The 55793-nt window shown below is 61.9% G+C and carries 55 protein-coding genes and 1 pseudogene (2 of these 56 cut by a window edge); 16 read left to right on the top strand and 40 right to left on the bottom strand.

Going from position 1 to position 55793, the window contains the following annotated elements:
* Together hpaH and hpaI are read left to right on the top strand one after the other, a co-directional pair.
* Positions 1 to 288 (top strand): annotated as a pseudogene (hpaH, locus tag BLJAPNOD_RS07630) (2-oxo-hept-4-ene-1,7-dioate hydratase); it begins 514 nt to the left of the window's first position.
* An 8-nt stretch (positions 289 to 296) separates the two neighbouring features.
* On the top strand, positions 297 to 1112 hold the full coding sequence (gene hpaI, locus BLJAPNOD_RS07625) for a 4-hydroxy-2-oxoheptanedioate aldolase (RefSeq protein WP_115419389.1): 816 nt from the start codon (positions 297 to 299) through the stop codon (positions 1110 to 1112).
* Between the two features lie 21 nt (positions 1113 to 1133).
* Here hpaI and BLJAPNOD_RS07620 read toward each other — a convergent pair whose 3' ends face one another.
* The 3 genes from BLJAPNOD_RS07620 to BLJAPNOD_RS07610 all read right to left on the bottom strand — a co-directional run bounded on the left by BLJAPNOD_RS07620 (position 1134) and on the right by BLJAPNOD_RS07610 (position 4244).
* The gene (locus tag BLJAPNOD_RS07620) at positions 1134 to 2105 is read right to left on the bottom strand and encodes an NAD-dependent epimerase/dehydratase family protein (protein WP_077502653.1); all 972 of its coding nucleotides are present in this window, start codon (positions 2103 to 2105) and stop codon (positions 1134 to 1136) included.
* A gap of 11 nt (positions 2106 to 2116) precedes the next feature.
* Positions 2117 to 3391, bottom strand: a complete 1275-nt coding sequence (locus BLJAPNOD_RS07615; RefSeq protein WP_115421180.1) for a glycosyltransferase family 4 protein — start codon at positions 3389 to 3391, stop codon at positions 2117 to 2119.
* Between the two features lie 265 nt (positions 3392 to 3656).
* Entirely contained in the window at positions 3657 to 4244 is a 588-nt protein-coding gene (locus tag BLJAPNOD_RS07610) for a YqaA family protein (RefSeq protein ID WP_077502655.1), read from the bottom strand.
* Between the two features lie 335 nt (positions 4245 to 4579).
* On the opposite strand from BLJAPNOD_RS07610, the gene BLJAPNOD_RS07605 reads away from it, so the two are divergent.
* The 4 genes from BLJAPNOD_RS07605 to BLJAPNOD_RS07590 all read left to right on the top strand — a co-directional run bounded on the left by BLJAPNOD_RS07605 (position 4580) and on the right by BLJAPNOD_RS07590 (position 8322).
* Complete coding sequence (locus tag BLJAPNOD_RS07605; RefSeq protein WP_077502656.1) at positions 4580 to 5467, top strand: NAD(P)/FAD-dependent oxidoreductase; 888 nt, start codon at positions 4580 to 4582, stop codon at positions 5465 to 5467.
* Between the two features lie 107 nt (positions 5468 to 5574).
* Positions 5575 to 6051 carry an Rrf2 family transcriptional regulator gene (locus tag BLJAPNOD_RS07600; RefSeq protein WP_077502657.1) on the top strand — a complete coding sequence of 159 codons (477 nt, stop codon included), beginning with the start codon at positions 5575 to 5577 and terminating at the stop codon, positions 6049 to 6051.
* A 173-nt stretch (positions 6052 to 6224) separates the two neighbouring features.
* Positions 6225 to 7256, top strand: a complete 1032-nt coding sequence (locus BLJAPNOD_RS07595; RefSeq protein ID WP_115419388.1) for a GH25 family lysozyme — start codon at positions 6225 to 6227, stop codon at positions 7254 to 7256.
* A gap of 808 nt (positions 7257 to 8064) precedes the next feature.
* Complete coding sequence (locus BLJAPNOD_RS07590) at positions 8065 to 8322, top strand: hypothetical protein (RefSeq protein WP_139353946.1); 258 nt, start codon at positions 8065 to 8067, stop codon at positions 8320 to 8322.
* A gap of 149 nt (positions 8323 to 8471) precedes the next feature.
* On the opposite strand, the gene BLJAPNOD_RS07585 is transcribed toward BLJAPNOD_RS07590, so the two are convergent.
* The gene (locus tag BLJAPNOD_RS07585; protein ID WP_077502660.1) at positions 8472 to 8933 is read right to left on the bottom strand and encodes an Lrp/AsnC family transcriptional regulator; all 462 of its coding nucleotides are present in this window, start codon (positions 8931 to 8933) and stop codon (positions 8472 to 8474) included.
* 211 nt (positions 8934 to 9144) lie between these two features.
* Between BLJAPNOD_RS07585 and BLJAPNOD_RS07580 the strand changes: the two genes are divergently transcribed.
* Positions 9145 to 10398 carry a D-amino acid dehydrogenase gene (locus BLJAPNOD_RS07580; RefSeq protein WP_077502661.1) on the top strand — a complete coding sequence of 418 codons (1254 nt, stop codon included), beginning with the start codon at positions 9145 to 9147 and terminating at the stop codon, positions 10396 to 10398.
* A 357-nt stretch (positions 10399 to 10755) separates the two neighbouring features.
* Here BLJAPNOD_RS07580 and BLJAPNOD_RS07570 read toward each other — a convergent pair whose 3' ends face one another.
* Entirely contained in the window at positions 10756 to 10965 is a 210-nt protein-coding gene (locus BLJAPNOD_RS07570) for a hypothetical protein (protein WP_115419386.1), read from the bottom strand.
* 141 nt (positions 10966 to 11106) lie between these two features.
* Complete coding sequence (locus tag BLJAPNOD_RS07565; RefSeq protein WP_115419385.1) at positions 11107 to 11526, bottom strand: VOC family protein; 420 nt, start codon at positions 11524 to 11526, stop codon at positions 11107 to 11109.
* 611 nt (positions 11527 to 12137) lie between these two features.
* Between BLJAPNOD_RS07565 and BLJAPNOD_RS07560 the strand changes: the two genes are divergently transcribed.
* Both BLJAPNOD_RS07560 and BLJAPNOD_RS07555 read left to right on the top strand, forming a co-directional pair.
* Positions 12138 to 12611, top strand: coding sequence for a GNAT family N-acetyltransferase (locus BLJAPNOD_RS07560; RefSeq protein WP_115419384.1), 474 nt, complete (start codon positions 12138 to 12140; stop codon positions 12609 to 12611).
* Positions 12612 to 12723: 112 nt separating this feature from the next.
* A complete protein-coding gene (locus BLJAPNOD_RS07555; RefSeq protein WP_115419383.1) occupies positions 12724 to 13035 on the top strand; it encodes a hypothetical protein in 312 nt (103 codons plus the stop codon).
* A gap of 55 nt (positions 13036 to 13090) precedes the next feature.
* On the opposite strand, the gene BLJAPNOD_RS07550 is transcribed toward BLJAPNOD_RS07555, so the two are convergent.
* The 3 genes from BLJAPNOD_RS07550 to BLJAPNOD_RS07540 all read right to left on the bottom strand — a co-directional run bounded on the left by BLJAPNOD_RS07550 (position 13091) and on the right by BLJAPNOD_RS07540 (position 14916).
* On the bottom strand, positions 13091 to 13588 hold the full coding sequence (locus BLJAPNOD_RS07550) for a DUF2165 family protein (protein WP_115419382.1): 498 nt from the start codon (positions 13586 to 13588) through the stop codon (positions 13091 to 13093).
* 423 nt (positions 13589 to 14011) lie between these two features.
* Positions 14012 to 14434, bottom strand: coding sequence for a DMT family transporter (locus BLJAPNOD_RS07545; protein ID WP_077502667.1), 423 nt, complete (start codon positions 14432 to 14434; stop codon positions 14012 to 14014).
* Positions 14431 to 14916 carry a DMT family transporter gene (locus BLJAPNOD_RS07540; RefSeq protein ID WP_115419381.1) on the bottom strand — a complete coding sequence of 162 codons (486 nt, stop codon included), beginning with the start codon at positions 14914 to 14916 and terminating at the stop codon, positions 14431 to 14433. Before BLJAPNOD_RS07540 ends, BLJAPNOD_RS07545 begins: the two co-directional genes overlap by 4 nt.
* Before the next feature lie 99 nt (positions 14917 to 15015).
* Between BLJAPNOD_RS07540 and BLJAPNOD_RS07535 the strand changes: the two genes are divergently transcribed.
* On the top strand, positions 15016 to 15255 hold the full coding sequence (locus tag BLJAPNOD_RS07535) for a hypothetical protein (protein ID WP_147294532.1): 240 nt from the start codon (positions 15016 to 15018) through the stop codon (positions 15253 to 15255).
* Here the strand turns inward: BLJAPNOD_RS07535 and BLJAPNOD_RS07530 are convergent.
* A complete protein-coding gene (locus BLJAPNOD_RS07530; protein ID WP_244610893.1) occupies positions 15233 to 16657 on the bottom strand; it encodes a coniferyl aldehyde dehydrogenase in 1425 nt (474 codons plus the stop codon). The two genes, BLJAPNOD_RS07535 and BLJAPNOD_RS07530, sit on opposite strands and share 23 nt — an antisense overlap.
* The gene (locus tag BLJAPNOD_RS07525) at positions 16647 to 17363 is read right to left on the bottom strand and encodes a lysoplasmalogenase (RefSeq protein ID WP_115419378.1); all 717 of its coding nucleotides are present in this window, start codon (positions 17361 to 17363) and stop codon (positions 16647 to 16649) included. The genes BLJAPNOD_RS07530 and BLJAPNOD_RS07525 overlap by 11 nt, the downstream gene beginning before the upstream one ends.
* A 218-nt stretch (positions 17364 to 17581) precedes the next feature.
* Between BLJAPNOD_RS07525 and BLJAPNOD_RS35580 the strand changes: the two genes are divergently transcribed.
* The 3 genes from BLJAPNOD_RS35580 to BLJAPNOD_RS07515 all read left to right on the top strand — a co-directional run bounded on the left by BLJAPNOD_RS35580 (position 17582) and on the right by BLJAPNOD_RS07515 (position 18718).
* A complete protein-coding gene (locus BLJAPNOD_RS35580) occupies positions 17582 to 17725 on the top strand; it encodes a TetR family transcriptional regulator (protein WP_199565911.1) in 144 nt (47 codons plus the stop codon).
* A 75-nt stretch (positions 17726 to 17800) separates the two neighbouring features.
* Positions 17801 to 18172 (top strand): hypothetical protein, encoded by a 372-nt coding sequence (locus BLJAPNOD_RS07520; RefSeq protein ID WP_199565910.1) that lies wholly within the window; start codon positions 17801 to 17803, stop codon positions 18170 to 18172.
* Positions 18173 to 18208: 36 nt separating this feature from the next.
* The gene (locus BLJAPNOD_RS07515; RefSeq protein WP_199565909.1) at positions 18209 to 18718 is read left to right on the top strand and encodes a Rid family hydrolase; all 510 of its coding nucleotides are present in this window, start codon (positions 18209 to 18211) and stop codon (positions 18716 to 18718) included.
* A 23-nt stretch (positions 18719 to 18741) separates the two neighbouring features.
* On the opposite strand, the gene BLJAPNOD_RS07510 is transcribed toward BLJAPNOD_RS07515, so the two are convergent.
* The 4 genes from BLJAPNOD_RS07510 to BLJAPNOD_RS07495 form a co-directional block, all read right to left on the bottom strand.
* Positions 18742 to 19632, bottom strand: coding sequence for a methylenetetrahydrofolate reductase (locus tag BLJAPNOD_RS07510; protein WP_115419377.1), 891 nt, complete (start codon positions 19630 to 19632; stop codon positions 18742 to 18744).
* An 80-nt stretch (positions 19633 to 19712) separates the two neighbouring features.
* On the bottom strand, positions 19713 to 20156 hold the full coding sequence (locus tag BLJAPNOD_RS07505) for a DUF3617 family protein (RefSeq protein WP_147294531.1): 444 nt from the start codon (positions 20154 to 20156) through the stop codon (positions 19713 to 19715).
* 378 nt (positions 20157 to 20534) lie between these two features.
* Entirely contained in the window at positions 20535 to 20681 is a 147-nt protein-coding gene (locus BLJAPNOD_RS07500; RefSeq protein WP_077502675.1) for a DUF1127 domain-containing protein, read from the bottom strand.
* A gap of 302 nt (positions 20682 to 20983) precedes the next feature.
* A complete protein-coding gene (locus tag BLJAPNOD_RS07495; protein ID WP_077502676.1) occupies positions 20984 to 23032 on the bottom strand; it encodes a bifunctional aldolase/short-chain dehydrogenase in 2049 nt (682 codons plus the stop codon).
* 465 nt (positions 23033 to 23497) lie between these two features.
* Here BLJAPNOD_RS07495 and BLJAPNOD_RS07490 point away from each other — a divergent pair, with 465 nt between their 5' ends.
* Positions 23498 to 24478, top strand: a complete 981-nt coding sequence (locus BLJAPNOD_RS07490) for a sugar-binding transcriptional regulator (protein ID WP_244610892.1) — start codon at positions 23498 to 23500, stop codon at positions 24476 to 24478.
* A 57-nt stretch (positions 24479 to 24535) separates the two neighbouring features.
* Here the strand turns inward: BLJAPNOD_RS07490 and BLJAPNOD_RS07485 are convergent, their stop codons facing one another.
* The 5 genes from BLJAPNOD_RS07485 to BLJAPNOD_RS07465 all read right to left on the bottom strand — a co-directional run bounded on the left by BLJAPNOD_RS07485 (position 24536) and on the right by BLJAPNOD_RS07465 (position 30418).
* Complete coding sequence (locus tag BLJAPNOD_RS07485) at positions 24536 to 25483, bottom strand: sugar kinase (protein ID WP_077502678.1); 948 nt, start codon at positions 25481 to 25483, stop codon at positions 24536 to 24538.
* A 50-nt stretch (positions 25484 to 25533) separates the two neighbouring features.
* Positions 25534 to 26568: an ABC transporter permease gene (locus BLJAPNOD_RS07480; protein WP_077502679.1), complete on the bottom strand. Its 1035-nt coding sequence runs from the start codon at positions 26566 to 26568 to the stop codon at positions 25534 to 25536.
* Positions 26565 to 28151 (bottom strand): sugar ABC transporter ATP-binding protein, encoded by a 1587-nt coding sequence (locus BLJAPNOD_RS07475; RefSeq protein WP_077502680.1) that lies wholly within the window; start codon positions 28149 to 28151, stop codon positions 26565 to 26567. Before BLJAPNOD_RS07475 ends, BLJAPNOD_RS07480 begins: the two co-directional genes overlap by 4 nt.
* A 199-nt stretch (positions 28152 to 28350) precedes the next feature.
* Positions 28351 to 29352: a substrate-binding domain-containing protein gene (locus BLJAPNOD_RS07470; protein WP_077502681.1), complete on the bottom strand. Its 1002-nt coding sequence runs from the start codon at positions 29350 to 29352 to the stop codon at positions 28351 to 28353.
* Positions 29353 to 29431: 79 nt separating this feature from the next.
* Positions 29432 to 30418: an ABC transporter permease gene (locus BLJAPNOD_RS07465; protein ID WP_244610891.1), complete on the bottom strand. Its 987-nt coding sequence runs from the start codon at positions 30416 to 30418 to the stop codon at positions 29432 to 29434.
* 566 nt (positions 30419 to 30984) lie between these two features.
* Between BLJAPNOD_RS07465 and BLJAPNOD_RS07460 the strand changes: the two genes are divergently transcribed.
* A complete protein-coding gene (locus BLJAPNOD_RS07460; protein ID WP_077502683.1) occupies positions 30985 to 33546 on the top strand; it encodes an FAD-dependent oxidoreductase in 2562 nt (853 codons plus the stop codon).
* 623 nt (positions 33547 to 34169) lie between these two features.
* Here the strand turns inward: BLJAPNOD_RS07460 and BLJAPNOD_RS07455 are convergent.
* The 16 genes from BLJAPNOD_RS07455 to BLJAPNOD_RS07375 all read right to left on the bottom strand — a co-directional run bounded on the left by BLJAPNOD_RS07455 (position 34170) and on the right by BLJAPNOD_RS07375 (position 50227).
* Positions 34170 to 35042, bottom strand: coding sequence for a hypothetical protein (locus BLJAPNOD_RS07455; protein ID WP_244610890.1), 873 nt, complete (start codon positions 35040 to 35042; stop codon positions 34170 to 34172).
* 38 nt (positions 35043 to 35080) lie between these two features.
* The gene (locus tag BLJAPNOD_RS35895) at positions 35081 to 35371 is read right to left on the bottom strand and encodes a DUF1214 domain-containing protein (protein ID WP_244610889.1); all 291 of its coding nucleotides are present in this window, start codon (positions 35369 to 35371) and stop codon (positions 35081 to 35083) included.
* Positions 35372 to 35586: 215 nt separating this feature from the next.
* Complete coding sequence (locus tag BLJAPNOD_RS35890) at positions 35587 to 36408, bottom strand: DUF1254 domain-containing protein (RefSeq protein ID WP_244610888.1); 822 nt, start codon at positions 36406 to 36408, stop codon at positions 35587 to 35589.
* A gap of 337 nt (positions 36409 to 36745) precedes the next feature.
* The gene (locus BLJAPNOD_RS07440) at positions 36746 to 36940 is read right to left on the bottom strand and encodes a tautomerase family protein (RefSeq protein WP_077502684.1); all 195 of its coding nucleotides are present in this window, start codon (positions 36938 to 36940) and stop codon (positions 36746 to 36748) included.
* An 82-nt stretch (positions 36941 to 37022) separates the two neighbouring features.
* Positions 37023 to 37859 (bottom strand): pyrroline-5-carboxylate reductase, encoded by an 837-nt coding sequence (gene proC / locus BLJAPNOD_RS07435; RefSeq protein ID WP_115419374.1) that lies wholly within the window; start codon positions 37857 to 37859, stop codon positions 37023 to 37025.
* Between the two features lie 84 nt (positions 37860 to 37943).
* Positions 37944 to 39413 (bottom strand): APC family permease, encoded by a 1470-nt coding sequence (locus tag BLJAPNOD_RS07430; protein ID WP_115419373.1) that lies wholly within the window; start codon positions 39411 to 39413, stop codon positions 37944 to 37946.
* Positions 39414 to 39461: 48 nt separating this feature from the next.
* On the bottom strand, positions 39462 to 40757 hold the full coding sequence (locus BLJAPNOD_RS07425; RefSeq protein ID WP_256372328.1) for a hydantoinase B/oxoprolinase family protein: 1296 nt from the start codon (positions 40755 to 40757) through the stop codon (positions 39462 to 39464).
* Positions 40730 to 41041 (bottom strand): hydantoinase B/oxoprolinase family protein, encoded by a 312-nt coding sequence (locus BLJAPNOD_RS36350; RefSeq protein WP_115419371.1) that lies wholly within the window; start codon positions 41039 to 41041, stop codon positions 40730 to 40732. Before BLJAPNOD_RS36350 ends, BLJAPNOD_RS07425 begins: the two co-directional genes overlap by 28 nt.
* On the bottom strand, positions 41038 to 43050 hold the full coding sequence (locus BLJAPNOD_RS07415; RefSeq protein WP_115419370.1) for a hydantoinase/oxoprolinase family protein: 2013 nt from the start codon (positions 43048 to 43050) through the stop codon (positions 41038 to 41040). The genes BLJAPNOD_RS36350 and BLJAPNOD_RS07415 overlap by 4 nt, the downstream gene beginning before the upstream one ends.
* A gap of 585 nt (positions 43051 to 43635) precedes the next feature.
* A complete protein-coding gene (locus BLJAPNOD_RS07405) occupies positions 43636 to 44223 on the bottom strand; it encodes a cupin domain-containing protein (protein WP_199565907.1) in 588 nt (195 codons plus the stop codon).
* Between the two features lie 229 nt (positions 44224 to 44452).
* The gene (locus BLJAPNOD_RS07400) at positions 44453 to 45241 is read right to left on the bottom strand and encodes an inositol monophosphatase family protein (protein WP_077502691.1); all 789 of its coding nucleotides are present in this window, start codon (positions 45239 to 45241) and stop codon (positions 44453 to 44455) included.
* The gene (locus BLJAPNOD_RS07395; protein WP_244611004.1) at positions 45238 to 46260 is read right to left on the bottom strand and encodes a TIM barrel protein; all 1023 of its coding nucleotides are present in this window, start codon (positions 46258 to 46260) and stop codon (positions 45238 to 45240) included. The genes BLJAPNOD_RS07400 and BLJAPNOD_RS07395 overlap by 4 nt, the downstream gene beginning before the upstream one ends.
* Positions 46261 to 46308: 48 nt before the next feature.
* Positions 46309 to 47367, bottom strand: a complete 1059-nt coding sequence (locus BLJAPNOD_RS07390; RefSeq protein ID WP_077502693.1) for an ABC transporter ATP-binding protein — start codon at positions 47365 to 47367, stop codon at positions 46309 to 46311.
* Between the two features lie 2 nt (positions 47368 to 47369).
* Positions 47370 to 48158, bottom strand: coding sequence for an ABC transporter permease subunit (locus BLJAPNOD_RS07385; RefSeq protein WP_077502694.1), 789 nt, complete (start codon positions 48156 to 48158; stop codon positions 47370 to 47372).
* Entirely contained in the window at positions 48155 to 49039 is an 885-nt protein-coding gene (locus BLJAPNOD_RS07380; RefSeq protein ID WP_077502695.1) for an ABC transporter permease subunit, read from the bottom strand. The genes BLJAPNOD_RS07385 and BLJAPNOD_RS07380 overlap by 4 nt, the downstream gene beginning before the upstream one ends.
* Positions 49040 to 49108: 69 nt before the next feature.
* Positions 49109 to 50227 (bottom strand): ABC transporter substrate-binding protein, encoded by a 1119-nt coding sequence (locus tag BLJAPNOD_RS07375; protein WP_077502696.1) that lies wholly within the window; start codon positions 50225 to 50227, stop codon positions 49109 to 49111.
* A 224-nt stretch (positions 50228 to 50451) separates the two neighbouring features.
* Between BLJAPNOD_RS07375 and BLJAPNOD_RS07370 the strand changes: the two genes are divergently transcribed.
* Entirely contained in the window at positions 50452 to 51921 is a 1470-nt protein-coding gene (locus tag BLJAPNOD_RS07370) for a PLP-dependent aminotransferase family protein (protein WP_158556101.1), read from the top strand.
* A gap of 161 nt (positions 51922 to 52082) precedes the next feature.
* Here BLJAPNOD_RS07370 and betA read toward each other — a convergent pair whose 3' ends face one another.
* From betA to BLJAPNOD_RS07350, 4 genes are all read right to left on the bottom strand, one after another.
* The gene (betA, locus tag BLJAPNOD_RS07365) at positions 52083 to 53768 is read right to left on the bottom strand and encodes a choline dehydrogenase (protein WP_115419368.1); all 1686 of its coding nucleotides are present in this window, start codon (positions 53766 to 53768) and stop codon (positions 52083 to 52085) included.
* A 16-nt stretch (positions 53769 to 53784) separates the two neighbouring features.
* On the bottom strand, positions 53785 to 55248 hold the full coding sequence (locus BLJAPNOD_RS07360; protein ID WP_077502699.1) for a cytosine permease: 1464 nt from the start codon (positions 55246 to 55248) through the stop codon (positions 53785 to 53787).
* A 1-nt stretch (position 55249) separates the two neighbouring features.
* The gene (locus BLJAPNOD_RS07355; protein ID WP_115419367.1) at positions 55250 to 55417 is read right to left on the bottom strand and encodes a hypothetical protein; all 168 of its coding nucleotides are present in this window, start codon (positions 55415 to 55417) and stop codon (positions 55250 to 55252) included.
* A 132-nt stretch (positions 55418 to 55549) separates the two neighbouring features.
* On the bottom strand, positions 55550 to 55793 hold the 3' end of the coding sequence (locus tag BLJAPNOD_RS07350) for an aldehyde dehydrogenase family protein (RefSeq protein WP_077502700.1). Its footprint extends 1265 nt past the window's final position; only the last 244 of its 1509 coding nucleotides appear in the window; its start codon lies beyond the right edge, outside the window; it ends in the stop codon at positions 55550 to 55552.

Below are 55793 nucleotides of genomic sequence, written 5' to 3'. Positions count from 1 at the left end.
ATCGGCGGTCGGGCCATGCGGCCGCAGGATGTCGACATGCGCTGGATGGGCGCCATCGTCTCGCGCAATGCCGAGGTCGAAGAGACCGGGCTTGGCGCCGGCGTGCTCAACCATCCCGCTCGCGGCATCGCCTGGCTCGCCAACCGGCTTGCCAACTATGGCGACCGCATCGACGCCGGCCAGATCGTCCTTGCCGGCTCGTTCATCCGCCCCGTCGAGGCCCGCCACGGTGACACCATCGTCGCCGATTTCGGCCCGCAGGGAACCGTCAGCTGCTTCTTCGAATAGGTGCATCCATGCCTGCTCCACGTAATAAGTTCAAGCTGGCGCTTGCCGAAGGGCGGCCGCAGATCGGCCTTTGGCTGGCGCTTGCCAATCCCTACACCGCCGAGATCTGTGGTGGCGCCGGCTTCGACTGGCTGCTGATCGACGGCGAACATGCGCCCAACGACGTGCCGCTGATCATGGCACAGTTGCAGGCGCTTTCCGGTCCGCAGAGCCATCCGACCATCCGTCCGCCGATCGGCGAAGCCTGGCTGATCAAGCAGTTCCTCGATATCGGCGCGCAGACGCTGCTGGTGCCCATGGTCGAAACCGGTGAACAGGCCCGCGCCCTGGTCCGGGCCGTGCGGTATCCGCCGCACGGCATGCGCGGCGTCGGTGCAGCGCTCGCCCGTGCCTCCGCCTTCAACCGCATCGACGATTATCTCTCGACAGCGAATGCCGAAGTCTGCCTGCTGCTGCAGGTGGAAAGCCGGGCGGGACTGGCGGCACTCGACGACATTGCCTCGACCGAAGGCGTCGACGGCGTCTTTATCGGCCCGGCGGATCTGGCCGCCGACATGGGCTTTCTCGGCCGGCCCGGTGCGCCGGAAGTGCAGGAAGCCGTCGAGGCCGCACTGGCGCGCATCCAGTCGCACGGCAAGGCTGCCGGTATCCTGACCTCGGACACTGCGCTCGCGAAACGCTACCTCGAACTCGGCGCGCTCTTTGTTGCGGTCGGAAACGATGTCAGCCTGCTGGTGGGGGCGACCAGTCGCCTGCGTGCAAGCTTTGCCGAGCATGCTTCTGCACCTATAGTCGGAGCGAATACACCCGCGTCGGGCTATTGAACGGCGACAGCGGCCAATAGGTCAGTGCACTCTCGATCGCAGATGGTCGAGCGTCAGCGCCACGCCGGCCTCGAGATCGACACGCGGGGAAAGGCCATAGGTGGCCTGCAGCGCCGTATCGCCGCAACGGTAGAACACGCCCTCTGGCTTGTCTGACCGGCCCCTTATTTTCGGCTCCCATCCGATGCCGCGGCTGACCAGCCGGGCGAGTTCTATGAACGAGGTGGCGACGCCGGTAGAGATGTTGAGACATCCGCCGTTCTGCAGCCGGGTAAAGGTTCTCCAGACGAAGTCGATGCAGTCGGAGATATGGATGAAGTCGCGGCACTGCCGGCCGGAGCCCCAGACGAAGACTTCCTCCGCCCCCCGCTCTTCGAGCAATCGCCTGCAGATTGCCGGGAACGGATAGCTCAGATCCTGATCCTCGCCATAGCCGCTGAACGGGCGATAGGCGACCGCCCGACCGCCATAATTCTCGACATACAGCTTCATCAGATATTCGCCGCTGAGCTTCGCCCAGCCATAGCTCAGATCCGGAACGCCGATGCTGGCCTCGAAACCGATCATGTCTTCGCTGAGCTTCCGATAGGCTTCCGGTCGTTGCAGGCTCACGGGATAGGCAGCGCTGGAGCTGAAATAGACGACCGATCCCGGCCGCGTGCGCGCTGCCCAGCGCCACATATCGGTGTCGACAGCGAGATCCTCGGCGACCAGAAGCGTCTGTGTTTCCAGCATGACGCGACCGCCGACCATGGCGGCCAGATGAAACACCATGTCGAACCGGTCGTCGGCGCGATCGAAATAGCGGCGGCAATCCTCCTCGATAAGAGAGAAGCCACCCTTTGGCGGGTTCGGCCATTCGGCGGGACGCATCGCGCCGGTTCCGCGCGCGAGCTTGTCGACGCAAACGACATCGACACCCTCCGATATCAGCTTGCCGCAGAGATGGCGTCCCACAAATCCGGCTCCGCCGGTCACCAATGCACGCACCATCCCCCTGCCTTTCAGATCCGGCCGGCCATTTCAAACTCTTGTCGGGCAGGCCGCCCCATTGCCTCTTTCAGCTTGTCGCGCGTCACGAATTTGAGCCGGCCGGAGTAGATGTCGACGATCCGCTGGCTCCATTCGGCTCTTGAGGGCGCAACGCTCTTGCCATAGGCGAAAGCCCCCCTGCTCAGATGCCGGACCAGAGCGTCGCTCTCCATCAGTGCCATGATCTCGGCAAGAGATTCTGCATTGCCGCTCTCGAACACCAGCCCTGCCTGGTGCTGCTCGATCTCCGTGGCAATCAACGCATTGCTGCTGGCGATCACTGGTATCCCGCACATCAGTGCCTCGGCGGCCACCAGACCATAGGGTTCCGGCATCCTTGACGGCATGAAGAAATAGCGCGCCCGGGATGCGACAGCGGCAACCTCGTCGACATCGAGCCAGCCTGGAACATAACAGTGCGGAAGAGCGTGCTGGATCTCCTCGAGCAACGGCCCCCTTCCGATCAAGGTCGCAGCCTTCCCCGTGGCGTTGAGCGCCTCGGCGAGGGTTCGAACGCCCTTTTCCACCGACATGCGACCAAGAAACATGGGGCGGCTGTTCCTCCAGGCCTCGACCGGGGATTGCGTGAGCGGCGTCGACGGCGTACGCAACGTCAGGAAGTTTCGAAGCGGGCCTTCGCTGAGATAAGGCTCCATGCCCTCATGGACGAGAATGACCCCGACGCGGCTCCAAAATGCCTCGCCCGCGGCAGTCTGGGTCATCGACCGGGCGAACCGCCACAGTTTGTGAAGGTAGTTGCGTTTGTCGCAAGCGCTCGCAAGGCAACCGGCAGATAGCGGCTTCTCAGCGCAGATCTCACCCTTGCCGTAGTGGACATAGGCACCGTTCGGGCAGGACAGGAAGAAGTCATGCGCGGTGACGATGACCTTGGCCTTGCTGCGCGCAAGCGCGTGAAAGATCGAGGGCGACAGGATCTGCGACCAGCCGTGGACATGAACGACCGTTGCGTCGCTGCGGGTATCGAGCAAGCGGCGCAAGGCGCGGTAGGCGCGGCGGTTGAAATTCCTGTCGAACAGGTTTGTGAAGCGGACGCCGTCACGCAAGGGGCGCTCCCCCAAAGCCTTGACCTCGACACCCGGGAAACGCGAGCGAATGCCGGCACCGTCGTCACCGACCAGAACGGCACAATCGAGCCCCGCCGCAACGCCAGCCTCAAGACATTGAAGCGCAACCTTGGTTGCACCCCCCAGGGCCTCCGATACGTCGTTGACAACGATAAGCCGCATGAACACTCGCCTCTCGGAGACTTTAACTGCGCGACCTGGTTTCCTTCATTTCGCCGCCTGTTGCAGCCAATTTGCAAGCCATCAATTTGCAGTAGACGATGCTAATGTATGACTAGACTAACGCCGCGTGACCCGCTTGAAAGGATGCCTGCTGGCACGTCGCAACGGCTGAGGGAAGGTGCCGCGACCCATGGAATGACCCCGCACCCGGTCCGTCCTGGGCGGGCAAGAGAAGCACGCGCCTGGCTCGGCTCCGGCGCTGCTGCTACTTTGCCAGAACGTATAGGCCGTAAAGCACAATGAGCGCTGCAGCACCGATGGCCGCGATCAAGCCCAAGCGCTTCTCGATGAAGTGCCGCACCGTTTCTCCGTGCCGGCGAAGGACCGCCGCGAGGATGAAAAAGCGCGCGCCGCGGGTGATGACCGCCGATGCGATGAACATGCCAAGGCTGACATTGGCGGCACCGGACAGGATGGTGACCACCTTCATCGGGGGAACATGCGCGAGCCCCGATGTCACCAACAGAAGCACGACCGCTTCCATGTCGACGGAAGCGCGCATGGATTCGAATGCATCGAACTTGCCGTAGAACTGCAGGATCGGACGGGCGATGGCGTCGAAGGCATAGTGCCCCAGGAACCAGCCGGCGATGCCGCCAAGCACCGAGAACAGGGTGGCGAGGAAGGCATAACGATAGGCCCGATGCGGTTTTGCCAGCACCATCGGCAGGAACAGGACGTCGGCCGGAACCACGAAGATCGAGCTTTCGACGAAGGCGACAAGCGCCAGCCACCAGGCCGCCGACTTTCGGCCAGCGAGGTCCATCGTCCAATTGTACAAACTGCGAAGCATGGCAAATCCGGTCGTTGATGGGCGTCCCCCGTGGGACCCTGGCGGGAAGCGTTCCAATCGTCCGGGGCAGAAGCCAGAGACTCACCCCGCATCGATAGGGTGCAATCCGTTAGCAAACGGGCGGATTTTTGTCTGTCCGGAAATCGCGCCGCGCAATTCCCATTGTCCTGGCCACCTCGCCTCACCGCAGAGGTTCGCGCTGACGACCGAGCCGGATCAGTCCTGTTGGCGCCGTATCGTCTGCCACCATCACGTAACTTTTATTGCTTCATGATATTGAAAAACACCACTCATGTAACTTATTAAGATACGATATTCACGAAACGAGGCCCGATATGACCCATGACGTACTCATCCTCGGCGGCAGTTACGCCGGGCTTTCCGCCGGTCTTCAACTCGCGCGCGCACGCCGGAAGGTGTTGGTGATCGACACCGGGTTGCGGCGGAACCGTTTCGCCCGCACGTCGCACGGCTTCCTCACCCAGGATGGCAACACTCCGGCAGATATTGCCGCCGAAGCCCGCGCGCAGTTGATGGAATACCGGACGGTCGAGTGGCTGCAGGCTGAGGCCACCCATGCCGAACGCGCGCAGGATGGCTTCAAGGTCGCCCTGCGGCAGGGCCCGGACATTACCGGAAAGCGGCTTGTCCTCGCCACTGGTGTCACCGACGTCCTGCCGGAGCTTGAAGGCCTTGCCGATCGCTGGGGCAAAAGCGTCTTCCACTGCCCGTATTGCCACGGTTACGAACTCGACGAGGGCAGCATCGGCGTGCTCGCGACATCGCCCCAATCGATGCATCAGGCCTTGATGCTGCCGGACTGGGGTCCAACGACGTTCTTTCTCAACGGAGCATTCGAACCCGATGCGGACCAGTTGCAGCAGCTTGCACGGCGGAATGTGACGGTGGAGCATGGCATCGTCCAAAGGCTCGATGGTGGACGGGCGGACGTTGTCATGCGGGACGGACGGGTGCTGCCAATGGATGGCCTGTTCACCACCACCAGGACGGTGGTCTCGGCGCCCTTTGCCGAACAGCTCGGCTGCATTTTCGATGACGGCCCGCTCGGACGCTACATCCGAACCGATGCCATGAAGGCCACGACGGTTGCCGGCGTCTTTGCCTGCGGCGATGCGGCACGGCCGACGGGATCGGTCGCGCTGGCTGTCGGCGATGGGGCGATGGCGGGTGCTGCCACCCACCGATCCCTCATGTTCGACTGAGGCGCCGATCGCGGCAGGTCCCGGCAACACCCTGCTGAACACCGGGACTGCGGGCTCCCCTGGCCCGCACGATCCGTGTTATCAAAGGAAAACAGGGAAGATTGCCATTGCGACAGGACGGAAGACTCTCACGCTTGCTGCATGTATTGCTGCACATGGAAAAGCATGCGGACCCAATGACATCAGAGACGATCGCCCGGATGCTCGGCACGAATTCCGTCGTCGTGCGCCGCACGATGGCCGGACTTCGCGACGCCGGTTACGTATCGTCGGAAAAGGGCCATGGCGGCGGCTGGACATTGTCGCGACCGCTTTGCGATTTCACCCTCCTCGATGTCTATCGAACGATCGGCAGCCCAGGTTTCTTCGCCATGGGTGTCGCCACCGACGAACCGAAATGCCTGGTCGAACAGGCCGTCAATGCGGCACTGGAGCGAACGCTCGATGAGGCCGAGGCCCTGCTGCTCGCGCGCCTCGGCGAGATTGCCGTTTCAGATATCGCCGCAGATTTCGAGCGGCGCTACGGCGCTGCCATGGGCAACAGGTTGCCCTCATGTGCAGACCACCCGAACAGGTCAGATTGAGCAAACCGACAGCGCAATTGCGCCATCCGTTCCACCTCGACATCCCCCAAGCGGGTGGCGGTCGTAAAGATTGTATTTAATCTTTTCCGGTAAGTTTCCGTTAGCAATTTCACATCAATGGGATCCCGGCGGCACTGTCTCTCGCCGCCGACAAGTTTTGCGTACGGGTGCTCATGCGTTTCTCAGCTGTGCCAGCAATATTCCTTACCTGTCTTGTTTTGGCAGGCTGCACGTCCAGTTCGGCGCTGGACACGATCGTGCCGCAGCAGCCGTCGCGCGAAACGACGAGCTCGGTCATCCCCGCCTCTCCTGTGCCATCGGCCAGTGTCGGCGTCGCTCAAGCGCAAACAGCGCCGCCGCAGGAGGTACTCGCCTGGGCCGGAGCAGTGCCGGAACCGGAAGCCTTCCGGCCGGAAGCCAAGACGGTTGCAACACCAATGCCGCTGGAGCGGCCCGTTGCCGCGATCGTGCCGGCAACACCTGCGGTTCTGACGACCCCGGGTACCCGCACGCAAATTTACGGACACCGTTTCCGCGACGCCAAGCCGATCAACTTCGGTCGCGCATCGCCGCGCAAGATGGCCGTGCATGGCGTCGACGTGTCGCGCTGGCAGGGCGAGATTGACTGGGTCAAGCTGCGCACGCAGGGCGCCAACTTCGCCTACATCAAAGCAACCGATGGCGGGGACCATCTCGATCCGATGTTCAAGAAGAACTGGCGCAAGGCGAAGGAAGCCGGGCTGAAGCGCGGCGCCTACCATTTCTTCTACTGGTGCCGCACGGCCGGCGAGCAGGCCGACTGGTTCATTCGCAACGTTCCGCGGGAAGCCGGCGCGCTGCCGCCTGTCATCGACGTCGAATACAATGGCGAGTCCAGCTGCAAGCGGCGCCTGTCGCGCGCCCGCGTGCTTGAAAAGATGCAGGTCTTCATGGACAAGCTCGAGGCGCATTATGGCCAGCGCCCGATCATCTATACCGCCCCGGATTTTTATGCCGACAACCTGTCGGGCGAACTGCTCGATTACCCGTTCTGGCTGCGCTCCGTGGCAGCGCATCCCTCAAAGCGGTATCCGGGCCGCAAGTGGGTGTTCTGGCAGTATTCGGGCTCCGGCCTCTCGCACGGCGTCGAGGGCAAGATCGACCTCAATGTCTTCCACGGCAATGAAAACGAATGGCAGAACTGGCTCGCCCGGCGCGCAAGCTAGGGCACATCGTGCCAAGACGCGCAGCAATCTTGCGATCGCGGCATGCGTAGCGACAAGGACTGCGGCAAGCACGCCTCAAAGATCGCGACGCGCTTTGGGCTGACATAAAGACTTGGGCGTCTGATGTGCGCCCGGTTTGCCCGAAGCCTGCTTCACTTCCGGTCTGTCCCTTTGCCGGCTGCGCGAGCGCTCCCTACCCGCCCCGTCCGGCGCGTTAGGCCCCTGCCTGAAGCCCAACTCCAAATTCGCGGTGAATGCTGTCTGGATTGCGCATAGGCGGCCCCAAAAGAAAAAGCCTGCCGCGGGAGGAGGTGCGGCAGGCTCTTAAAGGGATTGAATGGCAACTGGGAGGAGGAGTGTTGCCATTCCGGCAGGCGCTCGTTGGGAGGAGGAGAAAGCGCCTGCAGACACGAAGCTTTGCGGGAGGAGGTGCATCGCTTCGATGAGTTGACTATACAAGAAACCGGTCGGTTTCGTAGAGCAGAGTTCGCAGAGCAGCCATGCGCCCAGCGCCGGTCGGATGGCTCGCAACATCGGTCCAACGACAGAAAATCGGCCAAAACGCGCTTGAACCTGCCCTTCGCAAGGTCGAGAGCCGATCCGTCGTCAGCAGCAAAATTCAATTATAGCAAAGACTTGCTTCGCAAGAAGCACCCGCGATCGCCGCCGTCACGCCCATGTCACGGGAACGGTCCCACAAACCGTGTTATAAAATGCCGTCATCGCGTGTCTTAGACATCCCTCCGCCAACGGTTGTGGATGCGAGAAGCATTGAAAGCCCATGCAAAACGGAAAGGAACGGCGGACCATGCCCCGCTACATGTACCATATCCATGCGGCCGGCGTGACGAGCCGCGATCAGGCCGGCAAACAGCACCCCAATGACGGCCGCGCGGTCGCTTACGGACAACTCATCGCCGACGAACTTGCCGAGGAATACGAATATCGTGGCGCAATCGTTGACGTCCTCTCGCCAAGCGGACGCCTGATCGCTCGTCTGGTTTCAAGCCGGGCTTTCCCGCCATGGCTGCAATCCACGCCACCAGCGCAGCGCGCACTTCACTGATGCTCACGGAATAGAGAACACGAAGGCCGCAGCCATCGCCAAGGCGGCAACAATACCGGCGGACGGGCATGCCGAACGACGTTTGGCCCGCCCGCCCGCGATCTTCCACAAGATCCGGGAGCGGCACGCGTTGCAGCCACACGAGCGAGCTATCGCCGCCTTGAGCGCGACGCAAGGACGTTGCGGATCGAAAAGCTGGAATGGATCCGCAGGACGCCGGGGAGCTTTGCGAGGATCTCCTTGTGGATGCGCTCGAAGTCGCCTGCATTTTCGACCTCCACCCGCAACAGATAATCGGAACCGCCGGTCATCAGGTAGCACTCCTGGATTTCCGGATGCTTTCTGACCGCCGCCTCGAAGCGATTGAGGTGCTCCTCCGTCTGGCGTTCCAGCGTGATGTTGATGATCACTGCGATGGCATTGTCGCCATCGACGTTTCCCACCAGCGCGGTGTATCCTCGGATCACGCCGCCCTGTTCCAGCAGATTAATGCGCCTTAGGCACGCCGATGGCGACAGCCCCACTTCTGCTGCGAGCTTGGTGTTGCTCATGCGCGCATCGAGGCGCAGCAGGCGAATGATGTTGCGATCGATCGCATCAAGACCAGACATGCAGATTCTTTCGTTTTTCCGCCGATCATTCCTAAAATCAGTGAATACTCGAATTTTCAAGCGCTACTTCGCATGATCGTGCTCGATTATTTCACTATGCTCTGAAGCGATTTCTGCCGGAGTTGGGGGACTTGGAGGTAGGCTGGCAAAAGCAAGCACCTCGTGTCGACCTCAGGCTGCTGGACGATCGATCTGTGATCCTGAGGATGCGATGAAGATTACCATTTTGGGCGCCGGCGTGATCGGCGTGACGTCTGCATATTATCTCGCCAAGGCCGGCCATGAGGTGACCGTGCTGGATCGCCAGCCGGGCCCGGCGCTGGAAACGAGCTTTGCCAATGCCGGCGAGATCTCGCCGGGCTACGCCTCTCCCTGGGCGGCGCCCGGGATTCCGCAAAAGGCGGTCAAATGGCTGTTCATGAAGCATGCGCCCCTGATCATCCGCCCGATGGCGGATGCCGCCACCTGGCGCTGGATGACGGCAATGCTGCGCAATTGTACCTCGGCACGCTACGCCATCAACAAGGGACGCATGGTCCGCCTGGCCGAATACAGCCGCGATTGCCTGATTGCGCTGCGTGAGGAAACCGGCATCGCCTATGATCACCGCACGCAGGGCACCCTGCAACTGTTCCGGACCGCCAAACAGCTTGATGGCATCGGCAAGGACATCGAAGTGCTGAAGGCCGATGGCGTGCCGTTCGAAGTGCTCGACCCGGCAGGTTGCGTGGCCGCGGAACCCGGCCTGCAGCCGGTCCGCGACAAGATCGTCGGCGGCCTTCGGCTGCCGAATGACGAAACCGGCGACTGCTTCAAGTTCACCAACGAATTGCAGAAGCGCGCCGAGGCTCTCGGCGTCCAGTTCCGGTTCGGTGTAGACATCCGCCGGCTTCGGCAGGACGGCAACCGCATCGTCGCCGTCGAAACGGCGGAAGGCGAGATCCGTTCCGACATCTTCGTCGCCGCACTCGGCAGCTATACGCCGGCGCTCCTCAAGCCGCTCGGCCTTCGCCTGCCCGTCTATCCCGTGAAGGGCTACTCCATCACCGTGCCGATCGTCGACGAGACGCGTGCGCCGGTATCGACGATCATGGACGAGACCTACAAGATCGCCATCACGCGGCTCGGCAATCGCATTCGTGTCGGCGGCATGGCGGAGATCGCCGGTTTCAACAACGACCTTCCCCAGACGCGTCGCGCGACACTCCAGCATTCGGTGGAAGATCTGTTCGGCGGCGCGGGCGACCAGAAGCAGGCAACCTTCTGGTCCGGGCTGCGACCGATGACGCCGGATGGAACGCCGGTGATCGGCGCGACCCGCTTCGCCAACCTGTTCCTCAACTCCGGTCACGGCACGCTTGGCTGGACCATGGCCTGCGGCTCGGGCCGCGTCTTGAGCGATCTCATCAGCCGCGCCAAGCCCGAGATCGAAACAGCAGACCTGGCAATCAGCCGATATCATTGACGGCGCACGCAACGGGCCGGCGCTTCGCGGCAACGGCCGATGCCAAGATCGAACTGGCGCATCGGCAATCGACGCGCCACGTCCTCCACTTGGTTTGCCTCGAGGCCACGGACCCGGCGAAAGCGCTTGGAATGCGACGACACGTTGCGCGACGCGATGTTAAACAGTGACGGGGCCGCCGGCTCCGTCATCCGGCTGCAATGGCAGACCCGTTCGTTTTCTTTCGCTTGCGCTGAAAGCACTCGTGCCCTCGCCCGCGACATATGAGCGAAGAGCAGTCGGCCAAGCACCCGACCGAGTACGTACTCGGCTCAATTCCAGACAACTCCGGTGGTCATCGCCCGTGCGCGTTCGGGATCAATGGGATTTCGCCCTTTTCAGGTCGGATTGCTTCCGCCCACCATCGAGGTTCAAGCTCAGCTGCACGCCGCGACTTAGTTTCGGTAAAGGCGCCGTAAGGTCGATACGGCCAAAAATCTGCTTGCGGCGCTCGCTGTCGCGCTCTCGCTTCAGGCGGGAGTCGGCGACGGCGGCCAGTGCGCGATTGATGATTTCAGTGCGGGTCATCGTTCATCTCCACATCTGTTCTCTTTTTGTTCTATTTTAAGAGAAGTGTCAAGTGAACGTCTCGCCGGCGGGCCGGCGTCGCCGAAAAGCCCCATGTTATCATGGACGCCGAGGCATCACGCCTCCGCCGGATAAACACCCCTAGAATGTGATCTTCACCGATCTGGCGCTACGGCTGGCGGCACCGTGATAGACGGCTTCGATATTGTTGCCGTCGGGATCGAGCAGGAACGCGGCGTAGTAACCTGGATGATAGGGGCGTTCACCGGGTCGACCGTTGTCCTTGCCGCCATTTTCCAGGCCGACTTTGTAAAAGGCGTCGACCATGGCGCTGTCCCTGGCCTGGAACGCTAGATGGTGGCGCCCGGTCAACTGACCCTGGGCCGCTTGGCTGCCGGCCGTCGAGACGAACAGTTCGTCGGCCCAAAAATAATCTTCACCCTCGCCCCCCAACGGCACCTCGAGAGCACGGAGTACGGCCTCGTAGAACCGCCGACTTGCGCCGAGATCCTTGATCACCAGCTGAATATGATCGATCAACCGGCCACGATGCAGTTCCATCCTGGGCTCCTCCGTTTGCCATCGAACAGGGAATTAGGTCCGACCCGAGGTCCGTCAATGGCCGTCAGGCGCAGACTTGGTTTCCAGGGCTTGAAATAGCCGCAATCGCTCGCCATATGGGGCATAACGAATTGATCGTTGAGCATAGACAGTCTCGGTGAGGCGGATGTGTTCCGGTCAGAGTTCGCGCTAAACCGCTGACCACGGATGTACTGGCAGGGCAAGGCAGCGAACGGGAAAAGGTCGGCATCGCCGGCCTTTTTTGTTTTCGGGATTTCCCGCTGCCTCATCAAAATCCGAACAGATCTGTTGCATTCGACTGCCTTTGTCTGGCAGAAGGCCCGGGAACGCGATCGCCATCAGTTTTAGGATGGGGTCGGGCGGGCGATTGACGTCTACCTCGCTGCCACGAGACCACGTGGCCGTTCACTACAGCGCCGCGTGTCTAATCAGACGCGCAAAGGTCGCTGTAGCACTTCGAATTGCTGCATGTTTTTATCCTTAAACCGAATACGATTTAAGGAAACATGCAGTAGGCCTTCCGCGGCATGAACCGCCGGCGTGGCGGCATTCGGACCGTTCATCCCACTCTGCAGATAAGCGAAAGAACCATGATCTCATTCAGGCCGATGCTTGAGAGCGAGTATGCTGGATATCTCGCCTATTTCGTTCCCGACTATGCCGCGGAGATCGCCGCCAATTACGGGCTCCCGGATGCAGATGCCCTGGCGCAGGCAACGAGCGAAATCGCCGAGGACCTGCCGCAAGGCGTCGATACCCCAGGCAACGTCCTGCTTTGCCTGATCGAAAGTGCAAATGCCGCGCATGTCGGCTATCTCTGGTATCGACCGGACGCAAGGGGCCGCTCAGCCTTCATCAGCGACTTCCACATTCTGCCCGAACATCAGGGAAAAGGCCTTGGAAAGCTCGCCATGGCCGCACTTGAGATCGAACTCTCTGCAAAAGGGTTCGAGCAGGTCAAGTTGCGTGTCGCCGAGAACAACCGACGTGCGCGGCATGTCTATGAAGCAACGGGATTTCGTGTCACCGGCACAAATATGAGCAAGACACTCAAGCCGCGCTAAATCTCACCGCAGATACAGATACCGCACGACCGCTTACCACATTTGCGATCCTGGGCGGAACTTAAGCCGCCGACCATCGTTGGTACCTTGCCAAGACAAACGAGGTGCACAAATGGCTAATAACATTCAGCGATCCGTCGAGGACCAGATCTCCGAATTGCGGGCGCAGGTCGCAGAGCTGACCAAATCGATTTCAGCGCGCGCCGGCGAAGCCGCCGAGAGCGCCGCCGATCTAGCGGAGGATGCGAGAGGGCGGGTTCGTTCCGCCGCGCGTGTCGTGCGTGCACAGGGACAGAGCGTCGTCGACGCCGCAAAGGACAATCCAGGCACGGCGACGACGGTTGTCAGCACGGCCGGACTGATCGGCTTTGCCATCGGCGTTCTCGTCGGTGTGTCCTGCCAAAGCAACGCGCGGTGGCGATAGCAGGCAAGGCCGACGTGGTTGACCGGGACGGACAAACATATCCATTGATGCTTTTCTATTGGGCCGGCATGTTCACCAGCAGCGTGCCGGCGACGCCGAGGCCAATCAGGATGAAATGGGTGATCTGCAGGGTGTCCTGGCGGATATAATAGGCAAACCACGCACCGCCGAGCAGCATAATCAGGCCGAGGGCGATCAACGCTGCGAAAGCGAGATTGGCCCAGATGACCGCCGCGGCACCATCCGAATGACCCAGGAGCGTGCCGAAAAACACAAACGCTGCCCCGGCCAGAAGCAGCATGGTCGCCACCTCCGACAGCAGAACGAAGCTGAAGACCGCGCGATGCCACAGGGCGTCGTTGACCCGGCGCGACAGCAGCGGCGTGCGGATGGCAGGCTCCTGATCGAAGAACTGCATGCGCATCAACAAACCAATCGAAAAGACGCCGTTGCGAAAAGCGACGACGTTGTTAAGCACGACAATGGCAAGCCAGAGCGCGAGCCCGGAAGGCAGGACGGCCTTGATCAGGAGGAGCGAAGTCAGCTGGGTCATTTTTCGATATCACCATGGGTTGAGAAGGACGCGTTTGACCGCGATACCCAGATGACGATTGGCAGCAGGCACATGTGACGCCGACATCGTTATTTTTCGGGCCTGTGTTTTTCCACCGGAATGAAGGCTGTCCACATTTTCGGAAATAAGTTGGGGATCAACTGGCCATCGGCGCCGCCGCCGTGCGCCACACGTCTGGACGCCTTATTGAGGCCACGAAATCGGTGGCACCATCGGCGTCGGCGGACCTTGGGTCTATTGCCTTGCGCAGGGATCGAACGAGGGCCTGCGCAAGGCATGATCGGCAAAGCGGCTGTCGCCCATCCCCGTCAGCAAACCACACCGATCAGCAAGAATGACGACGGAGGCGGCAGTGGTCGTCCACTGACGTGGCGATAGCGCTTGCCTGCGCCCGTCGCGTGTTCAACGGCGGCGTTGAGTCAACGCCATGCCGGCAAGGATCAGGGCGACGCCGAGCACACTGGCAAGAAGCCCCGCAGAAACGCCCTGCAACAAATCCAGCGCCACGCCCGAGACCATCTGCCCTCCGATCACCAGCAGCGCGGTATTGACGGCACCGATGCGCGCGATGAGCCAGCTGCCGGCAGCGACGAAGACCACACCGATCGAGCCGCCGAGATAGGCATGCCAGGGGGCGTCCGCCGCCCCCTCGGGAATGAGGCCGCCGATCGACAGGCCGAGAATGCTCAAGGCGACGAAGCCGACGATGTGGTTCCAGAACGACGCGATCAGCGGCGAAGTTGAGAGGCTGAGCCGGCCATTGACCTGTCGGCTGACACCAACCAGAACGCCTGCGAGGCAGGCAAAAAGGATCGGCAGGGTCATGCGTTGCCCCTGCCGAAGAGGATGATGAGCGCGCTGCCTGCAAGGATCAGGACCATGGCCGCCAGATCGCGACGATCCGGACGACGCATCGGCAGGCCGAAGAGCCCCCAGCGATCCGCCACGATGCTGAAAATCACCTGGCCCGCAAGCCCCAGGGCAAGCGTACCGGACAATGCAAGCGGCGAGTTCACCGCAAACGAGGTCAGCATGACGGTGATGGCGCCAGAAATCCCGCCAAGATAGGCCCACAGCGGCGCATGCGGTTTCGCCCCTACATTTCGCGCGCGCCAGGGATAGAGGACAGCGAGCAGCAAAAGGGCTGCCACTGTCCCCGTGCCATGCGCCGCCCAGGACGAGAACAATGCGTTGCCGTAGCGCCCCAATTCACCGTTGAAATGAACCATCAGCGTCAGCAGCCCGCCCGTGCCGAAGGCGGCCAGCAGATGCAACGGGTTCAGCCGAGGTGCGGAGGGAGTGGTCATGAATGGGTGCTCGCAACAGAATCAATCATTCGGCAGTCATCAATCGCCGTTTGCTTTTCCTAGAGGTTCGGGGGCGCGATTGACAGCTTTCGATTGCTTTTGCCTGCCACTTTCGCCACCAACAAGACCAACGACAGCGCCAGCTTCGACCTGTCGATCGACAAGGTGACTGGCGTCTACGGCATGGACGCGCTGATATTGGGCCTGATGCCGTCGCCGAGCAGAACCGTCCGGGCGACGTTGGCGGCGAAATTCTGGCTTGACAGTCGCTGCCAGGGCAGACCGACAGAGCTGCCCGGACCGGACCCGGACAGCGTTAGCGCCCGGGTATCCAGGTGATGAAGCGGACAAGCTTGTCCGTCAGCCCCTTGTAGGGCGGCGAGATCAGGTCACTCGGTGCGGGATCATATTTCCTCAGCACCGGCATCGACTTGGAGAAGGTCAGGAAGCCTTCCCGACCGTGATAATGGCCCATGCCGCTCGCGCCGACACCCCCGAATGGCATGTCGTTGCAGGCAAACTGGTAAAGCGTATCGTTGATGCAGACGCCGCCCGCGACGATGCGGGCGAGGATCGCCTCAATCTCCTCCTCATCCGCGCTGAAGCAATAGAGCGCCAGCGGACGGTCGCGGCCGAGCACAAAGCCGATCGCCTCGTCCCTGGTGCGATAGCTGATCACAGGCAGGATCGGCCCGAAGATCTCCTCGCGCATGACCGCGCTGTCTTGAGTGGGCTCGAGGACTACGGTGGGTTCCATCAGGCGAACGCGCGACGGTGAAGCCTGTTTCATTTCCAGAAGCGGAATGAGCGCATGCCCGTGTGCCCGCGCATCGCTTACAAGGCCGGCGAGACGGTCGTGCTGGGCGCCGTTGATGATCGAGGTATAATCCTGATAACCGTTGCCCACCCCGTAGCGCTCACCGATCTGCTGCTTCAGCAGGCTGACGAAAGCATCGCGTTTGCTTTCATGGATCAGGACATAGTCCGGCGCGATGCAGGTTTGGCCGGCGTTGAAGAACTTGCCTGTCGCGATGCGGTCCGCCGCGCGCCGCAGATCCGCCGTTTCCCCGACGATGGCTGGCGACTTGCCGCCGAGTTCCAACGTCACTGGCGTCAGGTTCTGCGCCGCGGCGGCCATTACCTTGCGGCCAACGGCAGTCGAACCAGTGAAGAACAGATGGTCGAACGGCAAAGCGGAAAAGGCAGCCGAGAGTTCGGCGCCGCCGAGCGCCACCGTCACGCGTGTATCGGGGAAAACGTCGGCGACCAGCTTGCGCAAGAATTCCGACGTGCGCGGTGTATGTTCCGACGGCTTGAGCAGCACATGGTTTCCGGCACCGATCGCCGCCACCAGCGGCGCCAGCGCCAGGTTGACCGGATAGTTCCACGGCGAGATGATGCCGACGACGCCGAGAGGAACGAAGCGGACCTGCGCCTTTGCCGGCCAGAGCTTCCATCCGGCCGCCCGTCGCTCCGGCTTCATCCAGGCCTTGAGCCTGGCAAGCGTGTGATCGATCTCCGATAGCACGACGCTGCCCTCACCAAGCAACGTCTCATGGACGGAGCGATGGCCGAAATCGGCGCTGACTGCCTTCGACATCTCATCGAGGCGTTCGCGGAAGAGACGGCGCAGGCGCTTCAGATCGTCCCGGCGCTGCTCGTAGGATGGGCGTTGATCGAGCCAGGCCGCGCGCAAACGCTCGAAGCTCTGTTGTAGCTGAGGCGGATGGCTATCGTTCATGCGTTTTGCCTTCGGTCGAACGGGCGAAGAGCCATTGTGCGGCATAATAGGTGCCAAGGACCCAGACGGCATTATAGGGGATGTTCCAGCGGAACCGACCGTAAGCGAGCAGCGTGTCGCTGACCATGAAGAACAGCCCGCCAAGCGCCGCTGATCGCGCAGCGGATTTCTGCGGCGCTCCGACAGCAACCTGCCGGTCGCGGGAAATCGCCTGTGCGGCCATCGCCGCCAGCGCCAGCGCATAGATGACAACGGGGATGCGCATGCCGGCCGGCAAGGACGACCACAATCCGGCAATGACGAGAAAGCCGATGACGGCGAAGAGGGCGAATATGCTCTTGTCGGCGGCAAAGCGGCTGTCCCGGGTGAGCGCCCAGATATAGGCGCAGTGGGTCAGGAGAAAGCAGACGAGGCCGGCGAGAAAATAGTCGCCCGGCAACATCAGAAAGAAATCGCCGGCCGCCGCAAAGGTAAGCCCGATGACAATCGCCATCCCATAGGCGCCAGACGCCGGGCCGATGTTGCGAAGGACGGCCACGAGCAGAAGCATCGTCGCCGTCGGTTTCGTGAGGTAATGCAGCCATCGCCAGCCTGAATCATCGCTGCCAGCCATGAGACTGCCGACGATTGCGAGAACCGCGCAAACGGCAAACAGCGCGTAGATCCATGCGTTGTTTCGCGCGCTCAAAGTGATGCCTTGTCCCATGCCTGCCCTCGATAGCGGTGAGACTTGCCGCCGGCGACCGCCATCGCCGATCCTCAACTCTCGTTCGAAGGACTGTAATCGAGCGCCGAAGATTGTCCATAGCTGAACAAATATGAAGGCCGCAGTCTTTTCTGTAATCCCGGCTACATAATTTCGGGGATAGCCTTGCACGCACTGTCAGGCGATTTATATAAAACAGACTACAGAAAGGAAAACTCATGGCGACCCGGGGACGACCGCGTGGTTTCGATCGCGATCTTGCGCTTCATAAAATCATGGAGGTATTTTGGGCAAAAGGCTATGAGGCCGCCCAGCTCAACGACCTGACGGCCGCCATCGGCATCACGCCGCCAAGCTTTTAAGCGGCGTTCGGCTCGAAGGAGCAGGCGTTTCGCGAGGCGGTCGGCCTCTATGTCGCGACCGTCGGATCGGGATCGATGCGCGCGCTCGAGGCCGGCGAAACGGCGCGACAGGCGATACGCGCCATGCTTCTTGCCAGTATCGACATCGCGCTTGGCGCGCCGCAATCGAACGGCTGCCTGTTGATCCTCGGCGTCATGAACTGCCAACCCGAAATCGGGCCGCTTTACGATCTGCTCAAGGGCCTGCGGAAAGAAACCGTGGAGCGCGTGCGCGCAAGACTGGCGCGCGGCGTGGCGGACGGCGAACTCCCGCAAACCACCGACACAGCGACATTGGCCAACTACTACGGCGCCATCATGCAGGCCATCTCGATGCAGGCACGCGACGGCGCCACCCGACAGAAGCTGGAAGCTCTCGTCCAGCCGTCCCTTGCTGCCTTGCAGTGAAGACGGCCACGCCGCTCACCTGGCCGACGGGTGAGCTTGACCGGGCGTGCCTCCCCCAACGAACCGAAAGATAATGCGATGAAGCCCTTTGAAGCGACCATCACAGCCGTCCCCACCCGCACCGGAGAGGTCGTAATCCCGGTGGAACTCCGCGCGGATGTGGACCAATTTCACTACGCGCCCGCGCGCCGCGCCGGCGATTTCGTCTATCTCTCCGGCATTGTTGCCGCAAACGGCGAGACCAAGCCGATGAACGCCGAAGGGTTTCGCCTCGAACTGCGCCGTGTTTTCACGCTGATCGCGCGATTGCTGCATGCCTGTGGCGCGCGCCTCGAGGACGTTGTCGAGCTCCAGATGTTCCATGTGTTCGGAAGCGACCGCCTGGCCCTGGACAAGGCCGGCCAACTGGCGGTGATCGCCGCGGTGCGGGACGAGTTCTTTGCCGCGCCCTATCCCGCCGCAGTCGAACTTGCCGTTGCCGAACTCAACCCCGACGGTGGCCTGGTCGAGATCAAGGCGACAGCATTCGCGCCACTGCCCGGTTGACGGGCTTCCCGGTCCATCAAGGCCTACCGGGTCTCGCCGCGGACACGTGCGCTCATTTGCCGGCAAGCGGCATCGGCCGCCCAGGCGACGGTCTCGGCAATGCCGCCGAAGGGGTAGAGATGCAGCAAGACCGTGCCGAGATTCCGGCCTGCCATGCCATCTGCGAGCCGGCTCATGAAACGATCCGGCCCTACCTTGTCGACCAGGTTGGCGAGCGAAAATCCGTATTTCCCGACGATCGCCGCGGATGACGCTACGCCGAATTGTACTGCAAAGCGCAGCAGCCGCCTGACGTCGGCAGGTCCAGGCACGCCGATGCGGATCGGCACATCGATGCCCCGCTCCCTCACCCGCACGATCCAATCGACGATTGCGTCCGCGTCGAAACCGAATTGCGTCGTGATCTCCACCGTGCAGCCACGGGCTTTCAAGAGCCCGATCTTCTGCTCCAGAGCTTCCCAGAGCCGCGTTCGGTCAATCCTCGGGTGTCCTTCGGGATAGCCGCCGATGCCGACATGGGTGATGCCGTGGTCTTCGATGATGCCGCCGGCAATCAGATCGAGTGAATCCTTATAGGGACCGGCGGGTGACGAGGGATCGCCGCCCACGAACATGAAACGGGTGGGACGCGCAGCAACGATCAGGCCGGCGAGCAGCTCGTCACGGTCCTCGACCGATTTCAGCCGCCGGGATGAAAGGATCGGAACGGGTTCGAACCCCCATTGCCGGATACGTGCCGCCGCCTCGATGCGCTGCGCATGGGTCTCGTTTCCGAGGAAGGCGATGTTGATCGGCGTACCGGCAGGAATGGCGAATCTCGCAGCTTCGATTTGCCCGATATCCTTGCCGGTAATCTCCAGCGAATAGTTGTGAAACAGCGCAGTCTCCAAATCGTGTCTCGCAAACGTATTCATGGGCATCCTTTGCCGGCGCGGCGACGCATGGGTTGCCAGAGCCAAACGGCGCAGACCGCCGGGCCTGGATATCTCCCGATCTAGGGCTTGGCCCAATCGGAGGCAGGTGCTGTTTTCTCGGGTGGCTGCACCACCATGCCTCCGCGCATTTCCTTTGCTCCGGGCACCAACCCCTCAGGGCATGCGCCAACGAACTCTGCATCGAGCGTTGACGATTGGACGACCATCTCACCGCTAAGGCCGGCGCTTTCGGTGCGGATGGAAAGTCGGTAGCGCGTCGAAAAATCGCCATCGAGCGCGACGAAGAGATCGGCGGCGCCGGTGAAACCGGACAAGCATTTGGCGGCGAGTTTGTAGCTGGCGCCATCGCGGTCGAAGGACTGCACTTCGCATTCGTCCCTGAAATCGGACCAGATGTCGCTCTCGACCAGATTATAGGACGTGTCGTCGACGCACATTTTCCAGTCGGCAAAGGCGTTGTCTTGCGACGTAAACGCCCAAAGACCGGACTTTCGCTGAGGCAAGTCGTCCGCCAATGCAGGGCCGGAAGCCAACAAAACCGTGAGCGACAGCCCGAGCAGCGCGACTGAACACCGGGAACCTGCGTGCCGAAAGGCCTTATCCGGCAATTCGTTGTTTGCAACCATTTATTGCTCGACGCTCTCTTCGTTTCACCCTGTGGGGGTGATCTAACCCAAGCAACCGGCTCCGTCGATGCGCCAAGCGCCGCAGGCTCTTCGGGCGCCGAACGCCCGTTAAAAGCCAAACACGGTCGTCGCCCCCCGGGAGCCGGCATCGGACAGTGATGCCGCTTGGGCGGAACTGACGGCGGGCAGGACTCGAAAGCGCCCGCCCGTTGCCGGGCAGGCGCTTCATGAATTGGTCAATGGTCTCAGGCGCGGTTAGCGGCCGTAGGCAGTCCGTGCGATGCTCTGGATGTCCGAGCGCTCGATGCCGAGGTCGCGCAATTCGCGAGAGGACATGCGGCCCAGTTCGGAGACCGTCTGCCGGTACTTGAGCCAGTTGTTGAAAGAGCGTGCTACGTTCATGATGATCCCCTTTCCTTGGGCTTTCGAAGCCTAGCTGCCAGTCCTTGGCGCTTCGTTCGCTTCGATGAGGGGAATATAGTCGACAGCCCTCGCGCACAGTAGCGCCAAGACGTCAGCCCACCCCTGCAAGCCGCGCATGGATCATTGTTCCCCTGGGCACTGCAAAAGCCGGGCAGGCCAATCATCGAGAATGACGACTGGGAGCAACCGCCCCTTCAGAGGGATTGTGCCCAGCCCTGATAACGTTGGACTTACCGGGGCTGGGCCACTTCATGCTTGGTCGAATGGCAGATGCCTCAACCTCAGCGCATCATTGCGCCGACATTGCCGCCGTCGACGGTCAGGACCGCACCGGTGCTGGTGCGCGCCTTGGCCAGGTGGACGAAGGCGGCCGCAACGTCTCGGGCCGTCACCTCTCGGCGAACCAGATTGCCGCGCATGTAGCTTTCCGGCGAAATGCCACGCGCCTGGCTGCGCTCTTCTATCATCTGGTCGGTCATCAGGCCGGTGCGGATACGGTCGGCATTGACGGCGTTCGAGGTGATGCCGTCGGCGCCGTGTTCGACCGCATACTGGCGCATCAGCGCCATCAGCGCCGCCTTCGACGTTCCGTAAGGACCGAAGTCGGGGCCGGGATTAACCGCCTGTTTCGAGACGTTGAACACCAGCGCGCCGCCGGTCTTCTGGGCTTTCATGATCCTGACGGCGCTGCGGGCGATGTAATGATGCCCCCAGAAATTGAGCGCGAAGGCCTTCTGGAAGACCTCCTCCGATACATCCAGCAGGGCGCCCTGGAAGGCGGCACCGGCGTTCGAGATGACGATATCGACGCCGCCGAAATGTCTGGCGACATCTGCGAGAGCTGCATCGACCGCCTCGGGTTTCGTCACGTCGCAGACGATACCGATGCCACCCAGCCGGGCGGATTCCTTCTTCAACGCATCTTCGGCAAGGTCGAGCAACGCGATTTCGGCGCCCTCGGCGTGCAGCGCCTCGGCAATTGCCAGCCCGAGACCGCCGGCACCGCCGGTGATCACGGCGACCTGGCGGCTCAGCGGCTTCTCTGCCTGCTTGGTCAGCTTCACCTGTTCCAGCGACCAGTATTCGATGTCGAACAGATCCTCTTCCGACAGCGCTTCGAAGCTCTCGATACCCTCGGCATTGCGGATCACGGCGATCGTCGCCTCCGCGACGTCGGCGCCGACACGCGCGGCCTTCTTCGCCGGGCCGGCGGCAAACAGGCCGATGCCGGCGACGTAAAAGACGCGCGGCATAGGATCGAGCATGCGCTTGATGCCGCCGACGCGGGCGTTGTTGCGCTCGAAATAGGCGCGATATTCTTCGTTGTAAGCGGCGACGGCTGCGCGCACCTTGTCGGCCCAGGCGGTCATGTCGCCGGCAACGGGCGCAGGCAGCGCCACACCGAAGCGCTTGATGTGGATGACGTGCTCGGGAGTGGCGTTGCCGCGATGGACCAGATCGGCAACATTCTCGGCATTGCAGAAGTCGAGAACCTCGGGGCCGGAGCGATGCTCCAGCACGAAGCGACGCGGGCAGCCTTCGACGCCGCTATCGATTGCGATGGCGCCGCGCAGAACCGGCGCGATCTGGGCTGCCGTTGCCAGCGAAGCCGCCTGTTCGACGGTCTTGAACGGACGCGGGTTGCCTCGGGCGATGCGGCGCTCGGCCTTGTCGATGGCGGCGATCATCTTTTCGTAGGAGTCACGCGGATCTTCCGACCAGGTGAAGATGCCGTGTTTCAGGAGGATCATGCCGTCGGCGCCCGGATTGGCGCGGAATGCCTCGTCGCAAGCCTTGGCGAGATCGAAGCCGGGCATCACGTAGGGAACGATGATGGAATCCGGGAACAGTTCGCGCACCAGATCCTCGCCATGTGGCTGGTTTGTCAGCGACACGATCGCATTGGCATGGGTATGGTCGATGTGCCGGAACGGCAGGTTGGCGTGCAGGATCGCTTCGACCGAAGGGTTCGGTGCTGCGGGATCGAGCAGCAGCCGGCGCTGCAGCATCACCATGTCGTCGTCGCTGAGCGTCGGGAATTTGACCATGGCCTGTAGCGGCTCCAGCCTGACGGCGGGCAGGCCCGCGGGCTCGATCGTGCCCATGTCCCAGCCGCTGCCTTTCACGCACAGAACGGCGACTTCGGACCCATCCATCTCCGTAAACGTGGTTTTAACGGAGGTGTTGCCGCCGCCGTGCAGCACCAACTCTGGGTCTGAGCCGAGAAGGCGCGTCGTGTAGGTGCGGATCGCAAGGTCCCGGTTGACGCCGGCGTTGACATAGGTGTCGACCACACGGGCGAATTCGGTTTCTGACCATCTGGATTTCATCAAAGGCTCCTGTCTTCCCGCGCTTGGCAGCGTTTCCTGTGGGGTTTGAAAATCAAGTCTTGTCGCCGGCTGCACTCGATCGTTCTGCGCGCAAGACGAACGACCGTTCTGCGCGTGCCGCGATGAGACTGGGCGGCCTATCCGCCAGCGGCCCGTAGGCGAAGCTTCGCTTCTGCGCCGCCGGTCCAGGGCTGAACGCGCCGGAAACTGCTATCGACGACGCTAGTGAGCTGCAGCGGGTTTGCGGAGGCGAGAAAGGCTGGACGCAGCGCTCGGCTGACTGGTTCGTTTCCAACCCGCTTGTGCGCGCCTATAGTCGTCCATTGCATCTCGGCGTCTCCCAAAACCTTCGCTGAGACAATTGCCACCACGATGTGTCATGTGTCAACACACATGGCAAATTTGTTTGACGGCGGACACTTTTTCCGCTTCAGGAGAAGCCATGACAATCCGGGGGAGCAGAGGATGATGGATACCGCGCGGGGAAACCGGGCAGTCGGCGAAGGCATTGTGCTGCCCGCCGAATTCGACGATGGCGTCGTCTGGGCCGCCTGGCTCTACTACGTCGATCAGCTCACCCAGAGCGAAATCGCCAAGATGCTCGGCGTGTCCAGGGCAACCATCGTCAACTACCTTCAGGAAGCCCGCGAGCGCGGCCTGGTCAATATTCGCCTCAACACCGAAGTCGGCTCCCGCACCGGCATCGCACGACGCCTGAAGGACAAGTTCGGCCTCGAAGGTGCGCTGGTCATTCCCGCCCTCGACAACAGCGACCTCGTGCAGCGGCTCGGCGAAGCGGGTGCGCGCCTGCTTGCCGACATGGTTCAGCCGGGCGACACGATCGGCGTCGCCTGGGGACGGACGGTGCTTGCCGTCGCCGACAGCATCTCGCTCCCCGAGCCGGTGGAAGGATTGACAGTCGTGCAGGTCTCCGGAAGCTCGATCGCCAACCCGGACTTCGCGCCTGAATTCTGCACATCGCTGATGTCGCGCCGCATTCACGCCCGCTGCATCAACCTGCTTGCGCCGGCCCTGCTGTCGACGCCGGCGCTGAAGCAGGCGCTTCTGGCCGAGCAGGTGCTGGTCAAGCAGTTCGAGCTCATCCACTCCTCGAACATCATCCTCTTCGGCGTCGGCGACATCGGGCCCGAGACGCTGATCCGTTCGGCCAACATCACCGGCCAGGAAGACATTGACGCTTACCAGGCCGGTGGTGCGGTCGGGGTGCTGATCTGCCGCTTCATCGACGCCGAAGGGCGGCCGGTGCGCGGCGATCTCGACAACCGCATGGTCGGCATCGAACTCAACGAGTTGAGCCAGGTGCCGCGGCGCCTGTGCGTTGCCGGTGGCGCCAGCAAGCTGACGGCGATCCGGGCGACGTTGAAGGGTGGCTATCCCACCCACCTCGTCACCGACATCGCCACGGCGGAGTTGCTGTTGCAGTAATAGTCCTGCTGCCCGGGATAGAACCGGGCAGTGGCTCTTCTGTGCGTCAATCGCGTGTCAGTTTGCCTTCACGCGCGCATTGTTCATGAAATCCCAGGTCGCCTCGAACGAGGTGATCCCCGCATCCGATCCGAGGCCGGTCGCTACAAGGGCTGCCGACGCCTGGGCGAACTTCAAGGCTGTCTCCGTCTCCATGCGATGATGCAGGCCGGCAATGAAGCCGGCATTGAAGGCATCGCCACAGCCGGTCGTGTCGACCACGTCGATTTCGAAGGCAGGCAGGCGCAGGCTCTTTCCATCGGCATCGAGGAAGCAGACGCCATCGCCACCGAGCGTGAAGATGCAGTGCTTGACGCCGAGATCGGCAAAAAAGCGGCCGGCATCTTCGGCGGAATTCTGGCCGGAGATCAGCATGGCTTCCTCCACCGAAGGCATGAAGTAGTCGATAAAGGGGAAGAGCGGCCGGATCAGCGACAGCGTATTTTCATTGGCACCCAGCAGATCGAAGGTCGTGGTCCGGCCATAGCGCTTGGCCTCCTCCAACAACACGCGGCTCGGTTCGCCGTCGAGGCGATCGAGCAGCCCCGTGCCGCCGAGATGGACGATTGGTGGCGCAAGCACCCGCTCGCGTGCTTCGGCCGGGATCTCGAAATGGCCCGAAGCGCCCCGCACGTGCAGCGCCGGCCGTTCGCCGTTGCGACGAATATTGAGAATGCTCGCGGATGTCGGCACGCCGGCAAGGCGCTGCATCTCCGAGCAGTCGACGCCGAAGCGCTCCAGCGTGGCGAGCACGAAGTCCGCCTTCTCGTCGTCCCCGACGGCACCGACCGCCAGGCAGTTCAGCCCGAGCTTGGCAAGGTCGACGACCGTGCCGCCGGCCGTACCGGCAACGGTGAGACGGATTTCGTCGATGAATTCGACATTGCCGCCGGACGGGATCCGGTCTACCGGCCGGCCGAGAATATCAAGAATGTACAATCCGATTACAGATACATCGTGCGCCATGCACTTAAACCTTCCCTACTGAATTCGTGACTGCAGATCGCAGTCTTTGATTAGCCTCTTGCACGAAGCGAAAAGACCGTGCCGGCGAGAACGATGAAGACGCCGATAATGGCGAGCTGCCAGGTGCTCGGAATGCCGACGAGAATGAGGACGTTGCTCACCAGCGTGATCAGCACCACGCCAAGCAACGTCCCGATCACGCTGCCCGAACCGCCGGTGATGCGCGCCCCGCCAAGAACGACCGCGGCGATGATCTCAAGCTCCATGCCGGCAAGATCGAACGGATTGGCAAGCCGGTTGCTGGCGACATGCATGATCCCGGCAATGCCGGCGAGCAGACCCGCATAGGCAAAGACGAAGATATGCACGGTGCGCAGATTGTAACCAAGACGTTCGGCGATGCCGGGATTGCCGCCGACCGCATAAACCGCCCGACCGATCAGCGTGCGCTCGAGGATCCACCAGGTCACCACGGCTGCAACGGCGAGTACGAGCACGAAGGCCGGCAGAGCAGAGATCGAGCCATTGGCGCTTTGATGGGTGAACAGCGCGAGCTTGCCGAACGCCTCCATCGATCCCGGAATGTTCATGAACAAAGCGGTGCCGACGAAGGTGAGCAGGAAGCTGCGAATGACATATTGCGTTCCGATCGTCACGATCAGCGACGGTGCGCGCAACGTGTGGACGAGCAGACCGTTGAGCGCCCCGAAGCATGCGCCACCGGCAGCCGCCACCAGCAGGATCACCGGCATCGGCAGCCCTGGCAACAGGTTGGTCACCAGCATCGTCACTGTGTACATGACGAAGGCGGCAATGGCGGTGAAGGAAACGTCGATGCCGCCAGACGCCAGCACGACCAGAACCCCAAGCGCGAACAGCCCGCGCACGACGGAAGCGCGCAGGATGTCGAACAGGTTCGACACCTGCCAGAAATCCGTGTTGATCGTCCCCACGACCAGGCAGACGAGCACGATCAGCGCGAAGGTGACAACCGGCGGATGGCGCAGCAGCCAGCGCCAGGCCGAGCCGATCGCAGCCTTGTTGCTGCCGTCAGGGGTGGCCCCGTTGAATGTCGTGTCAGTCATTGCGGGGTCCTCACAGTCGTCACTTCTACCAGGGCGCTATAGAGCGTCTCTTCCTTGAGCGTCTCGGCCTCGAAGGTCTCCACCACTTCGCCCTTGCGCATCACCATGATCCGGTCGCAGTTCTGCAGCAGCTCTAGCAGGTCGTCGCTGATGATGATGACGCCCATGCCCTCGTCCGCGAGGCGCTGGATGATCCGATAGATCGTATCCTTCGATCCGACATCGACGCCGACGGTCGGGCCGTGCAGCACCAGAAGCTTCGGATTGATTGTCAGCCAGCGGCCGATGAGAACGCGCTGCTGGTTGCCGCCGGAGAGCGATTGCACCGGGTTGGCGACATCGGGCGTGACGACCTGCAGGTCCTCGACTGAGCGCTCGGCGAGTGCACGGCTGCGACGTCCGTCGAGGATGCCGAAGGCGCCGCGCAAACGATCGAGCACCGGCACGACGATGTTCTCCTCGATCGGCTTTTCAAGAAAAAGGCCTTCCGAAAGCCGATCCTCCGGGACATAGCCAATGCCGGCCCCGATGGCGTCGGCCGGCTTGCGCGGCGTTACATCCTTGCCACCCAGGCGGATGCGGCCCGCGTCGGCCGGAACGACGCCGGCAATGGCGCGGGCGAGCTCGTTGCGGCCGGAATCCAGAAGACCGGTGATGCCGACGATCTCGCCCCGGCGCATGGAGAAGGAGACTTTGGCAAAGGCGCCCTTCAGCGACAGGGCATCGACGGACAGCAGATCCTCGCCAAACTTCGGTGCGGAGCGATAACGCGATTCGTCCAGCACCTTGCCGGTCATCCAGAAGCCGAGTTCGGCCTTGGTGTGATCGGCGATGTCGCATTCGGCGACCTTCTGACCATCGCGCATGATCACGGCGCGGCCGCCGATCTCCTTGCACTCGTCAAGCTTGTGCGTGACGAACAACACGGCGACGCCCTTGGCGCGCAGCCGAGTGACGATGCCGATCAGATTGTCGACCTCGTGTTTCGTCAGCGCCGTGGTCGGCTCGTCCATGATGACGAGGCGGGCGTCGGAGGCGATGGCGCGCGCAATCGCAATGAGCTGACGCGTCGCCATCGGCAGTTCGTCCGTGCGCGTCGACAGGAAGGCGCGGTTCGTCGGCAGGTTCACGGCAGCGAGCGCCCGTTCCGCCGTCTGGCGCATCTGCGTGAGGTCAAGGCGCCGGGCAAGCCTGCCGGAGGCGGCGACCAGTTGCTGCGTCAGGCCGACATTTTCGGCGACGGACAGGTTGGGCAGCAGCGAAAAGTCCTGGTAGACGGTCTCGATCCCGGCCGCGAGCGCCGCAACGGGAGAGAGATGGCCGACCGGCTTGCCATCGATCAGCAGTTCGCCGGCATCGGCCGGCTGCGCGCCGGAAATGATCTTGATGAGCGTGCTCTTGCCGCAGCCGTTCTCGCCCATCAGGTGATAGATCTGCCCGGGCTCGATCGACAGGCTGACACCCTTCAGTGCGCGAACGCCGCCGAAGCTTTTCTGGATGTTGCGAATCTCCAGATAGGGAATTGCGGCTTTCGCGATTTCGCCGCCTGGATGCGGCGCGCCGGCTTCGTGCTTGAGCTGCATGGCACTGTCCTGACCAAAAAGAACGAGGCCTGCGGCACCATCTCCTCACATCGCAATCGATCCATCGAGAAGATAGGCAGCAGGTTTGAAGCGTTACAGCGTCCTGGCGCATCCGATTTGACGCGCGGCGCTATAGCGGCATTCGACGTGTGATGCCGGGCTCACGATCGAGCCCGGCATCACTGTCATCTTGACCCGATCAGAACGGGTACTTGGCGTAGTTCGACTTGTCGACGTCGACCCAGGCCTGGCCGACCACGATCACGCCTTCGCCCGCACCCTTCTTGACGGTGACCTTCTCGTAGCCGGGAACGCCGAGGTCCATGCCGTCCTTGAGCGCCTCGCCCTTCAGCACCATGTCGGCGACCTTGTTCATGACGTAGCCAGCATCCTTCGGATCCCAGAAGCTGATGCCGTCGACGGCGCCCGATTCCAGATAGGAGCCGGTGTCCTTCGGCAGGCCGATGCCGAAGACGCAGGTCTTGTCCTGCAGGCCTGCTTCCTCGACGGCGCGGCCGATGCCGATGACGTCGATGGCCGAACCACCCTGGAAGCCCTTGATGTCAGGGTATTTGCGCAGGATTTCACGGGCCTTTTCATAGGCGCGGTTGGCATCGTTGAAGGATTCGTTCTTCTCCGAGACCAGTTCCATCTCGGGATACTTCTTGGCATTTTCCGAACCGCCATCAGCCCATTGCACGTGCGTCAGGCTGCCGAGCGAACCGACGAACGAAGTCCACTTGCCGGACTTGCCCATGCACTCGGCAATCTTTTCATTGAACCGTGCGCCAAAAACCTTGTTGTCGAAGGCCTCGATGTCGACGAGCGTGTTCTTCATGTTGTCGGCTTCATGGGTGATGACCTTGATGCCGCGCTGGCTGGCGCGCTTCAGCACGCCTTCAAGAGCGGATGCGTCCATCGGCACCACGGCGATTGCCGCGACCTTCTTGGCGACCAGATCTTCGATCAGTCGGCCCTGCTGGGCCGCATCAGCCTTGCCCGGGCCGACCTGGCTGGTAGCAACGTCAGGGTTTTCCTTGCCATAGGCATCGACGCCCTCGTTCATGCGGGTGAACCAGTTTTCGCCGGTGACCTTCACCACGGTGACGATGCTGGGCTTTTCCTCGGCAATGGCGGCCGTGGTGGCAGTCAGGGCTCCAAGCGCGACGGCGCAGGCAGCGAGTTTACGAATGGCAAGCATGCATTCCTCCCAAAGAACCTTCGAATTTTGACAGATCGGCCGGCGTGCGAAGGCGTCTCGCCGGCCCTGGAACTTAGGGTCAGCCGCGCAGCGCCCGCACCCAGGCCTTGGCGTCGAAACCGGATGTAGCGAGAAAGACCAGCAGCAGCACGCCCCAGGCGAGGTCGCGAAAGAAGTTGGAGATGTCCATGAAGTTGAACAGGCTCGACAGGATCTGCAGCGACGTTGCCGAAAGAACGACGCAGATCACCCGGCCATAGCCACCCTCCGGGCGAACGCCCGCCATGACGGCAATGAGGATCGCGATCAGCACGTAGGAATTGCCGTAGTCCCACTTCACGCTCGATGTGCGGGCGGCAATCACGATGCCGGCGACCGAGGCAAGCAAGCCGCAGGCGGTATAGGTCAAAAACAGGATGCGCTTTTCCGCAATGCCGGCGTACCGCGCGGCCTTGGCATTGTTGCCGAGCAGCAGCAGCCTGAGACCGAACGGGTTGTAGCGCAGTACGCCGCCGAGGATCAGCGCGATCAGCAAGAAGAGCGCGAAGCACAGGGGAACGCCCAGAACCGGCGTATTGCCGAAGGCATCGAGCGGTTCAATGTAGCCGAGACCGAGTGCGGACCCGTTGGTGAAGGCGATCGCAAGGCCGGTAAAGAACAGCTGCGTGCCGAGCGTCGCGATGATCGGCGTCAAGCCGGCGCGCGCGATCAGGAAGCCGTTGAGCATTCCGCCGGCGAGACCGACCAGTAGCGCAATGCCGGCAAAGCTCCAGCTGAACAGCAGCGGTGCGTCATCGGGCGAAACCGTGTCGCGCAACACGAGATAGGCGACGACACCTGACAGGTTGGCAAGCGCGATGCCGGAAAGATCGATGCCGCCATTGCCGGAGATCATCGCCAGCATAACGCCGAGTGCCAGAAGGCCGAGCTCGGGGACCTGGCCGGCCATAGATTGCAGATTGTAGATATCGAGGAAGCTGGCACCGACCAGCACGCCCCCCGCCACCAGCACGGCAACGTTGACGACGGCCAAAAATGCCAACTGACGATCAACCCGAAATTCCAAAGCGCGCCCTCCGTCGTGGTCGTTCGCAAGCCAGCGCGACCACGGCTCCCAGCGCGCTTCAGGGCACGCTCCGTGACCGCGCACCGGGACCTCTTTCGAGTTCGGATGCCGCGACGGCCGACCTGACGAGGTCGGCGATGACATTTGCCAAACACTGTTGTGTATTGTCAACAGCAATCTGCCGCCACGGTCCTATTTGTCTGAAAAGTTTGGAATTTCCCCAACAGAAACACGACTTCCATATCGCCATTTCTGAACCAAGCGGGAGTTTGGACCGACTGAGAACCGGTCCAGGTTGTTTCCGAACGGCAAGTGGTCAGGCGTTGCCGAACGGCCGACGACCTGGGCCATTCGTTCAGCGGCAGTGCAGCGTCACGGGTGCTGACAAGGAAAACCCTGCACGCGAAGAGATGCACCCTTGCCGTCAACCGACAGGTGATGGAGAAATCCTGTTTGCAGCGGGCAGGCTCTGGTCGTGCAGCACGATAATTATGTCGTAGACAGGCTCTAGTCGCAGCGCCGCAAATCCTAAAATCCGGCTTCAGTTTCAATCAGGGTCGCAATCAATGGCAGAGTTTCCGCAAAAGGCGAAGGTCGTAATCATCGGGCTGGGTGGCATCGTTGGTGCCTCGATCGCGCATCACCTGATCGAGCGCGGCTGGGACGACATCGTCGGCATCGACAAATCCGGCATCCCGACCGATATCGGCTCGACCGCGCACGCGTCGGACTTCTGCTACACCACCAGCCACGATTACCTCTCGGTTTGGACGACGCAGTATTCGATCGATTTCTTCGAGAAGATGGGTCACTACGCCCGCATCGGCGGCCTGGAAGTCGTACGCACTGGCGACGACGTCTGGATGGAAGAAATCAAGCGCAAGCTTTCCTCGGCCAAAGCCTTCGGGACCCGCGCCCACTATGTCTCGCCGGCTGAAATCAAGAAGATGTTCCCGCTGATCGAGGAAGATCAGGTCATGGGCGGCATGTTCGACCCGGATGCAGGCCTCGTCATCCCGCGCTCGCAGACGGTTGCCGGCAAGCTGGTCGATGCGGCCGAGAAATCCGGCAAGCTCCAGATCTTCGGCAACACGCCGGCAACGTCGCTCATCGTCGAGAACGGCCGCATCAAGGGCGTCGTTACCCATCGCGGCACCATCATGGCCGACCATGTCGTCGTCTGCGCCGGCATATGGGGTCGCCTGATCGCTGAAATGGTCGGCGAAGATCTGCCGGTCATGCCGGTCGACCATCCGCTCACCTTTTTCGGCCCGTACAACGAATTCGAAGGCACCGGCAAGGAAATCGGCTTTCCGCTGCTGCGCGACCAGGGCAACTCCGCCTATATGCGCGACACGGGGGATCCGAAGACCACCGAAGGCGGACAGATCGAGTGGGGCTATTACGAGACCACCAACCCGCGTCTCTGCCATCCGCGCAACATTCTCGAAAAGCACGAGGCGCGCCTGTCCCCATCGCAGCGCGACCTCGATATGGAGCAGATCATCGAGCCGCTCGAGCGCGCCATGGAACTGACGCCGATCCTCGGCGAACTCGGCTACAATGAGGGCCATTCCTTCAACGGCCTCTTGCAGGTCTCAGCCGCCGGCGGGCCTTCCTGCGGCGAGAGCCAGAAGGTGCGCGGCCTCTGGTATTGCGTTGCCATCTGGGTGAAGGACGGCCCCGGCTACGGCAAGCTGATCGCCGACTGGATGACGGATGGGCGCACCGAGATCGACCACGCCTCGATCGATTATTCCCGCTTCTACCCGCACCAACTCGAGGAAAAATTCATCGAGGGCCGCTGCTTCGAGGCGGCGCAGAAGATCTACTATCCGGCCGTGCATACGCGCGAGCCCTATGCCAGCGGCCGCAATGTCAAGCGCTCGCCCTTCTACGAGCGTGAGAAGGAGCTCGGTGGCTACTTCATGGAGCTCGGTGGCTGGGAGCGCGCCCACGGCTACGCCGCCAACGAACACCTGCTGGAGAAGTACGGCGACCGGGTTCCCGTGCGCGAGAACGAGTGGGACAGCCGCCATTTCTGGCGCGTGTCCAACGCCGAACATCTGGCGATGAGCGAGGATTGCGGCATCGTCAACCTCTCGCACTTCCACATGGTCGACATCGCGGGTCCGGACCATGTCGAGCTTCTCGAGTGGCTGTGCGCCGCCAAGATCGGCGGCGACGGCAATATCGGCAAGGGCATCTACACCCACTTCCTCGACGACGAGGGCATGGTGCGTGCCGACTTCACGGTCTTCCGCATGGAAGACCGCTGCCGCCTGGTGAACGGTGCCGATGCCGGTCCGCGCGACTTCCAGTACATGCGCCGCGTCGCCGAAGATCGCGGCCTTGACGTCACCGTCACCGACGTTTCGGAGAAGTTCATCACCATCGGCATCTGGGGGCCCAACGCCCGCGACACCCTGAAGAAGGTTGTTGCCGATCCGGCGGGCCTCGATATCGAGAACTTCGCTTTCGCCGCGATCAAGCCGATCGAGATCGCGGGAAAACACGTCACCGCCTTCCGCATCTCCTATGTCGGCGAGCAGGGCTGGGAATTGCACATGAAGTATGAGGATGGCCTCGCCGTCTGGGACGCGCTGCGCTCAACCGGCGTCATGGCCTTCGGTGTCGAGACCTATGCGAACTCGCGCCGCATGGAAAAGAGCCTGCGGCTGCAGAACGCCGATCTTCTCACCCAGTACAACCTGATCGAGGCTGATCTGGCTCGTCCGAAAGTGAAGGACGTGGACTTCCGCGGCAAGGCCAAACATCTTGAATACAAGGCCCGCGAGCATCAGCCGGCCATGCTCTGCACGCTCATCATGACGGAAAACACCGATAGAAACGGCGTGAAGCGATACCCGGTCGGCAGCCTTCCGGTCATGGACCCGGAAACCGGCGCGGTGCTGATCGACGAGCTTGGCCGCCGCTCCTACACCACCTCCATCGCCTTTGGGCCCACGATCGGCAAGAACATCGCGCTTGCCTATCTGCCCTGGTCCCATTGCCAGGTCGGCCGCAAGCTGAACGTCGAATACTTCGCCGAGACCTACCCCGTCGAAGTCGCCGGCGTCGGCTACAAGCCGCTCTACGATCCCGAGAACCTGAAGCCGCGGAGCTGATCGTCTCCAATACACATCGCCGCGCCCGCTTGGGCTTCACATCAACGCGCGCCTGCTTGGGTCCAAGCAGGCGCGTTGTTTTTCGGCACGTCCGCCTTTCCTTTGACGGCCAGCCCATTCGTTGACTGCTTTATGGGCGAACTCTGATTTTAGGCAAATGTCAAAAGAGAATTTCGATATGCCGATGCCGACAAAACGGCTCGTATAGGTCACGAGGCAAGTCCCCCTTATACGCGAGCGCGAAGCTCTCTCAACGGTTCGACGAAGCCTCGAAAGGCGCAAAGGGTTCTGCATTTTTTCGAACGAAAGTTCAGGCCCGCGAGGACCAACCGCTTTGCGCATCGTCATCATGGTGTTGCAATCACCCCAATGATAAACGAGGTTGGAACATCATAACCGATGTACCGGCCTCGCAATGTATAGGCCCGCTGACGTTTCTGTCAGACGGGCTTTTGATTTGGTTGCGGGGGCCTGAGGACACAGGGACTTGCAATTTCAGACATATAACACTCGTCGAAGGGAGCATTACGTCACACGCCGCGCCTACCTGAAGGCTAACCGGTGTGTTGATCACGTCCTTCTAAGACTATTCTAGGGAAGTTCGCGCCGCCTGTCGAAGCCACCTAGAACTTCACGACCAGTCCCAGGATCGGCCCCTGCTGAACGACATCAAACACAAATCCGTCGTTGCTGTAATCGACGCCCAATGCCCGGTAACCAGCCACGGCGGAGAACGTGTCGTTGAACTTGTAGCCAACCGTGGCAGCCACGTCCCAATCGATATCGGCACCGCCGCCGCCGACCAATCCCCAACCCGTCACGAAAAAGTTCGGCGTGATCGAGTAGGTACCTTTCAGTCCTCCGAGTGCATCGACCCAGGTATCGCCGTCATTTCTTGATTGATTGCCGAGAATACCACCACTGACCGAGACGGTCGTATCCGCGGACCAGACCCGTGCACCGCCAACGACATCAAGACGTCCCGTGCTATCCTCAAACACGGAATAGCCCGCGCCTACAAAGCCTGCGAACGTCTCGGCATCGACGTCCACACTGCTCGCGAGAATTCCCAAGGGCGTACCCTTGCTTCCGGATAGCTTCGTGTAAATGACATCGGCAAAAATGCTGTAGCGGTCATACCGAGCCTCGCCAATGGCCATGGCCGCGAAATCAAGATGGCCCCAGATGTCGCCGAAGGACGCGTCCACATTCACGGTGGGCAACCCGAAGCTCCTCACGTCGCCAGATAGACCTGTTGCCCAGAAGTATGGTGTGAATGAGAAGGTCCAACCGCTTTCGGTCTGAACGACCTTGGTTTCCGGCGCAACCGGCGTATAGATGTCTGCCGCGTTCGCGTTATCAAGTACCGTTGAAACGCCAGCGAGTAAAACGACGATGAGGCCAAAGGACTTCACGGCCTTCCGAACACCGAGCAAGCTTTCGTACATGTCGTCGTGGCGCGTCATCCGCGCTTCACTATCAGCATCGCGTTTCATTTGACCTCCATCACCCCCAGGAATCATTGCACTCACCATCATGGCAGGTGTTCGATGTTCGGCAATACCCACGTCTTGTTAAAGACGGCTTCGGTCGGTCCGTAGAAACGGAAGAGGACTTCGAACATGCCGGCAGGATCGGTGGGGGTCCAGTTGGCGTCTTTGCCTGTCGGTGCCGTAGGCCCGAAGTAGAGGTCCACCGTGCCGTCTGCGTTTACTTCCAGCCCAGGGCTTTGCGACGAACGGCTAGCGTGCTGCATCTCGCGGATGAGCGCATGGGTCTTGCGGTCGTAGACCGTCGCCGACCAGTACTGCCTGACGGGGGGCATCTGCGGGAACCTTTCAGGCGATAAGTCTTGCTGCCATCGAACGGCTCACCGGCCTTGTCGTCGATGACCATCAGGTAGAACTGGCCTTCACCCAGACGCTTGGGCGTGAAGAAGATGTAGGTAAAGAGGACGCCGCGGTCGTCGAGCGGATACACGTTCGGATCGGCGTAGTGCGATTGTACCGCCTTGACAAAGACAGGCGAAGCGGGGAAAGCTCAACGGCTGCCCTCCGCGAAGGACGTCTCGAAAAGCTGAGTGAACTTGCCGTCCAGCAAAGCGTGGGCATGCGCGGCTGCTTCGCCCAGGGCCTTACACATTTCGGGGTCAGGTGCGAAGGGCTTGCCTTTCTCGATGCCGATCGTGCGGAGCGTATCGATCATCGCCCGATCGCGCTGCAACCACGGCTCAGCCTGAACCACCCGGTCCAGCGCTTCGTAGAAGCGGATATCGTAGGGGGTCGTCGCATCGTAGAGGATGCCGTTCGCGTCCACATAGACCGTCTCGGGCGGGTTGGCCGCTTGCGACAGAGGGTACACCTTGATCCGCTTGCCGTACTCCACCGCCTTGGCAAGGTCGGCATCGCTGCCGCTGTTGAGGATCGAACGCAACAGCGCATATCCCCCATAGGTGAGCGACGGCAGCGCGATGTAGCCATCCGGAGCCTTCTCGGTGTGGCCGGGTGGGGGGATGAGATATTTCCCGCCCTTACCCTCATCCACTCCGGCCGGCCCCACGTCTTCGAGGGGCATCTGCCAGGCATCCATGATGGTGCCATTGATGATGCCGTCGCCAGCCGGCGGGATTTCCAGCACGACCGGCCCGACATCCTTCGTGTTGAAGTACGGAGTGAGGTAGACCACGTCGGTATTGGGGGTCAGCGTCTGGTTCTTCCAGTCGAGCAGGCGCGACCAGTAGAGCATCTGGTTGGCGCGGGCTGGCGTTTCCCGCAGCATCGCCTGGCACATGAGGTCAAGGTTGACCGCCGGCATTCCCCAGATCATGGCCTCGATGGCGCGGCGCTCGACGGTGCCGCGCATAAGGTCCTCTGGTGACAAAGGAGGCGCGTCCGCAGCGCGCGTCTCGTTTACGGGGTTAAACTTCAACGCCTAATCACAACCGACATGAGTTGTTATGAAGCGTTCAACGAAGCTTATGCCGAATTCTTTGGCGAAGATGGCCCGACGAGGACGACGGTCGCGGTGAAGGCACTTGCGCATTCGCACCAGCTGCCGATGATCAATGCTGTTGCGCACGTTCCTATTCCTCCGCCTTGAGCCGAGAAGCACAGAACCGTCGAACCGGGATCTTGTCCATAGAACGACTTGCGTCTTGTCCGACAGGCGAGAGCTTGCCGAAGAAGCGATCGTAGAAGTTCTATGGCTTGACGCGTTGCGACAGAAGCTTGCCGGAGAAGGCCCAATTGTCGTCGCTGACGTCATTGAAGACGATGCTGACCGACTCGCGCGTACACCCACAGTGTTCGACCAGTGCCTGTGTAACGGCCTCGGCCGTTTTCTGCTTTTGCTCGACGGTACGACCTTCAGACAGGTCAATTCTTATCCACGGCATGACGGGTTCCTTTCGAGAAACGGTTCAGTGACAAAGGACGCTTTCGGGGCAGGTGGGAGCAGCGTCAAGCAGGGCGACATCGCTAACTTTGCTCCGTTGCCAATTCCTTTGCGCGCACTGCGGCAGCGGCGACGGTTTTGTTTAGAATTCGCGGCATGGCCTCCGCTTGCTCGAAGACGGCCAGTCCTGCTGCAGTTGTGCCGCCAGGGCTTGCGACCGCATGCTTGAGTTCAAGCGGTGAGCGTGGATCCTCATCGACGAGCCCGGCCGCGCCAACGATGATCTGGCGCGCGAACAAATCGGCAGTTTCTTTCGAAAACCCGACCCGTTCGGCAGCCTGCTGCAGATGCTGCACAAATGAAAAGACGTAGCCCGGCCCACTGCCGGTGACCGCGGTTGCTAAATCGATTTCGTCCTCCGATTTCAACCAGTGGAAACGGCCGATAGCGCCAAAGAGGGCCTCGACAAGCAATCGGTCCTCCGTTGCGATGCCATCCTTGGCATAACCAACAGTGATCGATTTCCTCACCAGAGCGGCAAGATTTGGCATGACCCGCGCCACCCGCGCTCTGTCGGTCACCCCCTGCTGCAGCTTCGCAAGCGGAACTCCGGCGGCAATGGAGATGACAAGGGAGGACTGCAGATTCTGTTGCGTATTCACCAGCGTTTCCAATGCACTGGTCGGTTTGACCGCCAGAATACACGCCTCGAACTGCGCCGAACCGAGCGCTGCACTATCGTTTACGACTTTGATGTCATTTTGACTTCCCAAAATCTGCCTTGCCCTCGCTTCATCCGGGTCGATGACCGTCAGATCAAGGTTCTCGGCTGTATGCTGAAGAGCAAGCGCAATTGCAGACCCCATGTTTCCGCAACCGATCAGCAGTACGGAGCGCCGTTTCGAGGCAGGCGATATCATCTTTTGACTCCAATCAGCATGTATTATTTGGGACGCTTCGCGTATGGCGCGAAGCGTCCCATGAGATAATTGCTATCCCGATTGTTATTTTTCGCCCCAATGGCCGATCAGCTGGTATTCGGCAGGGCGATGACGGCGCATCCAGAGGGCACGACTGATGCCGAGCGCCAGTGCGACGAGATTGATGCTCGGAAGAATCCAGTTTATCGCTCCCTCCCGACCGGTAAACATCGGCAAGTTGCTGAGGACGAAGTAGACGAAGACCGCAAGCGCCACCGCGGAAATGGCAGGCGCAACCTTCCCTTCCCACCAAGAGACGCCGCGGCTATCACGCCAGAAGAATGCGATGATCGAGATTGCCGTGAGCAATTCCATGGCTGGTATGCTGACCGCAACCGGTACGCTTCCGACGATAAACAGGTCGAGATAAGGATCGAGGCCCTGCCACATGCAGTACAACAGAACGATGGCGCTGAAGAGGGTGTGGGCAAGGCTCGCCACCCACGCCGACCCGCTCTCCTTCGACTTTTTCGCAAAGACAGGATTGATGGCGCGGTCACGGCCCAGCGCGTAGAGGTAGCGGGCAGTGGCATTGTGGAAGGCGAGAATGGACGCAAACCAGCTTCCGACGACAAGCAGCGTGATAACATCGGCAAAACCGACGCCGACATACTGGCTTGCGGCCATGGTGAACATTTCCGTTGGTTTCTCGTTGGCAACGGCAACAGCCGAACTGCCGTAACCCTGCACGATGGCCCAGGTGACAAACGCCTGAAAAACCGCGATCAGAACAATCGACGAGAAAGTTGCTTTGCGTACGGTTGCGACCGGATCGCGCACCTCTTCGCGAAACAGCGCCGTCGCCTCGAAGCCTGCAAAGGCGGCGAAGACGAACAGCAACACAACGCCAATTTCGCCACCCACAATGGTATCAGGACGAAACGGCTGGAGCGATAGCCCTTCCGCACCCCCCGCAAAGACGATAGCGGCAGAAAGGACGACCAAGACCACGACCTCAACGACCATGATGACGCCGAGAACACGGATGTTCAGCTCGACGTTCAAGACGCCGAGAATCCCCATCGCCGCCAATGCCCCGAACGCCCATGGCTCCCAGGAGGTTTGCACGCCCGTCATCGATGCGAGCGCCTGGCTTGCAAAGACAGCGAAGGGACCGATGGCTCCCGTTGCCGCGATCGCATAGGCAAGTACGGCGACGAAGGCCGTACCAAGGCCGAGCGGACGCCCCAGGCCAGCGGCGATGTAGGAGAAGAGCGCACCAGCGTTGGGCACGAAACGCGTCATCGCGGTGTAGCCCACCGCGAAGATCGCGAGCAAGGCGCCGACCACCAGAAACATGCCGGCGGTTCCGATACCCCCCCGCCCGATTGCCAGTGGCGTCGAGCCAACGGCAAAGCCGAGAGGTGCTGCGGCCGCAATGACAAAAAACACCACGTCTTTGGCCCCGAGCCGTCCTGCCCGTGCGCCCGTCGACGCATCGGTCAAACTCTGCGCTCCCGAGCCGGGTTCATCCGACGAGTACATGTTGGTCATGACATTCCCCTTTTTGTTGCTGTTTGGAGCTGGTCTTGTGCGCCTTCGTCAGGCCGCCTTGCCGAAGCCGCCGCCACCACCGGTCATGATCGACAGCCGATCACCCGCCGCGAGCAAGATTCCGTTGGCTTTGAGAAGATCGTCCCTGTTGACGCTGCCGGCTATTTCGACGCGCGGCGGAAGACCGGGCTCGCCGCCCATCAATCCCCAGGCTGGCGTTATCGACCGGTCCAGCCAGAGATAGAGCTGGGTCGGCGCGTCGAAGCGATACCGCCGGACGATACCGCAGCCACCGCGATGCTGGCCGGCCCCACCTGAACCCGCGCGAATGGCGTATTCGGTGACGGTCACCGGATAGCGCGCTTCCAGCGCCTCGACGGGCGTGTTCCGGAAACTGCCGTTGAGCACATTGATGACGCCATCGGCGCCGTCGGCCTTGGCCGACGCCCCCCAACCACCGGCATGCGCCTCCACGCACATGTAGGATTGGTTGGGATCGTTCGGGTCCTGACCTGCGAAGTAGGTGATCATCGAGTCCCCGAACTGCGCAGCGGTAACGCGATCGGGCAGCACGGAGGAAAACGCGCTGATGAAGAGGTCGATCAAAAGACCGAACGACGAGTAGTACCAGGCACAAGCCGCCGGCTCGAGAGCGTCATGCAGCGAACCGGGCCGAGTAATGATCTCGATGTTGCGGAAACATCCACCGTCAAACGAACGTTCGGGGGCCAAAAGCATCTTGTAGGCGACCCGCAGTGCGGCGACAGTCTGGGCGCGACCGCAATTGATCGGCCCTCTCGTGGCGTCGGGGCTTTCGCTCAGATCGACGACAAGTCGCTCGCCCTCGACATGAACCTTGATTGCGATTGGAACCGGCTGGCCGAGCACGACGCCATCATTGTCCAGATATCCCTTACCTTCATACACGCCATCGGGAATTGCCGAGACCGATTGGCGATCTGCCATTTCGCTTTGACGGAAGATTTCATCGCGGCAAGCCTCGACGGTGGCGAGGCCGAAGCGATTGATAATCTCCAGCATGCGCCGTTGACCCGTCCGGCAAGCCGCGATCATTGCGTTGATGTCGCCAACGATCAGGTCCTTGCTACGGCTGTTCCTGCGAATGATGTCGATGATGTCCTCGACTGGGCCGTATTTGTTCCCGATCTTGACCGGGCCGAAACGTATCCCTTCCTGATAGACCTCAGTGGTCTCGGTTCCGCCACCAGGATCGCGCCCGCCGACATCGGTGACGTCAGCGCGTGCAGCAACATAACCAACCAACTCCCCTTCTAGAAAAAGCGGCGCAAACATCGTCACGTCTGTGAGATGCGTCCCCTGGATATAGGGGTCGTTGAAGAAGACGATATCGCCCTCCTGCAGCCAATCTTCCCGCCGCGCAACCGCACTGCTTCCTTGACTGCCTGATCGAGACTGCCGAGGAAGAGCGGCAAGCCGCTCGACTGACCAAGAACGTCCGCATTGCGGTCGAGCAGCGCGACGGCAGCGTCGCCATTTTCATAGATCAACGGCTGAAAGGCAGATCGCACCAAGGTCGCCAGCATGTCGTCAGCAGCGGACAGAAAGAGGTTTCGAACGATCTCGGTGGTAACGACGTCGACGGTCATGGGTTGATTTTCCTGAGGATTAGAGTTCCGAACTGTTGTTGGCGCGCGGCCCACCCAGGCGGCACCAGCGTGGTCGAACCATCTTCCAAAATGATCGCTGGGCCGGTGACAACGTCCTGACGATCGAGGCTTTCACGGTGGACAATGCGTGCTTTGTGGCGCTTGCCATCGATGGTAACGGTCCGCATCGTCTCAACTCGTTCTTCAGCCGACGTGTGCCGGTCGAGAAAATCAGCGCCGATCTTGCCGGTCGCTGCAAGCCGCATCTGGACGAGTTCGACCGGCGCGCCTGGCATCGAGTGCCCGAAACGCTGACGGTAGGTATCGTGAAACGCCTGCAACAGGCTTTCGGGATCAACCATCTGCACGGAAACTGGATGGGCCTGGCCGGCGTAGCGCATCTCCACTGTTGCGGAGTAGCAGGAGGCAGCTTCCTCTACGCCCTCCTCCCTTAGAAGCTTGGCGCCCTGTTCACGAAGCAGGGCATGTGTCTGCTCCAGCAGTGACCCGGCATCCGGGTTGTGGGCGAGACCACTCAGCGGTGCGGAGACGTCATGGCGAATGTCGGCATGCAGCATGCCCCAGGCCGACAGCACGCCGGTACCGAAGGGAACGATGACCTCCGAAATGCCGAGTTCGTCAGCCAGAGCGGCACCGTGCAGCGGACCTGCCCCACCAAAGGCGAGGAGCGAAAAATCGCGAGGGTCGATACCGCGACGCATGGTCAGCGTCCGGATGGCATTGGCCATCATCGCGTTCGCCACAGCGAGCACGCCCGCAGCGGCAGCGTCAACGTCGATGCTCAATTCACGGGCCAGCGACCCCATCGCCTCCTTGGCTGCGCCAACATCGAGGTTCATCCGGCCGCCAAGGAACCAGTCTGGATCGATCCGCCCCAAGAGAAGCTGCGCGTCCGTAACGGTCGGTTGCGTTCCGCCGAGCCCGTAGCAGGCTGGACCGGGATTGGCGCCGGCGCTCAACGGCCCGACACGCAATCCGCCAGCTTCCGCACGCGCGATCGATCCACCACCCGCACCGATCGTGTGCAATTCCACCACCGGCATCTTCATCACGTTGTCGGCGATGTCGCCTTCCGCGGACAAGGTCATTCGCCCGCCGATCACCAGACTGACATCCGAGGACGTACCGCCCATGTCGATCGCGATGATATTCGGCCGGTTCAACGATCTTGATATGGTCTCGGCGGCGACCACGCCTCCCGCGGGGCCCGACAGAATGGTTTGAATGGGCTGGCGCGCAACAAGTTCGGCAGAGCAAATGCCGCCGCTTGAGCGCATCACATGCAAGGGCGCAGTGCATTCCCGTGCACCAAGCTCCCGCACGAGTGCAGCGAGATAGGTTTCGACCGTGCGGGCGACATAGCCCGTTGCTACCGTCGTCGATGTCCGCTCGAATTCCCCCTGTTCCGGCGCTATTACATGCGAGAGCATCACGGAGATCTGCGGGAAGCGCTTCTGAAGTAGCGCCTTGAATTCGAGTTCGTGCGCAGGGTTCTTGTGGGCGTGCAGGAAACACACTGCGACGCTGCGCACGCCTTCGGCGCTCAGCCAACTGGCGATCATTTCGACGTCCGCCTCGTCAAGCCGTGTTTCAACCGAGCCATCATGACGGATACGTTCGCGAACCGTGTGAATGTCCTGCGGGTGAACCAACGGGTCCGGTTTCTTGGGCTTGAGGCTCCAGATATCCTTGTTTCCGGCTCGCCCGAGCGACAGCACATCGTGGAAGCCTTCGGTGGTCACTAGCGCGATACGCTCGCCGGTGCGGGACAGAATGGCGTTCAATCCGGCCGTCGTGCCGTGGACGAGAAAATCGATGTCCCTTGCAACACCAAGTTCATCGAGTCCCCGCAGCATTCCCTTTGCAGGCTCACGGGGGGTGCTGAGCACCTTATATGTTCTGGTCGTTTTCGCGTGGGTATCCATGATGACGATGTCGGTGAACGTTCCTCCGATATCGACCCCGACACGCAAATGGGGCAAACTCATTTCTTCCTCCAGTTCTATAGATATTCAAAGCGCGGCGCCTGCTGGCGGCGACCGCCGGTCAGCGAGATACGGACGTGTTCTGGTGATTGGCGCAGCGTGCGACCAGGTAGAGTCTTGCCGGCCCCACCGCTTCACCATGTTCGGCCAGCAGGGGCCGCATCTGCACGCCGTCCTCGTGGCGTCCGGGAGAGTCGAGCCATATCTGGTAGCTCTCGACAGACGCCCAAAGCGCCGTGACAAGCACCTCCTCGCCGCCAGGCAAGAGGTTCTGAATCTCGACGCCGAGACATCCCGGAGATGCCAGAGCCCGTTCTGGAATCTTTCGAGCCTCGAAAAACCGGACCAAGTCTTGGCTAGACCCCGGCCTTGGCTTCAAACTCAGCACACTTCTGATCATGGGCCTCTCACGGTCAGTTTGGGTTGGCGCTAGCGCAAACCGGTTGGACACAGTCGCCTGCCTTCTTGAGCCAACGAGGGATCGTCTTCCGTCGGTGAATACCGGCGGATAGGGCGACTGCTTTGGATCTGAATTATCTAAGTTCGCGCGCGCTCCTACTCAGTGAGCGCACAGGTATCCACCGGAGATCAGCCGGTGCCTTCCGCACCGTCTCCGAAATACTCCATCGTGCAAGTGTGGAGCATCACCGCGATGCGGTCCGTATGGTTCCAGGTCGTGTGCGTTCGCGTCGACGCGAAGTGCAGGGAGTCACCCTGCTCCAACACATATACGGCTCCCTCCACTTCGACCGTCAGCGCGCCCTCGACCATGAAGATAAACTCCTCACCTTCGTGGCGCATCGGTTCTGTGCGGCGCCCTGGCGGTTCGGTAATGAGCGCACTGCTCAACACACTTCCGGGAAACTTGGTGGAGAGACGCTCGTAAGTCGCCGAGTTTGGACCGATCGCATAGGGGATCCGCCTGTTGTGGCGGGTGTCGGCGGAGTTCCCTGTAGGCTGCTCCAGAAACAGATTGATGGGGCTATCGAGCGCGCGCGACAACGCGACCAGCGATGTGAGTGACGGCATCGTCATGCCGCGCTCGATCTGGGAAATGAAACTGAAGGAAAGTCCCGACCTCTCGGCAACCTCCTTCAAAGTAAGCTTCAGCTCCTTGCGCCGACGGCGCAACCGCTCAGTAAGCGGCGTAGCGCCGGAGCCAATCGTCTGGTCCACAGTGAATCCCTCCCAGAATTGTGCTGTGACTACAATTTCACGCAAATCGAGACCGAGGTCAAGAGAAATTGTGATGCCACTGCAATTTTCGACGTCATTGCGTGCCAGGGAACGATGGCCTTGCCTGGAATCTATCGCCTTGGAGGGATACGAACCGCGGGCTCTACACACGCATACCAGGTCAGCCTTGGTCGGGGATTGATTGTGCGAAGTTGTCTTGTCCGCGCCGTCAATCTGGACGCAGGACCTCCAACGCTGCCCGATGAAGCTCCTCATTCGCCGCCATAAGGACGGCGTCATATCGAGACGCGTCGACAAGCGGCCGCCCGTCCCAGTCGGTCACGATCCCACCTGCTGCTTCAATGATGGGGAGTTGAGGGAGGATATCGTAGTCGAAGACCTCGCTTTCGACGAGGAGATCAATGCCACCAAGGGCAAGGAGGCCAGCGGCGTAGCAATCGTGCGAGAAGCGGGTGAAACGGACCTTTGCGGCGAGTGCTGCGAAGCGGCTGTGGCGCGCGCGGTCGAACTGTTCGAGTGCAGAGGTGTAGAGGATGGCTTCATCGAGCCGGGTTCTCTCGCTCGTGCGGATCGGTTCTTGGTTGAGCGTCGCTATGATGCCTGTGCCGAGCCAGCGCTCGCCCGTGATCGGCTGGTTGATAAGCCCGAGAACAGGTTTGCCCCGATGAAGCAGCGCGATCTGCGTGCCGAAGGCTAGCGAGCCGGAGAGGAAGGACTTCGTGCCGTCGATAGGGTCGAGGACCCAGACCCACTCCGCATCGGTCCGGCAGGCGCCGAATTCTTCGCCCCGGATACCGTGTTGCGGAAACGCCGCCTCGATCATCCGGCGCATGACCGTTTCGGCATCGCGGTCGGCGATGGTGACCGGGCTGGCATCGGCCTTGGCGTCGATGGCGATCCGCTTGCGGAACCAGGGACGGATCGTTTCAGCGGCGGCATCAGCCATGGCATGGGCCAAGACGAGGAAGGCCGTAGGGCAGGCATCTGCTTGGGTCATCCTTCTGCCCTTTCGGCTTCGGTGGCGATATCCTCGAGCATCGCCCGGATGGTTGCGACTTGCTGATGGGCGGCATTGCCTTCCTGCCGCAGACGCGCCGCGAGCTCACCGCCTCCCAAGCTGGTAAAACTGGCAGAGCGGGAAGGGATGAACGGATCGGCCTCCTCCCCCGGGAAGCGAAGGGCGGGCGCGAAATAGCCTTCCTCCTCCTCCAACCCGAAGGACAGAACCTGCGGCCGGTCATCGCCCAACAACAGCAGTTCTACGAACATCGCCTCAAGCGGCAGATGCCCCTCATCGGAAAGGCAGGCGAGATGTGCCCAGCCGCCGCGATCCGGTTGTACGAGGCAATCCTTGATATGCACCTCGGTGATATGCCTTGCCTGGAGCGCAAGGGCCGGCATGGGCAGTTCGTAGGCGTTGATCATGTTGCCGAAGTCGAACAGCAGGCTCAGGCGCGGATTGTCGACAGCCTCGATGATGTGGACGAGTTCCTCCGATTTCAGGTCTTCATGCTGTTCCAGCGTATAACGCAACCGGCCCTGCGGATCGAAATCGGCCAGGCGCCGTAAGTCGGCGATCGTCCAGGCGATGATCTGCGACACTCGCCCCTCGTAACGCGGATAGCAGCGCAGGGAGGTCGCGCCTGAGGCAAGCGCAACACGTGCGGCATCGGCAAGGCCGGCTGCCTCCGTGGTGCTGGTCTCGACATGGAGTTCTAGCCCTCGCGCCTCCACCTGCCTGGCGAAAGCGGCGAGTGCATCGTCACCCATTCGACTGAGGCTGGCCTGTTCCCCATCGTCGACATGCAGCTTGAGGCCGGACAGACGCCGCGTGGCGGCGAATTCGACAAGATCGCGGGGTGCCATGGCACCGAAACGCATGTTGAGATGAAAGGCATAGGCATGGGCAAAGAGCGGCGCGGCGCGCGCCCGTGCGACAAGCTGGATGCGCTTCGCCAAAGGCAGCGCGGCCACTCTTGCGCGCCAGTCGGGTGGCGGTTCATGACCCCATGGCATTTCCGTCACGATGCCGGCTCCTCCTTGAGTATTACGATGCGCCATCTTTCAGGCGGCGAGCACGAGAAGGTCGCGGTCCGAGATACTGACCTCGACAGGTGCGCCGATGTCCGGCGGCGGCCGGTCGGGCTGGTTGAACGTGTCGAGGGAAATGACCTGGCCGCCGATCGCCACGCGGATACGGATCACCGAACCGAGGAAATGCACCTCGGCGATGCGACCGGAGAACACGACGTCGTGTCCCTCTGTGCGCCCGAGCGCCACCGTTTCCGGCCGCAGCGCCAGGCTGATGCGCTCGCCGGCGCGGGCAGCCAAGGGGCGGTTCAGCGTGACGGGGACCTCGCCCACCCGCACCCTGCCACTCACCGCCTCTACCACGTCGGCATCCACCAGATTGAGTGTGCCGACGAACTCCGCCACGAAACGCGTCGACGGGCGATTGTAGATTTCGAAGGGCGTGCCGACCTGGTCGGCAACGCCCTGGTGCATGACCACGATGCGATCCGATATCGAGAGCGCTTCTTCCTGGTCGTGCGTGACAAAAATAGTGGTGATGCCGAGCTCCTGTTGGATGCGGCGGATCTCCTCACGAAGGCTGACGCGGATCTTTGCATCGAGCGCCGAGAGGGGTTCGTCGAGCAGCAACACCTGCGGGCGCGGCGCGAGCGCCCGGGCGAGCGCCACGCGCTGCTGCTGGCCGCCGGAGAGCTGGAAGGGATAGCGGTTGCCGAGCTGCGGCAAACCGATCAGCTCCAGCATTTCCCCAACGCGCCGGCCGATCGCCGCCTTCCCCTCACCCGCCACCTTGAGGCCGAAGCCGATATTGTCCTCAACCGTCAGGTTGGGGAAAAGCGCATAGGCTTGGAACACCATGCCGATCTTGCGCCGGTTGGCCGGGAGGCTCGTCACATCCCGGCCGCCGATGCGGATCGCGCCCGATGTCGGCGTCTCGAAGCCGGCCACCATGCGCAACACCGTCGTCTTGCCGCAGCCCGAGGGACCGAGGAACGAGACGAACTCGCCTTTTTCGATGCCGAGGGTGAAGTCTTTCACCACGTGTAGCGCGCCGAAGGATTTTTGCAGGTGGTGAATGTCGAGAAAGGCCATGGTCAGCGTCTCACAGTTGAAAATCTGGAAAAGCGGGTGACGAGCTGGATCAGCCCCATGCAGGCCCAGGTGATGGCAAAGGCGACGACGGCGAGCGCCGAGGGCTCATAGGCCCGGTTGCCACCCATCCAGACCATGTAGGGCCCGAAGGAATTGACATTCAGCAGGGCGGCGAAGACGTATTCGCCGATGACGATCGCAAACGTCAGGAAAGCGCCCGACAGTACCGAGACGAAGACATTCGGCAGGATGACGACGGCAAGGATCCGGGCCCAGCCGGCCCCGAGCGACTGCGCCGCCTCGGTGAGGCTGGCGATGTCTATGGTGCGCAGGCCCGTATCCACCGAGCGGTACATGTAGGGCAGTGCCAGCGTCGCATAGCCGAAAAGCAAAAGCAGATTGGTGCCCAACCAGGTCCCCGTCAGCGGCAGGACCGACGAGGTGTTGTAGATGCGGATATAGCCGAAGACGATCACGATGGGCGGAATGACCAGCGGCAGGAGCGTGATGAACTCGATGATCGGACGCAGACCGGGAAGCTTGAGCCTTACGAAGTAGGCCGTCGGCACGACAAGGAGGATACCGAGCACAATGGTCAGCAAGGCCAGCATGACCGAATAGCCGAAGGTCTGCTGGAACTGTGGGTCGGCGAGCACGATCCGGTACGCTTCGAAGCTGTATTGGCCCCGCTTCATGCGCATCGAGAAATCAACCATGCCGGCAAGCGGCAACAGGAAATAGAGACCGCCGAGGACGACGGCGAGCCAGGGCCAGATGCGTTTTCCCGTCATTTGACCCACCGTTCGGCACGCATGCGCAAGAGGATGTAGATGCCATTGGCTATCGCGGTCAGAAGGATCATCCCGAAGGCGATGGCATAGCCGAGATGCGGATCGTTGAGCACGTCGCCACGGATCTGCGCGAAGAGCACGATCGGCGCGATGGAAAGCGAGGAGCCGGTGAGCGCGATGGCGGTTGCGACCGCTCCAAAGGCGTTTGCAAATAACAGGGCCAGCGTGCCGAGCAGCGAGGGCCACAACACCGGCAGCGCCACCAGCTGCCAATATTGGGCGCCGGTGGCGCCGAGACTTTCGGCCGCCTCGCGCCATTCGCGGCGCAAGCCCTCCAGCGCAGGCGTGATGATCAGCACCATCAGCGGGATCTGGAAATAGAGATAGGTGAGTGCCAGCCCCAGAAAGGAGACGATGCTGAAGCCGGAGCCGTAGAGATTGATGCCGAACCAGTTGCGCAGCAGCATCGTCACGAAGCCGAGCCGGCCAAGCGTGGCGATGAAAGCGAAGGCGAGTGGCACGCCGGCGAAATTCGATGCGACACCCGAGAAGGTGAGGATGCCGTTGCGAAGCCAGCGCGGCAGGTCGCCGAGCGTGATCGCGGCAGCGATGAGGAAGCCGAAAAGACAGCCGAGCGCCGCTGTCAGCAGGCTGAGTTCGAAAGAGATCCAGAAGGCAGATCGGATGGAAGGTGACAGGAGCTTGCCAAGGTTGTCCAGCGTTACCTGTCCTTGCGGATTGCGGAAGGCGCCGATGACGATATTGAGTGTCGGCAAGATCAGGAACAGCGTGGCGAACAGGAAGAACGGAGCGACTCCGAGCCAGCTGAGGTGGTGTCGCGGCCGCAAGGCCGCCGGCAGGATAGCGGCGCTTGTCGTCATCGGATTGTTTCCCGGGTGTGTTGTGTCCGAAGGCCCCGTGAGGGCGCGAAGCCTCCGGACGGATGCGGCTTACTTCACGTTGGCGCCGACCACCTTGTCCCAGCCTTCGACAATGGCGCCCTTGTTGGAATCAAGCGCCTCGACACTCGGGAAGATCGCCTTTTCATAGGCTTCAGCCGGCGGCAGCTTGTCGAGCAGGTCCTGCGGGAATTTTCCTGCTTTAAGCATGGCGTTGAAGCGCGCGGGGTGGCAATAGCCCTTCAGCCAGCCGGTCTGGCCTTCATCGGAATAGAGGTATTCCATCCAGAGCTTGGCGGCGTTCGGGTGTGGCGCATAGGCCGAGATCGCTTGTACATAAACGCCGGCGACGACGCCTGTCATTGGCACGATGACATCCATCGGCGGATTGCCGTTGAGCGCATCACGCCAGGCGAGCAGGTTGTAATCCCACGCCGCGATGATCGGAGTCTGGCCCTGCGCGATGGTGCCGGCCTTGCCGAGCACAGGTACGAAGTTGCCGGCCTTGTTCAGTTCCGCGAAGAGTTCCAGGCCCTTGGCACCGGATTCGGCGCCCGGCTCTGCGCCGCGCGAAATGCCCGCCGACATCAGCGCCAGGATCGCCTGCGCCGATGAGCGCGGATCGCCCGTGAGTGCGACGGAGCCGGAATATTCCGCTTTGGTGAGATCGGACCAGTCGGCCGGCGGAGTCTGGATCAGGTCCTTGTTGATGCCGAAGGCCATGACGCCATAGTAGTCGCCATACCAATAACCGTCCGCATCCTTGATATTGTCCGGGATCTCGTCCCATGTCGCCACCTTGTAGGGCTGCAGCAGGCCTTCCTTCTTGGCCGCGGGCGCAAAGGCGAGGCCGAGATCGACGACGTCAGGCGCCTGCGAACCCGTATTGCCCTTGTTGGAGCGGATGGCCTCCAGTTCGTCGGCCGTACCGGCATCCGGGTTGAGCTCGTTGACGGTGATGCCGGGATACTTCGCCTTGAAGCTTTCGATGACCTCGCCGTAATTGCACCAGTCATGCGGCAGGGCGATGACGGTGAGCATGCCTTCCTTCGTGGCGGCATCGACGAGGGCCTGCGGCGCTTCCGCGCGCGCAAGGCCAGGCAGCGCGGCGGCGATGGCAAGCGTGGAAACGAAAGCCGAGCGGGCGGCGTGTGTTAGGCGCGTCTTCATGAATTCCTCCTGTTCGCCGTCCGTGACGGCTGGTGAGCGTTGGCTTGCAGTCGATGTCCGCAGTCGGCCGCGATTGGGGTCGCTGCACTCCGGTTCCCCCGCACTCTGTCTGCGTCCTCAGGGGCTGCATCGGTGCGTTTCGTGTAGGCGGAGCATGTAACAATTGGACAACAATAAAACGTCCATTATTGTGCATTCGACTGTACCAATTTTGGAGGCAAGCCTTGGCCAAACAGCTCGAGGGCCCGATCCTGCCCTTCCTTCGCCTGGATCCCGGCATCGCCTTGCCGAAATTCCGACAGGTGCAGGACCAACTGCGCATGGCGATCCTGCAGGGGCACGTGCGTGCCGGCACGCGCTTGCCGGCAAGCCGAATCCTTGCCGAAGAGCTGGGCCTGTCGCGCCAGACCCTCGTGCGGGTGCTGGAGAACCTGAAAGCGGAGGGATATTTGGAGGCGCGGCAGGGAGCCGGCACCTTCGTTTCCGCCGCCCTGCCGCGTCGGCCGGCACGGGCGCGTTTCGCACAGGCAGATGGCGGTGCGCCGCCGAGGCTGTCGCGGATCGGCGCCTTGTCGCGCGGGGTTTCGGCGGAAATCGGACGCGTGGAACCAAAACCCTTCCTGCCCAACCAGCCGGCGCTCGACCAGTTTCCTTTCGCCATCTGGCGCAAATGCTGGAACGCGGCGGCCCGCGGCGGCAGGGTGGGCATGGGCTACGGTGATGTCGCGGGTGAGCTGGTTCTGCGTCAGCGGATCGCAGAATACCTCGCCTTGCATCGGCGCGATCCTTGCGATCCCGAACAGATCGTCATTACACCAGGCGGACATGCCGCCTTCACGCTCGCGGCACTGGCGCTGGCCGATCCGGGTGACGGTGTCTGGTTCGAGGACCCCGGCCCCGTCACCACCTCCCACCTGTTCCGCACACTGGGCCTCAATCTCTGCCTTGCCGACGTCGATGCCGACGGCATGGACGTCGCGGGCGCCATGGCGCGTCATCCGGATGCGCGGCTCGCCTTCGTCATGCCTTCGCGTCATCATCCCCTCGGCGTGACGCTCTCCCTGCCGCGTCGACTTGCCCTTCTCGAATGGGCGCGGGCGAACGACAGCTGGATCATCGAGGACGACTATGACAGCGAGTTTCGCTACGACGGGGCGCCCCTCCCCTCAATACGCTCCATCGACAGTCATGGAAGGGTGATCTATGCGGGCAGCTTCAGCAAGGCGCTCTATCCCGGCATCCGCATTGGCTATCTCGTGCTGCCGCTGCCACTCGTCGGCACCTTCCGCAATCTTTCGGGCCTGATCCATCGCAGCGTGCCGGTTGAAGCGCAGCTCGCGCTTGCTGAATTTATCGGCGGTGGGCATTTCGCCAGCCACCTGCGGCGCATGCGCGGCCTTTATGGCGAGCGCCGCGGTGCCTTTATCGAGGCGGGGCGAACCGCTCTTACGGGGCTCGCCCAAATCGACTGTTCCGAAAGCGGTCTCAACGCGCTGGCGTGGCTCACGAACGGGCGCGAAGACCGGGCCGCCCAGCGCGATGTGCTGGAGGCCGGCCTGCAATGCTACCCGCTCTCCGACTATATCGTCGCAACCCGAAGGCCAAGCGCACTCATTCTCGGCTATGCCGGCGTGCCCGCGGAGCGCATGCGGTCCTATCTCGGCCGCTTCGCCGAGGCGCTGTCCCGTCCTTGACGCTGCGGCCGCCGCGTGCCGAAGGACACCAGCCGGCAAAGCGGACCAGGAGGCGGCGAACAAGCGCCTCTATGACAAGCGCCCAATTGCGCGGCTCCTCGGGATCATCAGGATCCCGGCGGGCAATGACATAGCCGATCCCTCGCAACATCGCGGTCGTCTCAGTGCCGGAAGGCACGCAGCGGCTTGCCGCTGCGTTGGGTAACGCCGGCACCGGGCGCCATGCCGACCTGCGCATTGGAGGCAGCAAGCAGCGGCTTGCCGCGCACCATGTCTGAGCCACGCTCGGCGAGCATGATCGTCGGCGCATTGAGGTTGGCGTTCGGTTCCGCCGGGAAGACGGAGCTATCAATAACCCGGAGACCGCCGATGCCGCGAACCCGCAGTTCGCTGTCAACCACCGCCATCGCATCCTCGCCCATGCGACAGGAGCCGCAGGGATGGTAGGTGCTTTCCATGGTCTCGCGCACCCAGGCGTCGATCTCGTCATTCGTGCGCACATTCGTGCCCGGCGCGATCTCTTCGCCGCGGAACCGGTCGAAGGCCGGCTGGGCGATGATCTCGCGGGTCAGCCGCAGGCATCGGCGGAACCCTTCGCGGTCCTCCTCCCGGTCGAGATAGTTGAAGAGGATATCCGGTTGTTCGTGCGCCTCCGGCGAGCGCAGCCGCACATAACCGCGGCTCTTCGGCTTGTTCGGTCCGGTCAGCACCATGAACCCGTGACCGTCGAGCGGCTTCTTGCCGTCGTAGCGCATCGCTGCTGGCAGGAAGTGGAACTGGATGTCCGGCCACTGGAAAGAGGCGTCGGAACGAATGAAGCCGCCGCTCTCAAAATGGTTGGAGACCGAAAGGCCTTTCTTGAAGAGCAGCCATTCCGCACCGATCAGGGCTTTGCTCAGAAGGCCCATCTTGCCATTGAGGGTGATCGGCTCCTTGCAGGCGTACTGGATATAGACCTCGGAGTGGTCCTGCAGGTTCTCGCCGACGCCCGGCAGGTCGTGCAGCACCTCGACGCCCGCCTTTTGCAGCACCGCAGCCGGCCCGATGCCGGAGCGTTGCAGTAGGTGCGGCGACCCGATTGGGCCGGAGGCAATCAGCACCTCCCGGTTCGCCTTCGCCACGACGCGCTGCCCGCCGAGCTCGTACTCGACGCCGACGGCGCGTTTGCCTTCCAGGAGCACGCGCCGCGTCATGGCATGGGTGACGACGGTGAGGTTCGGCCGGCTCATCGCCGGTTTCAGATAGGCATTGGCCGTCGACCAGCGTACGCCGTCCTTCACCGTCATGTGCATGGGACCGAAGCCTTCCTGCATATGGCCGTTCGGATCCTGCGTCGTGATGTAGCCCGCTTCGTGGCCGGCATCGACGAAGGCTTTGTAAAGCGGGTTTTGCATCCTGTTGCCGGCATTGGTCGCAAGCGGGCCGGAAGCGCCGCGATAAGCGTCGCCCCCGTCCTGCCAGCTTTCGGCGCGCTGGAAATAGGGCAGGCAATTGGCATAGCGCCAGCCGCGTGCGCCCAACTCCTCCCACTCGTCGAAATCGCGGGCATGGCCGCGCATGTAGACGAGCCCGTTGATCGAGGAGGAACCGCCGATGACCTTTCCGCGCGGGCAATGGACCCGGCGACCGTCGAGACCGGGCTCCGGTAGCGTCATGTATTTCCAGTTGTACTTGGTGCCGTTCATCGGAATGGACAGCGCCGTTGGCATCTGGATGAAGATCGACTTGTCGCTGCCGCCATATTCGAGAACCAGAACCTTCGTGGCCGGATCTTCCGAAAGACGATTGGCGAGCACGCAGCCGGCCGATCCGGCGCCGATGATGATGAAGTCGTAGGTCTCGTTCATAGCTGATATCCCGATGTTACGGATAGAAGCCCCAGCCGCGCCCACGGGCGAAAAGCCGGGTCAGGACATAGTGCACTGCGCCGGCGGCAAGGCAGGACGGCACGGAGGCGGTGAGGTACTTGAAGGCTGGCAGGCTTTCGAGCGTCTGTGGATTGAACACGAGCACGTAGACGCCGAAACCGACGGCAAGTGCGAAGAGCCCGATCGGGTTGAAGCCGCCCCAGAAGCGGTAGGGGCCATTTTCCTGCGGGCCGTGCAGACTGCGCATGTCGAGCTTCTGCCCGCGCAGGAAGAAGTAGTCGGCAATGCCAATACCGGCGAGTGCGGAATTGAGCGCTGAGGTCCAGACGAGGAAGATGAAGAAGCCGTCATACATCTGCGGATAGAAGACCACCAGGCCGAGCGGGATGACGCAGAAGAGAAAGAGGATCGCGCCCCAGGATATGGCGCGCACCGATGCGGTTCCAACCTGCCGGAGGCCGACGATGGATGTGTAGAGAATGTTCGCCATCGAAGTCATGTTGGCGAAGGCGACGAAGAGCAGAGCGACGATGCCGATGACCGGGCCGGCGATCTTGGTCATCCAGATGGTCGGGTCGCTGTCGCCGAGCGCAACGGCGGCGAGCAGGCCGACGATTTCGCCGAGGGCAGCCGCGCCGAAAATGCCGAGAATGTTTGGCCAGAAGGCGGTGCGCTCATTCTTGGTGAGGCGGGCGAGGTTGCCGATATAGGGCCACCAGGAGAAGCCCGCGGCGAGGTTCACCTCGACGGCGATGATGAAATTGAGCGTGTTGTCCTCAAAGGGCGGCGCCAGCGCCGGCATCGCCAGGAGTTCGGCGAAGGAGCGATGCTGAAGGATGAGGTAGAGCATCACGATCATCAGGATCACAAGCGCGGGCGACACGACCATGTTGAAGAACTTGATCGAGGTCGGCCCCTTGGCAACGATGAACCAGGTGACGAGGATGGCACCGATGGCGGCAACAATCATCTTGATGCCGGTGGGGTTGGCCGCTTCCCCGGCACTGAGTGCCGCCAGCCCGTCGATCGAGCGGCCGAACATCATGGCCAGCACCGCAAGCCAGCCCATGGTCAGCACCACGACGGCCAGCACATAGACGACGCGGCTGCCGTTGTAACCGAACTGGCTGCGCAGCGCGACGAACTGCTCGATGCCGTAGCGGCCGGAGAGTGGCGTGGTGGCGAGTGCGGTCAGCATGACACCGACGATGTTGCCGATGATGATGGCGGCGATGCCCTCCTTCGGTCCGACGAAAAGACCGACGGATCCGCCGATCAGGAAAGCCCAGGTGGCGATGGCGAGTGCTGAATTGGCGTAGGTGAACTCCCAGAAGCCCCAGAGCCGTTCCGACGGCAGAAGCGGTGCATCGCCGCGTTCGGCGGCGGCACGGTTGACGGAAGCTTCCTCCCGTTGGCTTTCTGCGGCGGCAAGCCCGCCATTGGCGACGTGATCGGTCATCTCATGCCCCCCAGAACCAGGAGCCGAGGACCAGCGCGAGCGTCAGCACGGTCATGCTGGCATAGTCGAGGACGGTCATCGTGCCTTCGAAGCGGTGACCCGCCTCAATGTCTTCATAGATGCGGGCGCGGCGTCCCAGTTCGTTCTGCCAGGCGACATCGTTTTCCATTTTTGGTTCCCCTGTCGCGTCGCGCCTTCGGCGTCTTTCCGCGAATGAATGCGGCTCCATCAGCCGCCGGCCTCGTGAACCGGGCCGCCCATGGGCGGCGACCCGAAGAGTTTTCGCAAGCCGCCCCGGCGCTTACGGCAGCGTGATCCACACCGCCTTGGTCTCCATCAGGTAGTCGAGCTGTTCGGGGCCCAAGTCCTTGCCGAAGCCCGAGGCCTTGAAGCCGCCGAAGGGCATGGACGGATCGATCGTGCTGTGCGCATTGACGTAGACGGAGCCCGCATGCAGCCGCGGGATGAGCGTGTGCACGCGCGCGAGATCGTTCGAGTAGATCGCGGCGGCAAGGCCGAAGGGCGTGTCGTTCGCCAGCGAAACC

This window comes from Ensifer sp. M14 (assembly GCF_003355565.1).
GTDB lineage: Bacteria > Pseudomonadota > Alphaproteobacteria > Rhizobiales > Rhizobiaceae > Ensifer.
The sequence above is the reverse complement of the archived record's forward strand: the minus strand, read 5'-3'. Positions and strand labels throughout refer to the sequence as shown.

Bases quoted from the DNA above. Each gene is read 5' to 3' on its own strand.
- BLJAPNOD_RS07480 (WP_077502679.1), bottom strand. From the start codon at position 26,568: ATGACTGACACGACATTCAACGGGGCCACCCCTGACGGCAGCAACAAG.
- BLJAPNOD_RS07495 (WP_077502676.1), bottom strand. From the start codon at position 23,032: ATGAAATCCAGATGGTCAGAAACCGAATTCGCCCGTGTGGTCGACACC.
- hpaI (WP_115419389.1), top strand. From the start codon at position 297: ATGCCTGCTCCACGTAATAAGTTCAAGCTGGCGCTTGCCGAAGGGCGG.
- BLJAPNOD_RS36350 (WP_115419371.1), bottom strand. From the start codon at position 41,041: ATGACCGTCGACGTCGTTACCACCGAGATCGTTCGAAACCTCTTTCTG.
- proC (WP_115419374.1), bottom strand. From the start codon at position 37,859: ATGATATCGCCTGCCTCGAAACGGCGCTCCGTACTGCTGATCGGTTGC.
- BLJAPNOD_RS07430 (WP_115419373.1), bottom strand. From the start codon at position 39,413: ATGACCAACATGTACTCGTCGGATGAACCCGGCTCGGGAGCGCAGAGT.
- BLJAPNOD_RS07375 (WP_077502696.1), bottom strand. From the start codon at position 50,227: ATGAAGACGCGCCTAACACACGCCGCCCGCTCGGCTTTCGTTTCCACG.
- BLJAPNOD_RS07470 (WP_077502681.1), bottom strand. From the start codon at position 29,352: ATGCTTGCCATTCGTAAACTCGCTGCCTGCGCCGTCGCGCTTGGAGCC.
- BLJAPNOD_RS07385 (WP_077502694.1), bottom strand. From the start codon at position 48,158: ATGACGGGAAAACGCATCTGGCCCTGGCTCGCCGTCGTCCTCGGCGGT.
- BLJAPNOD_RS07355 (WP_115419367.1), bottom strand. From the start codon at position 55,417: ATGGAAAACGATGTCGCCTGGCAGAACGAACTGGGACGCCGCGCCCGC.
- BLJAPNOD_RS07565 (WP_115419385.1), bottom strand. From the start codon at position 11,526: ATGGAACTGCATCGTGGCCGGTTGATCGATCATATTCAGCTGGTGATC.
- BLJAPNOD_RS07475 (WP_077502680.1), bottom strand. From the start codon at position 28,151: ATGCAGCTCAAGCACGAAGCCGGCGCGCCGCATCCAGGCGGCGAAATC.
- BLJAPNOD_RS07545 (WP_077502667.1), bottom strand. From the start codon at position 14,434: ATGACCCTGCCGATCCTTTTTGCCTGCCTCGCAGGCGTTCTGGTTGGT.
- BLJAPNOD_RS07620 (WP_077502653.1), bottom strand. From the start codon at position 2,105: ATGGTGCGTGCATTGGTGACCGGCGGAGCCGGATTTGTGGGACGCCAT.
- betA (WP_115419368.1), bottom strand. From the start codon at position 53,768: ATGAACGAGACCTACGACTTCATCATCATCGGCGCCGGATCGGCCGGC.
- BLJAPNOD_RS35895 (WP_244610889.1), bottom strand. From the start codon at position 35,371: ATGCCCCCCGTCAGGCAGTACTGGTCGGCGACGGTCTACGACCGCAAG.
- BLJAPNOD_RS07595 (WP_115419388.1), top strand. From the start codon at position 6,225: ATGCGTTTCTCAGCTGTGCCAGCAATATTCCTTACCTGTCTTGTTTTG.
- BLJAPNOD_RS07500 (WP_077502675.1), bottom strand. From the start codon at position 20,681: ATGAACGTAGCACGCTCTTTCAACAACTGGCTCAAGTACCGGCAGACG.
- BLJAPNOD_RS07380 (WP_077502695.1), bottom strand. From the start codon at position 49,039: ATGACGACAAGCGCCGCTATCCTGCCGGCGGCCTTGCGGCCGCGACAC.
- BLJAPNOD_RS07560 (WP_115419384.1), top strand. From the start codon at position 12,138: ATGATCTCATTCAGGCCGATGCTTGAGAGCGAGTATGCTGGATATCTC.
- BLJAPNOD_RS07490 (WP_244610892.1), top strand. From the start codon at position 23,498: ATGATGGATACCGCGCGGGGAAACCGGGCAGTCGGCGAAGGCATTGTG.
- BLJAPNOD_RS07510 (WP_115419377.1), bottom strand. From the start codon at position 19,632: ATGAATACGTTTGCGAGACACGATTTGGAGACTGCGCTGTTTCACAAC.
- BLJAPNOD_RS07390 (WP_077502693.1), bottom strand. From the start codon at position 47,367: ATGGCCTTTCTCGACATTCACCACCTGCAAAAATCCTTCGGCGCGCTA.
- BLJAPNOD_RS07540 (WP_115419381.1), bottom strand. From the start codon at position 14,916: ATGACCACTCCCTCCGCACCTCGGCTGAACCCGTTGCATCTGCTGGCC.
- BLJAPNOD_RS35890 (WP_244610888.1), bottom strand. From the start codon at position 36,408: ATGCGCGGCACCGTCGAGCGCCGCGCCATCGAGGCCATGATCTGGGGA.
- BLJAPNOD_RS07460 (WP_077502683.1), top strand. From the start codon at position 30,985: ATGGCAGAGTTTCCGCAAAAGGCGAAGGTCGTAATCATCGGGCTGGGT.
- BLJAPNOD_RS07590 (WP_139353946.1), top strand. From the start codon at position 8,065: ATGCCCCGCTACATGTACCATATCCATGCGGCCGGCGTGACGAGCCGC.
- BLJAPNOD_RS07525 (WP_115419378.1), bottom strand. From the start codon at position 17,363: ATGGGACAAGGCATCACTTTGAGCGCGCGAAACAACGCATGGATCTAC.
- BLJAPNOD_RS07530 (WP_244610893.1), bottom strand. From the start codon at position 16,657: ATGAACGATAGCCATCCGCCTCAGCTACAACAGAGCTTCGAGCGTTTG.
- BLJAPNOD_RS07455 (WP_244610890.1), bottom strand. From the start codon at position 35,042: ATGAAACGCGATGCTGATAGTGAAGCGCGGATGACGCGCCACGACGAC.
- BLJAPNOD_RS07520 (WP_199565910.1), top strand. From the start codon at position 17,801: ATGCGCGCGCTCGAGGCCGGCGAAACGGCGCGACAGGCGATACGCGCC.
- BLJAPNOD_RS07610 (WP_077502655.1), bottom strand. From the start codon at position 4,244: ATGCTTCGCAGTTTGTACAATTGGACGATGGACCTCGCTGGCCGAAAG.
- BLJAPNOD_RS07395 (WP_244611004.1), bottom strand. From the start codon at position 46,260: ATGCCATGGGGTCATGAACCGCCACCCGACTGGCGCGCAAGAGTGGCC.
- BLJAPNOD_RS07585 (WP_077502660.1), bottom strand. From the start codon at position 8,933: ATGTCTGGTCTTGATGCGATCGATCGCAACATCATTCGCCTGCTGCGC.
- BLJAPNOD_RS07440 (WP_077502684.1), bottom strand. From the start codon at position 36,940: ATGCCGTGGATAAGAATTGACCTGTCTGAAGGTCGTACCGTCGAGCAA.
- BLJAPNOD_RS07570 (WP_115419386.1), bottom strand. From the start codon at position 10,965: ATGACCCGCACTGAAATCATCAATCGCGCACTGGCCGCCGTCGCCGAC.
- BLJAPNOD_RS07580 (WP_077502661.1), top strand. From the start codon at position 9,145: ATGAAGATTACCATTTTGGGCGCCGGCGTGATCGGCGTGACGTCTGCA.
- BLJAPNOD_RS07415 (WP_115419370.1), bottom strand. From the start codon at position 43,050: ATGAGTTTGCCCCATTTGCGTGTCGGGGTCGATATCGGAGGAACGTTC.
- BLJAPNOD_RS35580 (WP_199565911.1), top strand. From the start codon at position 17,582: ATGGCGACCCGGGGACGACCGCGTGGTTTCGATCGCGATCTTGCGCTT.
- BLJAPNOD_RS07555 (WP_115419383.1), top strand. From the start codon at position 12,724: ATGGCTAATAACATTCAGCGATCCGTCGAGGACCAGATCTCCGAATTG.
- BLJAPNOD_RS07360 (WP_077502699.1), bottom strand. From the start codon at position 55,248: ATGACCGATCACGTCGCCAATGGCGGGCTTGCCGCCGCAGAAAGCCAA.
- BLJAPNOD_RS07605 (WP_077502656.1), top strand. From the start codon at position 4,580: ATGACCCATGACGTACTCATCCTCGGCGGCAGTTACGCCGGGCTTTCC.
- BLJAPNOD_RS07485 (WP_077502678.1), bottom strand. From the start codon at position 25,483: ATGGCGCACGATGTATCTGTAATCGGATTGTACATTCTTGATATTCTC.
- BLJAPNOD_RS07550 (WP_115419382.1), bottom strand. From the start codon at position 13,588: ATGACCCAGCTGACTTCGCTCCTCCTGATCAAGGCCGTCCTGCCTTCC.
- BLJAPNOD_RS07400 (WP_077502691.1), bottom strand. From the start codon at position 45,241: ATGACCCAAGCAGATGCCTGCCCTACGGCCTTCCTCGTCTTGGCCCAT.
- BLJAPNOD_RS07615 (WP_115421180.1), bottom strand. From the start codon at position 3,391: ATGCGGCTTATCGTTGTCAACGACGTATCGGAGGCCCTGGGGGGTGCA.